The sequence below is a fragment of the Leclercia sp. LTM14 genome (assembly GCF_023736175.1).
Taxonomy (GTDB): Bacteria; Pseudomonadota; Gammaproteobacteria; order Enterobacterales; family Enterobacteriaceae; genus Enterobacter; species Enterobacter barmai.
In genome coordinates this window covers 57,672-109,409 of record NZ_JAIKTT010000015.1, presented here as the reverse complement: position 1 = coordinate 109,409, position 51,738 = coordinate 57,672, and the positions used below count along the sequence as shown (strand labels likewise).

The 51,738-nt window shown below is 56.8% G+C and carries 44 protein-coding genes, 3 pseudogenes and 1 riboswitch (1 of these 48 cut by a window edge); of the genes and pseudogenes, 23 read left to right on the top strand and 24 right to left on the bottom strand.

Annotation, left to right across the window (positions count from 1 at the left end; genetic code table 11):
* Positions 1–314: 314 nt before the first annotated feature.
* Together murI and btuB are read right to left on the bottom strand one after the other, a co-directional pair.
* Positions 315–1,166: a glutamate racemase gene (gene murI / locus K5I40_RS22490; protein WP_138370870.1), complete on the bottom strand. Its 852-nt coding sequence runs from the start codon at positions 1,164–1,166 to the stop codon at positions 315–317.
* Positions 1,111–2,946: a TonB-dependent vitamin B12 receptor BtuB gene (gene btuB / locus K5I40_RS22485; RefSeq protein WP_223075615.1), complete on the bottom strand. Its 1,836-nt coding sequence runs from the start codon at positions 2,944–2,946 to the stop codon at positions 1,111–1,113. Before btuB ends, murI begins: the two co-directional genes overlap by 56 nt.
* Before the next feature lie 65 nt (positions 2,947–3,011).
* Positions 3,012–3,187: riboswitch (cobalamin riboswitch) on the bottom strand.
* Between the two features lie 103 nt (positions 3,188–3,290).
* Here btuB and trmA point away from each other — a divergent pair.
* Positions 3,291–4,391, top strand: a complete 1,101-nt coding sequence (gene trmA, locus K5I40_RS22480; protein ID WP_138370872.1) for a tRNA (uridine(54)-C5)-methyltransferase TrmA — start codon at positions 3,291–3,293, stop codon at positions 4,389–4,391.
* Between the two features lie 57 nt (positions 4,392–4,448).
* Here trmA and K5I40_RS22475 read toward each other — a convergent pair whose 3' ends face one another.
* Together K5I40_RS22475 and fabR are read right to left on the bottom strand one after the other, a co-directional pair.
* Entirely contained in the window at positions 4,449–4,808 is a 360-nt protein-coding gene (locus K5I40_RS22475; RefSeq protein ID WP_032615232.1) for a YijD family membrane protein, read from the bottom strand.
* A gap of 10 nt (positions 4,809–4,818) precedes the next feature.
* Positions 4,819–5,457 (bottom strand): HTH-type transcriptional repressor FabR, encoded by a 639-nt coding sequence (gene fabR / locus K5I40_RS22470; RefSeq protein WP_032615233.1) that lies wholly within the window; start codon positions 5,455–5,457, stop codon positions 4,819–4,821.
* Between the two features lie 196 nt (positions 5,458–5,653).
* Here fabR and sthA point away from each other — a divergent pair, with 196 nt between their 5' ends.
* Positions 5,654–7,054, top strand: coding sequence for a Si-specific NAD(P)(+) transhydrogenase (gene sthA / locus K5I40_RS22465; RefSeq protein WP_138370873.1), 1,401 nt, complete (start codon positions 5,654–5,656; stop codon positions 7,052–7,054).
* Here the strand turns inward: sthA and oxyR are convergent.
* The 4 genes from oxyR to argC all read right to left on the bottom strand — a co-directional run bounded on the left by oxyR (position 7,037) and on the right by argC (position 11,513).
* Positions 7,037–7,954, bottom strand: a complete 918-nt coding sequence (oxyR, locus tag K5I40_RS22460; protein ID WP_138370874.1) for a DNA-binding transcriptional regulator OxyR — start codon at positions 7,952–7,954, stop codon at positions 7,037–7,039. The genes sthA and oxyR overlap by 18 nt on opposite strands.
* 323 nt (positions 7,955–8,277) lie before the next feature.
* The gene (argH, locus tag K5I40_RS22455; RefSeq protein WP_138370875.1) at positions 8,278–9,651 is read right to left on the bottom strand and encodes an argininosuccinate lyase; all 1,374 of its coding nucleotides are present in this window, start codon (positions 9,649–9,651) and stop codon (positions 8,278–8,280) included.
* 74 nt (positions 9,652–9,725) lie between these two features.
* Positions 9,726–10,502, bottom strand: coding sequence for an acetylglutamate kinase (gene argB, locus K5I40_RS22450; protein WP_138370876.1), 777 nt, complete (start codon positions 10,500–10,502; stop codon positions 9,726–9,728).
* 6 nt (positions 10,503–10,508) lie between these two features.
* Positions 10,509–11,513, bottom strand: a complete 1,005-nt coding sequence (gene argC / locus K5I40_RS22445; RefSeq protein ID WP_223075616.1) for an N-acetyl-gamma-glutamyl-phosphate reductase — start codon at positions 11,511–11,513, stop codon at positions 10,509–10,511.
* An 88-nt stretch (positions 11,514–11,601) separates the two neighbouring features.
* Between argC and argE the strand changes: the two genes are divergently transcribed.
* The 5 genes from argE to K5I40_RS22420 all read left to right on the top strand — a co-directional run bounded on the left by argE (position 11,602) and on the right by K5I40_RS22420 (position 18,422).
* Positions 11,602–12,753, top strand: coding sequence for an acetylornithine deacetylase (gene argE / locus K5I40_RS22440; protein ID WP_223075617.1), 1,152 nt, complete (start codon positions 11,602–11,604; stop codon positions 12,751–12,753).
* Between the two features lie 246 nt (positions 12,754–12,999).
* Positions 13,000–15,651, top strand: coding sequence for a phosphoenolpyruvate carboxylase (gene ppc / locus K5I40_RS22435; protein ID WP_138370879.1), 2,652 nt, complete (start codon positions 13,000–13,002; stop codon positions 15,649–15,651).
* A gap of 93 nt (positions 15,652–15,744) precedes the next feature.
* The gene (locus K5I40_RS22430) at positions 15,745–16,515 is read left to right on the top strand and encodes a helix-turn-helix domain-containing protein (RefSeq protein WP_139563828.1); all 771 of its coding nucleotides are present in this window, start codon (positions 15,745–15,747) and stop codon (positions 16,513–16,515) included.
* 128 nt (positions 16,516–16,643) lie between these two features.
* Positions 16,644–17,306 carry a fructose-6-phosphate aldolase gene (gene fsa, locus K5I40_RS22425; RefSeq protein WP_138370881.1) on the top strand — a complete coding sequence of 221 codons (663 nt, stop codon included), beginning with the start codon at positions 16,644–16,646 and terminating at the stop codon, positions 17,304–17,306.
* Positions 17,307–17,318: 12 nt separating this feature from the next.
* Complete coding sequence (locus K5I40_RS22420; protein ID WP_138370882.1) at positions 17,319–18,422, top strand: glycerol dehydrogenase; 1,104 nt, start codon at positions 17,319–17,321, stop codon at positions 18,420–18,422.
* 112 nt (positions 18,423–18,534) lie between these two features.
* Here the strand turns inward: K5I40_RS22420 and katG are convergent.
* The 4 genes and pseudogenes from katG to metB form a co-directional block, all read right to left on the bottom strand.
* Positions 18,535–20,705 (bottom strand): annotated as a pseudogene (katG, locus tag K5I40_RS22415) (catalase/peroxidase HPI).
* Positions 20,706–20,849: 144 nt separating this feature from the next.
* Positions 20,850–21,740: a methylenetetrahydrofolate reductase gene (metF, locus tag K5I40_RS22410; RefSeq protein ID WP_039032119.1), complete on the bottom strand. Its 891-nt coding sequence runs from the start codon at positions 21,738–21,740 to the stop codon at positions 20,850–20,852.
* A gap of 208 nt (positions 21,741–21,948) precedes the next feature.
* Complete coding sequence (locus K5I40_RS22405) at positions 21,949–24,381, bottom strand: bifunctional aspartate kinase/homoserine dehydrogenase II (RefSeq protein WP_039032120.1); 2,433 nt, start codon at positions 24,379–24,381, stop codon at positions 21,949–21,951.
* A gap of 2 nt (positions 24,382–24,383) precedes the next feature.
* Entirely contained in the window at positions 24,384–25,544 is a 1,161-nt protein-coding gene (gene metB / locus K5I40_RS22400; RefSeq protein WP_223075618.1) for a cystathionine gamma-synthase, read from the bottom strand.
* A 278-nt stretch (positions 25,545–25,822) separates the two neighbouring features.
* Between metB and metJ the strand changes: the two genes are divergently transcribed.
* Positions 25,823–26,140 carry a met regulon transcriptional regulator MetJ gene (gene metJ, locus K5I40_RS22395; RefSeq protein WP_007369220.1) on the top strand — a complete coding sequence of 106 codons (318 nt, stop codon included), beginning with the start codon at positions 25,823–25,825 and terminating at the stop codon, positions 26,138–26,140.
* 49 nt (positions 26,141–26,189) lie between these two features.
* On the opposite strand, the gene rpmE is transcribed toward metJ, so the two are convergent.
* A complete protein-coding gene (gene rpmE / locus K5I40_RS22390) occupies positions 26,190–26,405 on the bottom strand; it encodes a 50S ribosomal protein L31 (protein ID WP_039032122.1) in 216 nt (71 codons plus the stop codon).
* Between the two features lie 201 nt (positions 26,406–26,606).
* Between rpmE and priA the strand changes: the two genes are divergently transcribed.
* The 7 genes from priA to rraA all read left to right on the top strand — a co-directional run bounded on the left by priA (position 26,607) and on the right by rraA (position 34,571).
* Entirely contained in the window at positions 26,607–28,802 is a 2,196-nt protein-coding gene (priA, locus tag K5I40_RS22385) for a primosomal protein N' (RefSeq protein WP_039032123.1), read from the top strand.
* A gap of 134 nt (positions 28,803–28,936) precedes the next feature.
* Positions 28,937–29,962, top strand: a complete 1,026-nt coding sequence (gene cytR, locus K5I40_RS22380) for a DNA-binding transcriptional regulator CytR (RefSeq protein ID WP_039032124.1) — start codon at positions 28,937–28,939, stop codon at positions 29,960–29,962.
* 93 nt (positions 29,963–30,055) lie between these two features.
* Positions 30,056–31,039: a cell division protein FtsN gene (gene ftsN / locus K5I40_RS22375; RefSeq protein WP_223075619.1), complete on the top strand. Its 984-nt coding sequence runs from the start codon at positions 30,056–30,058 to the stop codon at positions 31,037–31,039.
* 93 nt (positions 31,040–31,132) lie between these two features.
* Positions 31,133–31,663 carry an ATP-dependent protease subunit HslV gene (gene hslV / locus K5I40_RS22370; protein WP_039032126.1) on the top strand — a complete coding sequence of 177 codons (531 nt, stop codon included), beginning with the start codon at positions 31,133–31,135 and terminating at the stop codon, positions 31,661–31,663.
* Positions 31,664–31,672: 9 nt separating this feature from the next.
* On the top strand, positions 31,673–33,004 hold the full coding sequence (hslU, locus tag K5I40_RS22365) for an HslU--HslV peptidase ATPase subunit (RefSeq protein ID WP_039032127.1): 1,332 nt from the start codon (positions 31,673–31,675) through the stop codon (positions 33,002–33,004).
* Between the two features lie 62 nt (positions 33,005–33,066).
* Positions 33,067–33,993, top strand: coding sequence for a 1,4-dihydroxy-2-naphthoate polyprenyltransferase (gene menA, locus K5I40_RS22360; RefSeq protein ID WP_138370887.1), 927 nt, complete (start codon positions 33,067–33,069; stop codon positions 33,991–33,993).
* A gap of 92 nt (positions 33,994–34,085) precedes the next feature.
* Positions 34,086–34,571, top strand: coding sequence for a ribonuclease E activity regulator RraA (rraA, locus tag K5I40_RS22355; RefSeq protein WP_039032129.1), 486 nt, complete (start codon positions 34,086–34,088; stop codon positions 34,569–34,571).
* 80 nt (positions 34,572–34,651) lie between these two features.
* Here the strand turns inward: rraA and zapB are convergent, their stop codons facing one another.
* Positions 34,652–34,891, bottom strand: a complete 240-nt coding sequence (gene zapB / locus K5I40_RS22350; RefSeq protein WP_039032130.1) for a septal ring assembly protein ZapB — start codon at positions 34,889–34,891, stop codon at positions 34,652–34,654.
* A gap of 401 nt (positions 34,892–35,292) precedes the next feature.
* Between zapB and K5I40_RS22345 the strand changes: the two genes are divergently transcribed.
* The 4 genes from K5I40_RS22345 to fpr all read left to right on the top strand — a co-directional run bounded on the left by K5I40_RS22345 (position 35,293) and on the right by fpr (position 39,692).
* Positions 35,293–36,138, top strand: a complete 846-nt coding sequence (locus tag K5I40_RS22345; protein WP_039032131.1) for an MIP/aquaporin family protein — start codon at positions 35,293–35,295, stop codon at positions 36,136–36,138.
* Positions 36,139–36,159: 21 nt separating this feature from the next.
* Complete coding sequence (gene glpK, locus K5I40_RS22340; protein ID WP_039032132.1) at positions 36,160–37,668, top strand: glycerol kinase GlpK; 1,509 nt, start codon at positions 36,160–36,162, stop codon at positions 37,666–37,668.
* 170 nt (positions 37,669–37,838) lie between these two features.
* The gene (gene glpX, locus K5I40_RS22335) at positions 37,839–38,849 is read left to right on the top strand and encodes a class II fructose-bisphosphatase (protein WP_138370888.1); all 1,011 of its coding nucleotides are present in this window, start codon (positions 37,839–37,841) and stop codon (positions 38,847–38,849) included.
* Between the two features lie 96 nt (positions 38,850–38,945).
* On the top strand, positions 38,946–39,692 hold the full coding sequence (gene fpr / locus K5I40_RS22330) for a ferredoxin--NADP(+) reductase (protein ID WP_223075620.1): 747 nt from the start codon (positions 38,946–38,948) through the stop codon (positions 39,690–39,692).
* Here fpr and K5I40_RS22325 read toward each other — a convergent pair whose 3' ends face one another.
* Positions 39,693–40,112, bottom strand: coding sequence for a DUF805 domain-containing protein (locus K5I40_RS22325; RefSeq protein WP_138370890.1), 420 nt, complete (start codon positions 40,110–40,112; stop codon positions 39,693–39,695). It abuts the gene before it with no gap.
* Positions 40,113–40,225: 113 nt separating this feature from the next.
* On the opposite strand from K5I40_RS22325, the gene K5I40_RS22320 reads away from it, so the two are divergent.
* Together K5I40_RS22320 and tpiA are read left to right on the top strand one after the other, a co-directional pair.
* Positions 40,226–40,822 carry a DUF1454 family protein gene (locus K5I40_RS22320; protein WP_223075621.1) on the top strand — a complete coding sequence of 199 codons (597 nt, stop codon included), beginning with the start codon at positions 40,226–40,228 and terminating at the stop codon, positions 40,820–40,822.
* A 110-nt stretch (positions 40,823–40,932) separates the two neighbouring features.
* Positions 40,933–41,700 carry a triose-phosphate isomerase gene (gene tpiA / locus K5I40_RS22315; protein ID WP_223075622.1) on the top strand — a complete coding sequence of 256 codons (768 nt, stop codon included), beginning with the start codon at positions 40,933–40,935 and terminating at the stop codon, positions 41,698–41,700.
* A gap of 81 nt (positions 41,701–41,781) precedes the next feature.
* On the opposite strand, the gene K5I40_RS22310 is transcribed toward tpiA, so the two are convergent.
* The 6 genes and pseudogenes from K5I40_RS22310 to cpxP form a co-directional block, all read right to left on the bottom strand.
* Positions 41,782–43,086 carry an SLC13 family permease gene (locus tag K5I40_RS22310; RefSeq protein ID WP_223075623.1) on the bottom strand — a complete coding sequence of 435 codons (1,305 nt, stop codon included), beginning with the start codon at positions 43,084–43,086 and terminating at the stop codon, positions 41,782–41,784.
* A 73-nt stretch (positions 43,087–43,159) separates the two neighbouring features.
* Entirely contained in the window at positions 43,160–43,903 is a 744-nt protein-coding gene (locus K5I40_RS22305) for a CDP-diacylglycerol diphosphatase (protein ID WP_223075624.1), read from the bottom strand.
* A gap of 111 nt (positions 43,904–44,014) precedes the next feature.
* Complete coding sequence (locus tag K5I40_RS22300) at positions 44,015–45,004, bottom strand: sulfate ABC transporter substrate-binding protein (protein ID WP_039032140.1); 990 nt, start codon at positions 45,002–45,004, stop codon at positions 44,015–44,017.
* A 214-nt stretch (positions 45,005–45,218) separates the two neighbouring features.
* Positions 45,219–46,181, bottom strand: a complete 963-nt coding sequence (gene pfkA, locus K5I40_RS22295; RefSeq protein WP_039032141.1) for a 6-phosphofructokinase — start codon at positions 46,179–46,181, stop codon at positions 45,219–45,221.
* A 174-nt stretch (positions 46,182–46,355) separates the two neighbouring features.
* Positions 46,356–47,260 (bottom strand): annotated as a pseudogene (gene fieF, locus K5I40_RS22290) (CDF family cation-efflux transporter FieF).
* A gap of 153 nt (positions 47,261–47,413) precedes the next feature.
* The gene (cpxP, locus tag K5I40_RS22285) at positions 47,414–47,914 is read right to left on the bottom strand and encodes a cell-envelope stress modulator CpxP (RefSeq protein ID WP_223075625.1); all 501 of its coding nucleotides are present in this window, start codon (positions 47,912–47,914) and stop codon (positions 47,414–47,416) included.
* 150 nt (positions 47,915–48,064) lie between these two features.
* Here cpxP and cpxR point away from each other — a divergent pair, with 150 nt between their 5' ends.
* Positions 48,065–48,763 (top strand): envelope stress response regulator transcription factor CpxR, encoded by a 699-nt coding sequence (gene cpxR, locus K5I40_RS22280; protein ID WP_039032144.1) that lies wholly within the window; start codon positions 48,065–48,067, stop codon positions 48,761–48,763.
* Positions 48,760–50,132, top strand: a pseudogene (gene cpxA / locus K5I40_RS22275) (envelope stress sensor histidine kinase CpxA). The gene cpxR and the pseudogene cpxA overlap by 4 nt, the downstream one beginning before the upstream one ends.
* 25 nt (positions 50,133–50,157) lie before the next feature.
* On the opposite strand, the gene yiiM reads toward cpxA, so the two are convergent.
* The 3 genes from yiiM to rhaR all read right to left on the bottom strand — a co-directional run.
* Positions 50,158–50,841 carry a 6-hydroxyaminopurine reductase gene (yiiM, locus tag K5I40_RS22270; protein ID WP_223075626.1) on the bottom strand — a complete coding sequence of 228 codons (684 nt, stop codon included), beginning with the start codon at positions 50,839–50,841 and terminating at the stop codon, positions 50,158–50,160.
* 76 nt (positions 50,842–50,917) lie between these two features.
* Positions 50,918–51,538, bottom strand: coding sequence for a superoxide dismutase [Mn] (gene sodA, locus K5I40_RS22265; RefSeq protein ID WP_139563838.1), 621 nt, complete (start codon positions 51,536–51,538; stop codon positions 50,918–50,920).
* Between the two features lie 185 nt (positions 51,539–51,723).
* Positions 51,724–51,738: the 3' portion of an HTH-type transcriptional activator RhaR gene (gene rhaR, locus K5I40_RS22260; protein WP_139563839.1), read on the bottom strand. 834 nt of this gene lie beyond the right edge of the window; 15 of the gene's 849 nt are visible here — the last part of the coding sequence; the start codon falls outside the window, past its right edge — the gene reads right to left on this strand; it ends in the stop codon at positions 51,724–51,726.

The window sequence follows — 51,738 nt, the reverse complement described above, 5'->3', positions numbered from 1 at the left end:
TTTTTCGTCTTGCGACGTTAAGAATCCATGTCACTTTGAGTGCCCACACAGATTGTCTGATAAATTGTTAAAGAGCAGTGCAACGCGGCTTTCGCTCACCGTTGCGAGGTCCCGTATATTACGTTTTCCTCATTCAGAGTCAAGCGATTATTTTCACTTTTCTCTGCCAGCGTTCATCGCTGAACCCCGCTGACCCGGCGGCTTGCGTGCCGTTGTTCCGTGTCAGTGGAGGCGCATTATAGGGAGTTCTCGGACGGTGACAAGCGCTAAATTAAAAAAAACTTTCAACCGTCTGTTTTTTGCTCAAAACCGTGCTATAGCGCTAGTTTTTCGAGCGTTTCGAAGCCATAACGATGCAAAACGGGTAAAAGTTGCTCAGTTACCGGGGTCAATGCCATGCAATAAGCGATATTCGCGTCGGTGGATTTCGCATCTGGCGCTTCATGTTCAAGCAGCCATGCCGTGCGACGGGCAATTGCCGCTCCCGAATCCACCAACCGGGTACCTTCCGGAAGTACGGCAAGCAGCTCTTCCTGTAATAGCGGGAAATGCGTGCAGCCCAGCACCACCGTATCTGGCGGCTCCGCCATCCGCAGCCATGGACGCAGAATACGGCGCAGCTCTTCCAGCGATACCGCCTGGCCGTGCAGTTTAGCTTCGGCCATCTCAACCAGCTCAGCAGAACCTAACATCGCAATCTGGCATTCATTGGCAAAGCGCTCGATCAGCTCACGGGTATAAGGACGTTTAACCGTCCCGCGCGTCGCCAGCAGTCCCACCACGCCATTCGCCGTCAGGCGCGCGGCAGGTTTAATCGCCGGAACGACGCCGACAACCGGGAACGGGAATTTTTCACGCAGTGCCGGAAGGGAGACTGTACTGGCGGTATTGCAGGCAATCACTGCCAGTGCGAGAGGATACTGCTGTTGTACGGCGGTAACGATCTCGACGACGCGCTCGACAATAAACGCTTCGCTCTTTTCCCCATACGGGAAAGCCACGTTATCGAACGCATAGATATAATGAAGATCCGGCAGAAGTTGCCGAATCTCATCATAGACTGAAAGCCCACCGACACCGGAGTCAAACACCAGTACGGTGGGACGTGGGTCAGAAGGTGTAGCTGCCAGACAAGGTGTATTCCCGTCCTGCAGTTTCGTAGCCATAAACTGTCTCGTAGTCTTTATCGAACAGGTTGGCTATTTTACCACGAACTGTAAGGTGAGAGGTGACAGGATATGAAACGGCGAGATCCCACAGGCTTACGCCGCCCATCTTCACTCTGCGAGAGTTGTCATAATCATAGTCGTAGCGCTCACCCATATATTGATAAGTCACATCCCAGCCCAGATCGTAGATCTGGCCAGTAAGATCGTATTTCACCTGCTGCTTCGCACGGCGATAAAGCTGCTGGTCGGTTTCATCATCACGCGGATCAACGTATTGCAGCGTCAGACGATGCACTACAGGTCCGGTCGTGAAATCGCCCGTCCACTCCAGCCCTTTAATGGTGGCAGATTTGACGTTGAAGTATGCGTTATTGTTGTAATCGATCAGGTTATCAATTTCGTAGCGATACGCTGACAGGCGCCAGTCGAGAGGACCCGTCTCACCTTCCAGACCCGCTTCCCACTGTTTCGACTCTTCCGGTTTCAGGTTCGGGTTAGAGGCGATACCAAAACGTTCAGCACCAAATTGCTGCCCCAGGGAAGGAGCCAGGAAACCTGTTCCGTAAGAGAGGGTGACTTTATAGTCTTGCACAAATTCCCAGCCGGCTGCCGTTTGCCAGGTTCCATGCCAGCCAAACTGTTCGTCATGATCTTCCCGACCAGAAGCCTCAAGCGTTACGCTTTCAATCTGCTGCTGACCGGTAAGATACAGGCCGGTGTTGTCTCGCTTATAGTCATCTGTACTGGTTGTGCCCAGAGAGCTTAACTTCTCTTGTTTCCAGTCAACTCCGCCACTGACCGAGCCATGCCCAACGATTACGTTGTTCCCCCACTGGATATAACGCTGTTCCATGTCATCCAGAGAGTGGCCTGGCGCGTAGCGACCGGTCTCACTGCTGTAGTTATAATCTTTTATCCGCTGATAGTTAGCGACCAGCTGAGAAGAATAGATCCCGGAGTGGAAGCGCATCGCAGTATCCCAGGACTGGGTATAGTTCTGATGTTCATCGCCGCCGCCAGGATATCCCCAGTTACCCTGGTCATAATCCGCATTGCTGGCATAACCGTAGCCGCGGAAATAGCCGTCAACGTTTTCGTTGAACTTGTGCTCAACACCGCCCCAGAACAGTTTATTACGGTAGCCATCGCGATCGCTGTCGCCGCTATAAGATGAATTTGGCTGAACGTTAAAGCCTTTCGTTGTCTGGTAAGCACCTGCAGCAGTAATGACAGTGTCGTCAAAGCGCTGACGGTATGTCCCGTCATATTGCTGATAGCCTTTAGAGCCAACACCAGCATTAATCTGTGAGCGCTCTTCGCCCGTCATAGTAATGATATTAACGACGCCGCCAATGGCACCTGAGCCATAAACTGCAGAGCGCGGCCCACGGATATACTCAATTCGCTGGACCAGTGATACCGGGATCTGGTCGATATCAGAGCTATTAGAGATGCCCGGGCGCGCAACGGGGATCCCATCGACTAATACCAGAACATGTTTTGCCTCAGTACCGCGAACGAAAAGCGAAGAGCTTTGGCCCATTCCCCCGTTTTGTGCGATATCCACACCCGGCAGACGGCGCATAACATCCAACACCGTTTTTGATTGCCAGCGATCGATATCCTCACGGGTAACAATATCGGTAGGTGCCAGAACGGTATTTACTGGCTGTTGAAAACGGTTTGCCGTCACCACCAACGAGTCTGCGCTATCCTGCGCCCAGCCCGAAAATGCCGTGACGGAAAGCGCCGTCAACAGCGATACTTTTTTTATCATTGTAAAAGCATCCACAATATAAGAAGGATGCCGCAGGCCCCACCCATAGCACGCGATGATGAAACCAAATGCGACGTGATCCCGGCAGGTCTTCGGGCTAGGTGGCGTTAACTGGATGACGACTTCCCATTTTCACAGTGTCGATTAACTCATCCCGCCAGTCTTTACCGCTGCGCGTCAGCTCCAGATTTGCACTGGATTCCCTTTTCACTCATAAGAGACCGGAAACATAATGCTACATTTAGACACGTATAGATGTCCAGACTGCTGTTAACCATTAGGGCTGGACATCCCCTGTACAATCCCTACAATCCCCGCGTAATTCATCTTCAACAGGAAGCATCATGACTCCAGAACACCTCCCGACAGAACAGTACGACGCGCAACTGGCAGAGAAAGTCGTCCGCCTGCAAAGTATGATGACGCCTTTTGCTGCGCCTGCGCCTGAGGTGTTCCGCTCCCCGGTCAGCCATTACCGTATGCGTGCCGAATTCCGTATCTGGCATGACGGCGATGACCTGTACCACATCATTTTCGATCAGCAGACCAAAAGCCGTATCCGCGTGGACAGCTTCCCGGCGGCCAGCGAGCTGATTAACCAGCTGATGACCCTGATGATGGACGGCGTGCGCAATAATCCTGTTCTGCGCCATAAGCTGTTTCAGATTGACTACCTGAGTACCCAAAGCAATCAGGCTATCGTCTCGCTGCTGTACCATAAAGCACTGAATGATGAGTGGCGCCAGGCGGCAGAAGCCCTGCGCGATGCGCTGCGCGCGCAGAACATTAATGTGCATCTGATTGGCCGCGCGACAAAAACCAAAATTGCCCTGGATCAGGATTACATCGATGAACGCCTGCCGGTGGCCGGAAAAGAGATGATTTATCGCCAGGTTGAGAACAGCTTTACGCAGCCGAATGCCGCCATGAACGTGCAGATGCTGGAGTGGGCGCTGAAGGCCACCGAAGGTTCCACTGGCGATCTGCTGGAACTGTACTGCGGTAACGGCAACTTCTCCCTGGCGCTGGCGCGTAACTTCGAACGCGTGCTGGCTACCGAAATTGCCAAGCCGTCGGTCGCCGCCGCGCAATACAACATTGCGGCAAACCACATTGATAATGTGCAGATTATTCGTATGTCGGCGGAAGAGTTTACTCAGGCGATGAACGGCGTGCGGGACTTTAACCGTCTGCAGGGGATCGATCTGAAGAGCTATCAGTGTGAAACGATTTTCGTCGATCCGCCGCGCAGCGGGCTGGACAGCGAAACCGAGAAGATGGTGCAGGCGTACCCGCGTATTCTTTATATCTCCTGTAACCCGGAAACCTTATGCAAGAACCTGGAAACATTAAGCCAGACGCACAAGGTTGAACGTCTGGCATTGTTCGATCAGTTCCCGTATACGCACCATATGGAGTGCGGGGTGTTACTGACGGCGCGGTAACCCGTTATTGCCGGGTGGCGCTGCGCTTACCCGGCCTACAACTACAAAACAGAACCGTTATTCTGGCAGCTGCTGCTTACGGTTACGCATTTTAAAGCCAATCCAGAACACCAGCGCCACCGACAGTACAGCCGGCAGGAAGTTAGAGCCAATGTCCGGGTACTCTGCGCGCACTACGGTGCTGTACAGCAGGACGCCCAGAACAAAGAACGCTGCCGACAGCGCCGGTAAGCCTACCGGCATGGTGCGATTCTGATAACGCTGATGCAGACAGTAGACCGTCAGCACCAGAGAGATCATCGGGAAAACCGAGAACGGTACAATGGAGCTAAAAATCGCTGCGAACGTACCGTTAATGGATAAGCCAGCGATCAATGCCAGCAACAATGTTCCTTTATCCTGTCCTGTCTGTTTCATTACTCACCTTTCACTCATCGGATTGATGCGCCAGTTTTTCTTGTTCACGGCGATACCAGTAATAAGCCCCTTTAGAGATCATCCGCAGTTGCAATACCAGTCGCTCTTCGAGTTGCTTGCGTTGTTCAACGCTCACATCCAGTGCTTCGGCGCCCGCACTGAAGACTATTGTGACCATCGCCTCGGCCTGCGCCTCAGTGAAGGCGCGCGGCATATGGTTTTCGAGTTCAAGATAGTCGGCAAGTTCCGCAATAAAATGCTGAATCTCGCGGGCCACAGCCGCACGGAATGCTGCCGAGGTGCCAGAGCGTTCCCGTAACAATAAACGAAACGCGTTGGGATTATTGCCGATAAACTCCATAAAAGTGGAAACGGAGGTGCGGATCACGCTGCCCCCTTTGGCGATACGCTGACGCGCCTGGCGCATCAGCTGGCGCAGCATCAGCCCGCTCTCATCCACCATGGTCAGACCCAGTTCATCTACGTCACGGAAATGACGATAGAAAGAGGTAGGCGCAATCCCTGCTTCGCGTGCGACCTCGCGCAGGCTCAGACTGGCAAAACTCCGCTCAGCACTCAGTTGACTGAATGCGGCTTCCACCAGCGAACGCCGGGTTTTCTCTTTTTGTTGTGCTCTTACGCCCATCACGATAGTTGAATCCTTCCAAAGGCCCGCTGGCACTATACCAGAGAATAAAATTAATCGGTTTACCTGGCTTACAGAATGAAGGTTTCCATGTGGTTTGTGCTCCACCACGCGAAAAGAGCACAACGATAATTGGGTTATCCCGCCAATGATGTTACTATTCTGTTGCTTTTATGTATAAGAACAGGTAAGCCTTACCATGTCACATTCCTACGATTACGACGCAATAGTTATAGGTTCCGGCCCCGGCGGCGAAGGCGCTGCTATGGGACTGGTTAAACAGGGAGCCAGAGTAGCGGTTATTGAGCGCTACCATAACGTTGGCGGCGGCTGTACCCACTGGGGCACCATCCCTTCCAAAGCCCTCCGCCACGCCGTCAGCCGCATTATTGAATTCAACCAGAACCCTCTCTACAGCGATCACTCCCGTCTCCTCCGCTCTTCTTTTGCCGATATTCTCAATCACGCGGATAACGTGATTAACCAGCAGACGCGGATGCGCCAGGGTTTTTATGAACGTAACCACTGCGAAATTCTGCAGGGCAGCGCGCATTTTGTGGATGAGCATACGCTGGCGCTGGAGTGCCATGACGGTTCTGTTGAGACGATCACCGCAGAGAAATTTGTTATCGCCTGTGGCTCACGCCCGTATCGTCCGGCCGATGTCGATTTCTCACACCCGCGCGTCTACGACAGCGACTCCATTCTGAGCCTGCATCATGAGCCGCGCCACGTGCTGATCTACGGTGCCGGGGTGATCGGCTGCGAATATGCCTCTATCTTCCGCGGCATGAACGTGAAGGTCGACCTGATTAACACCCGCGACCGTCTGCTGGCCTTCCTCGATCAGGAGATGTCCGACTCGCTTTCGTATCATTTCTGGAACAGCGGCGTGGTGATTCGCCACAACGAAGAGTACGAGAAGATCGAACCCTGCGATGATGGCGTGATCATGCACCTGAAATCCGGTAAAAAGCTGAAAGCAGACTGCCTGCTGTACGCTAACGGCCGTACGGGTAACACCGATTCGCTGGCGCTGGAGAACATCGGTCTCACCACCGACAGCCGCGGGCAAATCAAGGTTAACAGCATGTACCAGACCGCTCTGCCGCATATTTATGCCGTAGGCGATGTGATTGGCTATCCAAGCCTGGCGTCAGCGGCTTACGACCAGGGACGCATTGCGGCTCAGGCGCTGGTGAAAGGTGAAGCGACGGCGCATCTGATCGAAGATATTCCGACCGGCATTTATACCATTCCGGAAATCAGCTCTGTCGGGAAAACCGAGCAGCAGCTGACGGCCATGAAGGTGCCTTACGAGGTGGGTCGCGCCCAGTTTAAACATCTGGCGCGGGCGCAAATCGTGGGGATGAGCGTGGGTACGCTGAAGATTTTGTTCCATCGCGAGACGAAAGAGATCCTCGGCATTCACTGCTTCGGTGAGCGTGCGGCGGAAATCATTCATATCGGCCAGGCGATCATGGAGCAAAAAGGTGGTGGTAACACCATCGAATACTTTGTTAATACCACCTTTAACTACCCGACCATGGCAGAAGCTTATCGGGTAGCGGCGCTGAACGGCTTAAACCGCCTGTTTTAATTTACCGTCGAAATGGCCATCCATTGCACCACGGATGGCCTCTGCCAGCTGCTCATAGCGGCTGCGCAGCGGTGAACCCGGGCGATAAACCAGGCCAATGGTACGGCGCGGCTCCGGCTTGATGCAGGGCAGATAGACCACCCCATCACGCTTACGCTCGCGCGGCACGGCCAGCGCAGGCAGCAGCGTAATGCCGCTTCCCGCCGCCACCATGTTACGCAGCGTTTCCAGGCTGGTTGCGCGGAAGTGGGTATCTTCATCAGCACCCGCTTCAAAGCAGAAGCCCATCGCCTGATCGCGCAGACAGTGACCATCTTCCAGCATCAGCAGCTTTTCGCCGGCCAGATCGGCCATCGGGACGCGATCGCGGCTCGCCCACGGATGATCTTCATAGATCGCCAGCATCATCGGCTCATCAAACAGCGGCACTTCGATAAAGGCTTCGCTCTCTTTAACCAGCGCCAGAATGGCACAGTCGAGCTTGCCGCTATCAAGCTGCGCCAGCAGCTGATGGGTTTGCGCTTCATGCAGGTACATTTCGAGTTTCGGGAAGGTCTGATGCAGCATCGGAATGATGTGCGGCAGCAGGTACGGGCCAACGGTTGGGATCAGGCCAATATGCAGCGGGCCGGACATGGTCTCCCCCTGCTGGCTTGCCATTTCCTTGAGCACTTTGACCTCGCGCAACACGGTGCGCGCCTGATCCACCAGCAGGAGGCCTGCCTGGGTGAACAGCACTTTACGACTGGTGCGCTCCAGCAGCATTACGCCAAGCTCGTCTTCCAGCTTACGGATCTGACCGCTAAGCGTAGGCTGACTGACGTGGCAGGAATCTGCCGCGCGGCGGAAATGGCGATGTTCGGCTAACGCCACCAGGTATTCAAGATCACGAATATTCATTATTCATCCTCCGTCGCCACGATAGTTCATGGCGATAGATAGCATAGCAACGAACGATTATCCCTATCAAGCGTTCTGTTGAATAATGCATCACAGAGACGAGGCGGCACCGATTACCCTTGAAGTCCTGTCCCGTCTCACGAGTTTCTCTCAAAACTCGAACAACTAAAGCCAACGTGAACTTTTGCGGACCCCGTGGTCCGCATTTTTTTTGCGTAAAAAGCCAGCGCATGGCTGGCCTTTTCCCCGGCGGCGCTACGCTTGCCAGGGCTACTCATTTTGTAGGTCGGGTAAGGCAAAGCCGCCACCCGACATATCACGGATCACACCAACCGGTTTTTCGCATCCGCGATGGCCTGCGCCACCTGCTTCGGCGACACGCCGCCTTTTGCGGCACGCTTGTCCAGGCACGACTGCAGCGCCAGGATCGGATAGACATCATCGCCAATCACGCTGCTGAATTTCTGCAGATCGGAAAGCGGCAGGTCTTCCAGCGCTTTGCCCTGACGAATGGCTTCCACTACCGCTTCCCCCACAATGTGGTGCGCTTCACGGAAAGGCACGCCTTTCGACACGAGGTAATCCGCCAGCTCGGTGGAGTTAGCATAGCCCTGCTGAGCCGCTTCCTGACAGCGCGGACGTTTCACCTGGATGCCGTCCAGCACCAGGGTCGCCATATGCAGGCAGTCCAGCCAGGTGTCGAGCGCGTCGAACAGGCCCTCTTTGTCTTCCTGCATATCTTTGTTATACGCCAGCGGCAGCCCTTTCAGGGTCATCATCATACCGGTCAGCGCGCCCTGCACACGGCCACACTTGCCGCGGATCAGCTCCAGCGCATCCGGGTTTTTCTTCTGCGGCATCAGGGAAGAGCCGGAGGTTACGCGATCCGACAGTTCAACAAACCCGGCTTCACCAGAGTTGAAGAAGATCAGGTCTTCGGCGAAGCGCGACAGGTGCACCATACCAATAGAGGCATTAGAAAGCAGTTCCAGCACGTGGTCGCGATCGGAGACGCTGTCCAGGCTGTTGCGGGTGGCAGAGGCGAAGCCCAGCCAGCCCGCCAGCTGTTCGCGGTCGATTTCATAGGCAGTACCGGCCAGCGCGCCGCTGCCCAGCGGGCTCACGTCCAGACGCTTTAGGGTATCCTGCAGACGGCTTTCATCACGCGCCAGCATCTCAACATAGGCCAGCGACCAGTGGGCAAAGGTGACAGGCTGCGCACGCTGCAGGTGGGTATAACCCGGCATCACCGCATCCTGGTTGTTCTGCGCGGTTTCCACCAGCGCGCTCTGCAGCTGACGGTTAGCCGCCAGCAGTTCCACCACGGTATCTTTGCACCACAGCTTCAGATCGGTCGCCACCTGGTCGTTACGGCTCCGGCCGGTATGCAGCTTTTTACCCAGCTGGCCGACTTTGTCGATGAGCTTCCCTTCCACCCAGCTGTGAATATCTTCGGCGTCGCTTTCGAGGATTTGCTGCGGGTTAAGACGCACCTCTTCCAGCAGATTATTCAGCGCCTCTTCCAGCTGCAGCTGTTCGTCTGCGGTCAGCACGCCAACGGTGACCAGCGCTTTGGACCAGGCCACAGAGCCGACGATATCCTGTTCGGCCAGGCGGTAGTCGAAGCGCAAAGAGTCGTTGAACTGTTTGAACCGTTGATCCGCTGCCTGTGTAAAACGCCCACCCCAAAGTGCCATAACATGCTTCCTTTATTCGTTAGTTCCGCCGGGTGGCGCTACGCTTACCCGGCCTACGGTCATTCAATAAAATCTTAAGCCAGAATACGCGTGCCGATCGGCGTGCCGTTAAACAGTGCCGGTAACTGCTCCGCATGACGCCAGGAGGCGATATCCACCGGGCGACCCAGCGTGCGCGCAGCGTCCAGCGCCGCGTTCACTTTCACGATCATGCCGTCGGTAATAATGCCCTGGTCGATCAGCTGCTCGGCTTTCGCCGCGGTCATCTCCGCGATGCGCTGGCCTTTGCCGTCCAGAATTCCGCTCACGTCAGAGAGCAGGATCAGGTCTGCGCCCAGCGTCGCCGCCAGCGCGGTTGCCGCCTGGTCAGCGTTGACGTTCATCAGCTGGCCTTCTTCGGTCACGCCGATAGAGCTCACCACCGGCAGGAAACCGCCTTCCAGCAGCGTATTAATCAGTTTTGGCGAACCCGGCTGCGCCAGCCCAACGTGGCCAAGCTCTTCGTCGAGCTGGGTCACTTTAACGCTGTCGCCATCGCCCAGGTAGAGGCCCACGGATGCGATGTGGTGTTTCTTCGCCCATGACAGCAGGGTTTTGTTAGCCGTACCTGCCAGCGCACCGGTAATGATGTCAATCTGATCGGCAGGCGTCACACGCAGACCGTTCTTCTTTTTCACCGGCAGGTTCAGGCCTTTCATTAACTCATCCACCACACAGCCGCCGCCGTGAACGATCACCAGCGGACGTTGATGTGATTCGCGATAGTTGACCAGCGCGGTAAACAGACGCTCCAGCGCCTCTTCGCTGTCCAGCAGTACACCACCAAGCTTGATAATTAATGGGTTCATCATCACACCTTAAATAAGAGACTGCGTTTCAGCATAGCCAAAACGAATATTTGCGCACTGCATTGCCTGGGCGGCTGCGCCTTTGAGTAAGTTATCTTCTGCGGCCACCACAATGAGATGCTCGCCCTGTACAGCAAAGCCGATATCGCAGAACGGCAGGCCAACCACGTTTTTCAGCGCCGGCACGCCTTTGTCATACAGACGCACCAGCGGTTTATCCGCGTACGCCTCAGTAAAGACCGCATTCACCTGGTCTTTGGTCACGCCTGGCTTCAGGCGGCAGGTGATGGTTTCGAGGATCCCACGCGGGAAACTGCCCAGATGCGGGGTGAAAATAACGTCCGCGCCCAGATGAGTGGTGATTTCAGGGTGATGGCGGTGGTTAAACACGCCATAGGGCTGCAGGCTCACTTCGCAGAAGCTGTTGGAGATAGCCGCCTTGCGCCCTGCTCCGCTCACGCCGCTGGTGGCGTTGATCACCGGCCACTGGTTCAGATCCAGCAGCCCCGCGTCGATCAGGGGTTTCAGGGAGAGCTGCGCTGCCGTAGGGTAGCAACCCGGTACGGCGATCAGGTTCGCCTCTTTCAGCGCATCTGCGCTCCACTCCGCCAGACCATACACCGCCTTTTCAAGCAGATCCGGGTGCTGGTGGGTGAAACCGTAGCATTTTTCATAGAACGCGGCGTCGTTCACACGGAACGCACCGGAGAGATCGAATACCACGCAACCGGCCGCCAGGAACTGCGGGGCCAGATCGTGACTGACTTCGTGAGCGGTGGCTAAAAACACCACGTCCACGCCGTCGGTAAACTCGCTGATATCCGACATCGGCTGCAATGGCAGATCGACAACCCCTTTAAGTTGCGGATGTAAATCGGAAATTAACTTTCCTGCATCATTGCTTTGCGCTGAGACAGTCAAAGCGGTTATGGTCATATGAGGATGGCGATTCACGTAGCTTACAAGCTCTGCGCCCGCATAACCGCTAGCGCCTACAATCAGCGTATTCAACATCGGGTTCCTTTATGCTCAACGTTAATGTATTTTTATTCACATTTATTGCATGAATATTGATACTATCACGACCTAAGGTGTGTCAACAATGAAAATGAATTTACCGCCATTTATCGAGATCTACCGCGCCCTGATTGCCACGCCGTCCATCAGCGCAACGGAAGAAGCGCTGGATCAGAGTAATGAGACTTTAATCAATCTGCTGGCGGGGTGGTTCAGCGATCTCGGCTTTAAGGTGGAGGTTCAGCCGGTACCGGGAACCCGTAATAAATTTAACCTGCTCGCCAGTAACGGCCAGGGCGCCGGCGGTCTGCTGCTGGCGGGACACACCGACACCGTTCCGTTTGATGACGGGCGCTGGACGCGCGATCCCTTCACCCTGACCGAGCATGACAACAAGCTCTACGGGCTGGGCACCGCCGACATGAAAGGCTTCTTCGCCTTTATCCTCGACGCGCTGCGTGACGTTGACGTCACCACACTGAAAAAGCCGCTCTATATTCTGGCTACCGCCGACGAAGAGACCAGCATGGCGGGCGCGCGATACTTCTCGGAAAACACGGCGATTCGCCCGGATTGCGCGATTATCGGCGAGCCAACGTCCCTGCAACCGATCCGTGCCCACAAAGGCCATATCTCTACGGCGGTGCGCGTGCTGGGCCAGTCCGGCCACTCCAGCGATCCGGCGCGCGGCGTCAACGCCATTGAACTGATGCACGACGCCATCGGCCGCATCATGACCCTGCGTGACGATTTGAAAGAGCGCTATCACTACGACGCCTTCACCGTGCCGTATCCCACGCTGAACCTCGGCAGCCTGCACGGCGGCGATGCGTCTAACCGTATCTGCGCCTGCTGTGAACTGCATATGGATATCCGTCCGCTGCCGGGCATGACTCTGAGCGATCTGAATGGCTTACTGACCGAAGCGCTGGCACCGGTGAGTGAACGCTGGCCGGGCCGTCTGACGGTGTCCGACCTGCATCCGCCGATCCCGGGTTATGAGTGCCCGCCGGACCACCAGCTGGTGGAAGTGGTGGAGAAACTGCTCGGCGAGAAAACCGACGTGGTGAACTACTGCACCGAAGCGCCGTTTATTCAGACCCTGTGCCCGACCCTGGTGCTCGGCCCGGGCTCCATTAACCAGGCCCATCAGCCGGATGAGTATCTGGAAACGCGCTTTATCAAGCCCACCCGCGAACTGATTACCCAGGTTGTGCATCACTTCTGCTGGCATTAATCACGCCTCCCCTCTCTTCGGAGAGGGGAAAATCCCGCGATCTTCGTCACATTCTCATAAGCATCTCTTATCTGACGCAAAGCGAATTAAATTTCGTAAATTGCCCGCATTTATTCGTTTGCTGAACCGTTTTCGCAGCAATTGACGACGGGGGTTTTACGTGGCTTTATAAAGGGAGATGACAAAATAATGTCCGTTAGATGTCTGGCAGGGCATAAACAAAAATGATGGGGTGACTGGGTTTTTATGAACGAACAATATTCCGCGTTGCGTAGTAATGTCAGTATGCTCGGCAAAGTGCTTGGAGATACCATCAAAGACGCGTTGGGGGAAAACATCCTCGATCGCGTTGAAACTATCCGCAAGCTGTCCAAATCTTCCCGTGCAGGTAACGAAGCCAATCGTCAGGAGCTGCTCACCACCCTGCAGAACCTCTCCAATGACGAACTGCTGCCTGTTGCCCGTGCCTTCAGCCAGTTTCTGAATCTGGCGAACACCGCCGAGCAGTACCACAGCATTTCGCCGAACGGCGAAGCGGCAAGCAACCCGGAAGTGATTGCCCGTACGCTCAGAAAGCTCAAGGACCAACCCGATCTCAACGAAGCCACCATTAAAAAGGCCGTCGAGTCCCTGTCGCTGGAGCTGGTGCTCACCGCCCACCCGACCGAGATCACCCGTCGTACCCTGATCCACAAAATGGTGGAAGTGAACAACTGCCTGAAGCAGCTGGATAACAAAGAGATCGTTGACTACGAACGTAACCAGCTGATGCGCCGCCTGCGCCAGCTGATTGCCCAGTCCTGGCATACCGATGAAATTCGTAAGCACCGCCCAAGCCCGGTAGATGAAGCCAAGTGGGGCTTTGCGGTGGTGGAAAACAGCCTGTGGGAAGGGGTGCCAAACTACCTGCGCGAGCTGAATGAACAGCTGGAAGAGAACCTCGGCTATCGCCTGCCGGTGGATTTTGTCCCGGTCCGCTTCACCTCCTGGATGGGCGGCGACCGCGACGGCAACCCGAACGTCACTGCCGACATCACCCGCCACGTGCTGCTGCTGAGCCGCTGGAAAGCGACCGATCTGTTCCTGAAAGATATTCAGGTGCTGATCTCTGAGCTGTCGATGGTTGAAGCCACCCCGGAACTGCGCGAGCTGGCCGGTGAAGAGGGTGCGAGCGAGCCTTACCGCTATCTGATGAAAAAGCTGCGCGGCCAGCTGCTGGCAACGCAGGCCTGGCTGGAAGCGCGTCTGAAAGGCCAGCGCCTGCCGAAGCCGGAAGGACTGCTGAGCCAGAACGAGCAGCTCTGGGATCCGCTGTACGCCTGTTATAAATCTCTGCAGGCGTGCGGCATGGGCATCATCGCCAACGGCGAACTGCTCGACACCCTGCGTCGCGTGAAGTGTTTTGGCGTGCCACTGGTGCGTATCGACGTACGTCAGGAAAGCACCCGTCATACCGAAGCGCTGGGCGAGCTGACCCGCTACCTTGGCATCGGCGACTACGAAAGCTGGTCAGAAGCCGACAAACAGGCCTTCCTGATCCGCGAGCTGAACTCCAAACGTCCTCTGCTGCCACGCAACTGGGAGCCGAGCAACGACACCCGCGAAGTGCTCAACACCTGCAAAGCGATCGTTGATGCGCCGAAAGGATCGGTGGCCGCCTATGTGATCTCCATGGCGAAGACCCCGTCCGACGTGCTGGGCGTTCATCTGCTGCTGAAAGAAGCCGGCATCGACTATGCCCTGCCGGTGGCACCGCTGTTCGAAACCCTTGATGACCTGAACAACGCCAATGACGTGATGACCCAGCTGCTGAACATCGACTGGTATCGCGGCTTTATTCAGGGCAAACAGATGGTGATGATTGGCTATTCCGACTCCGCAAAAGATGCGGGCGTAATGGCTGCCTCCTGGGCGCAGTATCAGGCGCAGGACTCCCTGATCAAAACCTGCGAGAAAGCGGGCATTGAGCTGACTCTGTTCCACGGTCGCGGCGGCTCTATCGGTCGTGGCGGTGCGCCAGCGCATGCGGCGCTGCTTTCACAGCCACCGGGCAGCCTGAAAGGCGGTCTGCGCGTGACCGAACAGGGCGAGATGATCCGCTTCAAGTACGGCCTGCCGGAAGTGACCATCAGCAGCCTGTCGCTGTACACCAGCGCCATTCTGGAAGCCAACCTGCTGCCACCGCCGGAGCCGAAAGAGGCCTGGTGCCATATCATGGACGAGCTGTCAGATATCTCCTGCGATCTGTACCGCGGCTACGTGCGTGAAAACAAAGACTTCGTGCCTTACTTCCGCTCGGCCACACCTGAGCAGGAGCTGGGTAAACTGCCGCTCGGTTCCCGTCCGGCCAAGCGTCGTCCGACCGGTGGCGTTGAGTCCCTGCGTGCCATCCCGTGGATCTTCGCGTGGACGCAAAACCGCCTGATGCTCCCGGCCTGGCTGGGTGCCGGCGCCGCCCTGCAGAAAGTGGTGGATGACGGTAAGCAGAGCGAACTGGAAACCATGTGCCGCGACTGGCCGTTCTTCTCCACCCGTCTGGGCATGCTGGAGATGGTCTTCTCCAAAGTCGACCTGTGGCTGGCGGAGTACTACGATCAGCGTCTGGTGAAACCGGAGCTGTGGAAGCTGGGTACCGAACTGCGTGAACTGCTGGAAGGCGACATCAAAGTGGTGCTGGCTATCGCCAACGATTCCCATCTGATGGCCGACCTGCCGTGGATTGCAGAGTCTATCCAGCTGCGTAACATCTACACCGATCCGCTGAACGTTCTGCAGGCCGAACTGCTGTACCGTTCGCGTAAAGCAGAAGAAGAGGGTCAGGAGCCGGATCCACGTGTGGAACAAGCGCTGATGGTGACCATCGCGGGCGTTGCGGCGGGGATGCGTAACACCGGTTAATGTTTTATGCCCGGCGGCGCTGCGCTTGCAAGGGCCTACGATAAGTAGGCCAGGTAAGCGTTAGCGCCACCCGGCTATTCTGGTACTCCCACCATGCCCCACGATATCACCTCAATCCTGACCGATCTGATCAACGGCACGTCGCCCCTGCATCAGGTGCGATTTGCATCTCCGGTCGACCCGATCCCCAACGCTTCTCCTCGTCTTACGATTGTTCTTGAAGGCGGAACCCATGACGCGGTGTTCTCTTCCGTCGGGTTTATTGCTGACCTTCAGCCCGCCACCCTGCTCAGCATCATTTTCGGGAAGCAGCAACTGACGCTTCAGCTCCAGCGCGACACCACCGTGTTGCTTCAGCAGCAGGTCGCCAGACGCGGGCCAAGAATCGGTGCCTTTTTGCTGCAAACCCTCGCTGAATTGCAAATGCAGCCGGACGAGCAGGCCACGGCGAGACTGGTGGTCTTAAGTCTGCTCAGCCACTGCCGCGATCTGCTGGGCAGCGACATTCACACCGCCTCCCGCAGTCGGGCACTTTTTGAAGCTATTCGCAGCCATATCGAAGAACATCATGCCGCACCGCTTACCCGTGAGTCGGTGGCGCAGGCGTTTTACATTTCACCCAACTACCTTTCTCACCTTTTTCAAAAGACCGGCAGCGTGGGGTTCAATGAATACCTGACCAGAACCCGTCTCGAGCATGCCCGACAGCTTCTCAAAGGCTATGACCTGAAAATTAAGGACATTGCCGCACACTGCGGCTTTACCGACAGCAACTACTTTTGCCGCCTGTTTCGCAGGCACACCGAGCGCTCACCTTCGGAATATCGCCGCCAGTATCACAGCCAGCTTACCGCCAAAAACTAGCATTGTGATCGTCCTCTCACTTCGCTAAGGACCTTACATTTGTCCAGTATTTGGCAAATTTGACCTCTGGCTCACCCCGTCAGGCCCGCCGTATCCTTAATTCATATCCGCTGACTTAAGGAAAAATAATGGAATTGTATCTCGATACCGCCAACGTGGCGGACGTTGAACGCCTCGCCCGCATCTTCCCCATTGCGGGTATCACCACTAATCCGAGCATTATTGCCGCCAGCGGTGAACCGCTCTGGGATGTCCTGCCGCGCCTGCAGAAAGCCATCGGCCCCCAGGGGACCCTGTTCGCCCAGACCATGAGCCGCAGCGCCGAAGGGATGGTTGCCGAAGCCAGACGCCTGCGTGATGCGATCCCCGACATCGTGGTCAAAATCCCGGTAACCGCAGAAGGGCTTGTCGCCATCAAAGCGCTTAAAAAAGAGGGCATTACCACGCTCGGCACCGCAGTGTACAGCGCATCTCAGGGTCTGCTGGCGGCGCTGGCCGGGGCGAAGTACATCGCGCCGTACGTTAATCGCGTGGATGCTCAGGGCGGAGACGGGATCCGCACGGTGCAGGAGCTGCAAACCCTGCTGGAACTGCATGCGCCAGACAGCATGGTGCTGGCTGCCAGCTTCAAAACGCCGCGTCAGGCGCTGGACTGCCTGCTTGCTGGCTGTGAGGCGATCACCCTGCCCACTGATGTCGCGCAACAAATGCTCAATACGCCAGCGGTAGAGTCAGCCATAGACAAGTTTGAGCAGGACTGGAAAAACACGTTTGGTAGCCTCAACCTGTAAAGGAGACATATGATGGATCGTATTATTCAATCGCCCGGCAAATACATTCAGGGTGCAGACGTGCTCTCACGCCTCGGTGATTACCTGAAACCGCTGGCCGCGCGCTGGCTGGTAGTGGGCGATAAATTTGTACTGGGCTTTGCCGAAGAGACGCTGCGCCAGAGCTTTAAACAGGCGGAACTGTACGTAGAAATCGCGCCCTTTGGCGGCGAATGTTCGCAGAACGAGATTGACCGGCTGCGTCAGCTGGCGAAGAGCGCCGACTGCCAGGCGATCCTCGGCATCGGCGGCGGTAAAACGCTGGATACCGCTAAAGCGCTGGCGCATTTTATGGACGTTCCTGTCGCTATCGCCCCGACTATCGCCTCCACCGATGCGCCCTGCAGCGCGCTCTCCGTCATCTACACCGACAGCGGGGAATTCGATCGCTACCTGATGCTGCCCCACAACCCGAACATCGTGATTGTGGATACCAAAGTGGTGGCCGGTGCCCCTGCGCGCCTGCTGGCTGCCGGTATTGGCGACGCGCTGGCGACCTGGTTTGAAGCCCGGGCCTGCTCGCGCAGCGGTGCGACTACCATGGCGGGCGGCAAATGCACACAGGCAGCCCTGGCGCTGGCCGAGCTGTGCTACAACACCCTGATTGAAGAGGGTGAGAAAGCGATGCTGGCCGCGGAGCAGCATGTGGTGACCCCTGCCCTTGAGCGGGTGATTGAAGCGAATACCTATCTGAGCGGCGTCGGCTTTGAGAGTGGTGGGCTGGCGGCGGCGCACGCCATTCACAACGGGCTGACCGCCATCCCGGATGCCCATCATTACTATCACGGCGAGAAAGTGGCGTTCGGCACCCTGACCCAACTGGTACTGGAGAATGCCCCGGTTGAAGAGATAGAAACCGTCGCGGCGCTCTGCCACAGCGTGGGGTTACCCATCACCCTGGCACAGCTGGATATCACCACCGATATCCCGGCCAAAATGCGCCTGGTGGCGACGGCATCCTGCGCGAAAGATGAAACCATCCATAACATGCCGGGCGGCACCACGCCGGATCAGGTATATGCGGCACTGCTGGTTGCCGACCAGTACGGTCAGCGATTTATGCAGGAGTGGGAGTAGCGGCTGTTGCCCGGCGGCGCTGCGCTTGCACGGGCCTACGGGTTTTGTAGGCCGGGTAAGGCGTAGCCGCCACCCGGCAAAAAAAATCCCCGCCGAAGCGGGGATTTTCCTTTTACAGCAGATCAAACCGGTCGAGATTCATCACTTTCACCCATGCCGCGACAAAGTCGTTCACGAACTTCTCGTGAGCATCGCTGCTGGCGTAAACCTCTGCCAGGGCACGCAGTACGGAGTTAGAACCAAATACCAGGTCGGCACGGCTTGCCTGATATTTCACTTCTCCACTCACGCGGTCGCGGCCTTCAAACAGCTCGCTGGATTCATCAGTAGCTTTCCACTGCGTGCCCATATCCAGCAGATTGACGAAGAAGTCAGTGCTGAGGACGCCCACGCGATCGGTAAAGACGCCGCTCTTACCGCCGTCAAAGTTAGCGCCCAGCACACGCAGCCCGCCCAGCAGCACCGTCATCTCTGGCGCGGTCAGGGTCAGCTGCTGCGCTTTATCAATCAGCAGCGATTCGGTAGTCGACACGTCGATGGCCGCACGGTAGTTACGGAAGCCATCGGCAACCGGCTGCAGCAGCGAGAACATGCCGATATCGGTCTGATCCTGACGTGCATCTACGCGGCCTGGCGTAAAGGGAACGGTGATGTTGAAGCCCGCCGCTTTCGCCGCCTGCTCGACGCCCACCACACCGGCCAGCACGATGATGTCCGCCAGCGACGCTTTATGCGCAGATTTATAGATGCCTTCCAGCACCGGCAGAACGCGTGCCGCTACGGCGTTAACATCCCAGCTGCGCTGCGGCGCCAGTGCCAGACGTGCGCCGTTGGCACCGCCACGCTTATCGCCACCGCGGAAGGTGGAGGCCGACGCCCATGCTACGGACACCAGTTCACTCACCGACAGTCCGGAAGCCGCAATATCTTCTTTCAGGCTCTGGATATCGTCAGCGGACGGGTGGAAGAATGGCTGCGGCAGCGGATCCTGCCAAATCAGCTCTTCTTTCGGTACTTCCGGTCCGATATAACGGGAAATCGGCCCCATATCACGATGGGTCAGTTTGAACCACGCCCGGGCGAAGGCTTCGTTAAATGCCTGCGGATCGTTCAGGAAGCGGCGTGAGATCTTGTCGAACTCAGGATCGAAGCGCAGCGTCAGGTCGGTAACCAGCATGGTCGGCTTACGTTTTTTCGACGGGTCGAACGGATCGGGCATGATTTCCGGCGCGTTCACCGCTTCAAACTGAATCGCCCCGGCCGGCTGCGGGTTTGCACCCAGTCGTATTTATAGAGGTTCTCGAAGAAGTAGTTGCTCCACTGGGTCGGCGTCTGCGACCAGATCACCTCCAGGCCGGAGGTAATCGCATCCGCCCCGATACCGGTACCGTGGGTGCTGGTCCAGCCCAGGCCCTGCGCCTCAAGCGGACCGCCTTCCGGATCGACACCCACATGGCTGGCTTCCCCTGCCCCGTGAGTTTTACCCAGGGTATGACCACCGGCGATCAGCGCGACGGTCTCTTCATCGTTCATCCCCATATTGCCGAAGGTGGCGCGAATAGCCGCCGCCGCCGACAGCGGTTCGCCGCTGGCGTTTGGCCCTTCCGGGTTCACGTAAATCAGCCCCATTTCGGTAGCTGACAGCGGATTCTTCGCCAGCGCTTCCGGGTCACGATGGGTTAACCAGGCTTTTTCATCCCCCCAGTTAACGTCCAGATCCGGTTCCCACACGTCTTCACGCCCGGCACCAAAGCCAAAGGTTCTGAAGCCGGAGTTTTCCAGCGCTACGTTGCCCGCGAGAATAAACAGGTCAGCCCAGGAAATTTTCTGGCCATATTTTTGTTTGATCGGCCACAGCAGACGACGCGCCTTATCGAGGCTGACGTTATCCGGCCAGGAGTTGAGCGGAGAGAAACGCTGCTGACCACGGCCCGCGCCGCCGCGTCCGTCGACTGAACGATAGGTGCCCGCACCGTGCCACGCCATACGAATGAACAGACCGGCATAGCTCCCCCAGTCCGCAGGCCACCATGGCTGTGAATCGGTCAGCAGGGCTTTAAGATCGCCCTTCAGCGCGGAATAATCGAGTTTGCTGAACTCTTTGCGGTAATTGAAATCTTTGCCCAGGGGGTTAGAACGTTCGGAATGCTGATTGAGAAGGTCGATACGAAGTTGTTTAGGCCACCAGTCCCGGCTGTTGGTGCCAGCACCCGCACTCTTGTCATAACTGCCCTGGTGGAATGGGCATTTACCTGAATTCTGATTCTCGTCGGACTTACTCATCGCTCTGCTCCCTCTATGATTTTACCGTTAGGATATACACCACCGGGAGCAAGAGATAATTGAAACCATCCACAGATTTGATAGTTATTTCCGTCGAAATCGGACGAAAACAAAAAATCCCTCATATTTATGAGGGATTTGCTTTTACAGGCCCGGGCGAACCCCCAAAGTGTGGCAGATCGCGTAGCTCATTTCGGCGCGGTTGAGGGTATAGAAATGGAAATCTTTTACCCCTTCGCGGCTGAGAATTTTCACCATGTCCATAGCGATATTCGCGCCCACCAGCTTGCGGGTTTCAGCGTCATCGTCCAGACCTTCATACATTTTTGCCATCCACAGCGGGATACGCACGTTGGTCATGTCGGCAAATTTCTTCGCCTGTTTGAAGTTAGAGACCGGCAGGATCCCCGGGATAATCTCCACGTCGATACCGGCTGAAACACAGCGGTCACGGAAGCGCAGATAGCTTTCCACATCAAAGAAGAACTGGGTGATGGCGCGGTTCGCACCGGCATCGACTTTACGTTTCAGATTGAGCAGATCCGCCTGGGCGCTTTTCGCCTCCGGGTGAACTTCCGGGTAGGCCGCGACGGAGATATCGAAGTCACCAACCTCTTTCAACAGGGCAACCAGATCGGTGGCGTACATCTCCGGCTTGCCGCTGCCTGGCGGCAGGTCGCCGCGCAGGGCCACGATATGACGAATACCGTTGTTCCAGTAATCCTGGGCGATGGCGCGCAGCTCGTCACGGGTGGCGTCAATACAGGTCAGATGCGGGGCAGCTTCCAGACCGGTACGGTCCTTAATCCCCTTGATGATGCTGTGCGTGCGGTCGCGCTCGCCGGAGTTGGCGCCGTAAGTTACGGAGACAAATTTTGGCTTCAGGCTGCTCAGGCGATCGATAGAGGCCCACAGGGTCTGCTCCATTTCACTGGTGCGCGGCGGGAAAAATTCAAAAGAGACGTTAATCTGGCCGTTTACTTCAGCCAGGCTCTGATTCAGGGCTTCCCGCTGGTTGGCGTGAAAAAAGCTCATACCTTACCTCATCAATCGCGTGTCGTTGTTTATTGTGTTCGAACTTCTATACGTTTAGACGTCCAGATGTAAAAATGACGGAAAAGCGGACTGGCGTCAACTGAAAATATCATCAATAACGGTGAGGAATGCTCAGGGAAAGTGAAAAACGTTCAGGATGGGGTAACTATTCCCTCTCCCCTTAGGGGAGAGGGGGAAAACACAAAGATTACAGCAGCTGCGCCAGACGGTTGATATCTGACTGGATTGCCCCAGCGGTCACGTCGCGGCCCGCACCCGGACCACGGATAACCAGCGGGTTATCGCGATACCAGCGGCTTTCGATGGCAAAGACGTTATCGCACGGCAGCAGCGCCGCCAGCGGATGTTCAGGACGTACGGCCTCAACCCCAACGCGCGCTTTGCCGTTGGCATCGAAACGCGCCACGTAGCGCAGCACCAGGCCCATTTCGCGCGCCGCTTCCAGACGCTGTAGCATCTGCTCGTTCAGCGCATCGCCGTTCTCGAAGAAGTGATCGACAGATCCCTCTTCGCAGCCCGCTGGCACCAGCGACTCCACACGTACCTGATTCGGCTCGATGTCGTAGCCCGCCTCACGCGCCACAATCACCAGCTTACGCATCACGTCTTTCCCGGAGAGGTCAACGCGTGGGTCCGGCTCGGTCAGCCCCTGCTGCCACGCCTGATCCACCAGGTCGGTGAACGGCACGGTGCCATCAAACTGCAGGAACAGCCAGGAGAGAGTGCCGGAGAAAATACCGCTGATCGCCAGAATGCTGTCGCCGCTTTCGATCAGGTCGCGCACGGTGTGGTTAACCGGCAGACCCGCGCCGACGGTGGCATTGTACAGCCAGTGACGGCCCGTTTTTTCAAACGCGTCATGAATCTGACGGTAGTTGCGGGTATTGCTTGCACCCGCCAGTTTGTTGGCGCTGATGACGTGGAAACCGTGGCTGGCAAAATCAAGATACTGATCGGCCAGCTGCTCGCTGGCGGTCACATCCAGCACCACCAGGTCGTCATATGGATGGGCACGCATCCACAGGAACAGCGACTCTTCATCCTGCTCAATGGCTTCGTCGTTGAAGAAGGCCAGCGCACGGCTGGCGTCCAGCCCTTCATAGCTGAGCAGGCTGCGGCGGCTGTCCACTACCCCCGCCAGCACAAATTCAAAGCCGGTACGCGCGGAAAGCGTGGTCTGTTCGCGGGCAAACAGCTCCAGCCAGCGGGAACCGATATTGCCTTTCCCGAACAGCATCAGGCCGATACGTTTTTCGGCGCGGAACAGCGACTGGTGCAGCCCCTGGATCAGGCTCTCCGTTGGCCCGGTACGCATCACCGCCACCAGGCTGATGCCCTCTTCCGACTGCCAGGTAAATTCAACCGGCTGGCCTTTCAGCTGCTGCCAGAAACGGTGGCAGTGCAGCGGGTTACGGGTGACGCCCGCGCCGACCATGGCGATCAGCGCCAGCCCCTGACGCAGACGAAGCTCGCCCGGCAGGCCCGCTTCATCGAGAATTTTCAGCGCGCTGTCGGCCACTTCTGCGGTGTAGCAGAACTGCAGCAGGTGGCGGTCAGTATGCACACCCACGGCCAGCGGACGCACCTGAGCACGCTTGAGGATCAGATCAATCTCTTTATGCGCCTGTTTGAAATCCTGCCCGGCCGGAACGAGGAACTCGATCAGGCAGATATCGTCATGGCTGGTAACGATACGCGCCCCCGTGCCGGAGGCCAGCACGCGCTCAATGCGGGTTGACCCCTGATCCGGCGTATAGCTACAGCGCAGCTGCAGGTCGATATCGCTGCCGGAGACCGGCTGTAGGGTACGGGCGTGAAGAACCGGGGCCGCGAGGCGCGCCAGTTCGCTGGCTTCGTCGAGACGCAGCAGCGGCAGCAGGCACGCATCTTTCACCTTACGCGGGTCGGCACTGTAGACGCCGGCCACGTCGCTCCAGATGGTGACGCGAGAGACGCCCGCCAGGGCACCGATCTGCGTCGCAGAGTAGTCGGAGCCGTTACGTCCCAGCAGCACGGTTTCACCCGCGTTGCTGCGGCTGATAAAGCCGGTCACGACAATACGTTTATTCGGATGCTGCACCAGCAGTTGCTGAAGCAGCGGATAGGAGAGGCCTTCATCCACCTGCGGCTGAGCGCCACGTTCGGCGCGCAGGAAATCACGCGCGTCCAGCCATGCGGCCTCCAGCCCCTGCTGTTGCAGGACGGCCGCCATCAGACGGGCAGACCACACTTCGCCGTGGCCCACCACTTCTGCGTAGACGGCATCGGTCACGCCGCTGTCGAGTAACGCGGCCAGCCGCTCCAGATCCTGGATAAAGTTGCTAATCAGGCCATCGGCTACGTCAGCAGGTAATAAACCGGCGATCAGTTCACTCTGATAACGGCGTAACGCTTGTTGAACCTGATGCGCAGAGAGACGATCGGTCTGGCTTAACTTCAGCCAGCTAATCAACTGGTTGGTGGTGCTGCCCGCCGCGGAGACAACCATCATGTCCCCCGGCATCGAATACTCTGCCATGATCCCCGCGACCCGCAGGTAACATTTCACATCAGCAAGACTACTACCACCAAACTTGTGCAGCTGACGACCCTTCGCCCCTGCCTGCGCTATCACACTCATGATTACCCCTTGGCTGCGACCTGGAAGCCATTTTCCAGATCGGCAATTAAATCTTCACAATCTTCAATACCGGTTGAGATACGCAACAGCGTCTCAGAGATCCCGGCGGCGGCACGCGCTTCTGGCGCCATGCCTGCGTGCGTCATGGTGGCGGCGTGGGAGATCAAGCTTTCAACCCCACCTAAAGATTCCGCCAGCGTAAACAGTGACAACCCGCTCAGGAAGCGACGCAGCGTCTGCTCATCGCCATCCAGTTCAAAGCTTAACATCGCGCCAAAACCCTTTTGCTGACGCGCCGCAATCTCGTGCCCCTGATTCTCCGGCAGCGACGGGTGATAAAGCTTTTTCACCAGCGGCTGGGTTTTCAGGAAATCGACAATCGCCTGGGCATTACGCTGCGCCACGTCCATACGCGGCGACAGGGTGCGCAGACCACGCAGCAGCAGATAGCTGTCGAACGCGCTGCCGGTGACGCCGATGTTATTCGCCCACCATGCCAGTTCGGTGACAACCTCCGGATCTTTTGCAATCACCACCCCGGCAACCACATCCGAGTGGCCGTTCAGATATTTGGTGCATGAATGCAATACCAGATCTGCTCCCAGTGCCAGCGGGTTCTGTAGCGCCGGACTGAGGAACGTATTATCCACTACACTTATCGCTCCCGCATCCCTCGAAAGCTGACAAATTTTTGCGATGTCCACAACGCGCAGCAGCGGGTTGCTTGGACTTTCGATTAATACCAGCTTCGGTTTTTCTGCCAGCGCCTGTTTCAGCGCCTGCTCATCACCCTGATCGACAAACAGCACGCGATAGCAACCGCGCTTCGCCAGGCTGTCGAACAGACGGTAGCTGCCGCCATAACAGTCGTGCGGGGCCACCAGCAGATCGCCAGGTTTCAGGAACACGGTGGTCACCAGATGAATCGCCGACATGCCGGTGTTGGTCATCACCGCGCCTGCGCCACCTTCCAGTTCCGCCAGCGCACGCTGGGTGACATCACGCGTAGGGTTGCCACGGCGCGAGTAGTCATGGGCGCGTGGTTCATTAAATCCGGTGAAGTTATAGGTACTGGAGAGATGAATCGGCGGGACAACGCAGCCGTACTGTTCGTCGTCATTCAATCCGCTACGCACTGCGATGGTGGCCTGTTTACGCGTCATGGTGAAGGCTTCCTGGCTTAATGGATGAAAAGTCAGGCACCAGAGTAAACATTGATTATATGGACGTCAATACATCTGGACATCTAAACTTCTTTGCGTATAGATTGAGCAATGCGCAAATAGCCGTTAAAATTATATGCTTTAGCGCATACCGCAGAGGCAATATCCGTGTCACGACGGCGTCTCTACGGTAAACTACGCGAGATTATGGCGCGAAACCCTGCGAACCGCTGCGGTGTCGGCCTCATATTAATGACAGAGAGGATTAAAGGTATCTCATGGCTGAATGGAGCGGCGAATATATCAGCCCATACGCTGAGCACGGTAAGAAGAGTGAACAAGTAAAAAAAATTACGGTTTCCATTCCTCTGAAGGTGTTAAAAATCCTCACCGATGAGCGCACGCGTCGTCAGGTGAATAACCTGCGTCACGCTACCAACAGCGAGCTGCTGTGCGAAGCGTTCCTGCACGCGTTTACCGGCCAGCCTTTGCCGAACGATGAAGACCTGCGCAAAGAGCGTAGCGATGAAATTCCGGAAGAGGCGAAGGTGATCATGCGTGAACTGGGTATCGACCCGGATACGTGGGAATACTGATTTGCAGATACAAAAAAAGCGCCTTGCGGCGCTTTTTTCGGGATGCATCTTACTTAGAAGAGCCCGGGATGCTGAAACGCTTGTTGAAGCGGTCAACACGGCCACCGGTTGCAACATCACGCTGCTTACCAGTGTAGAACGGGTGGCACTGGCCGCACACGTCCAGGTTCAGATCGTGACCCACGGTGGAGCGGATCTGGATAGAGTTACCGCAAGAGCAGTTTGCAGTAATCATTTCGTATTTAGGATGGATATCTTTTTTCATGGGAGAACCTCAGTTAAGGCCGCGTCGCTCTTCCAGCCCTAACGCCAGACACCACGCGATGTTGAATGTAAGTTCTTTGATGCAAAGTGCACCAAAGGCGGCGAATCATACAGAATTTAACCAGGGTATGCAAACTGATCCGCACGCCGCCTTTCACTAATGTGTATACTAACGCGCCACTTTTCAAGTCAGGAAGATTCGATGCCCGTTGCTCACGTTGCCCTGCCCGTTCCGCTTCCCCGCACCTTCGACTACCTGCTGCCGGACGGCATGCAGGCCGTAGCGGGCTGTCGCGTGACGGTGCCGTTTGGCAAACAGCAGCGGGTGGGCGTTGTGGTTTCCGTCAGCCAGCAAAGCGAACTGCCTCTCAGTGACCTGAAGAGCGTGGTTGAGGTGCTGGACAGCGAACCGGTCTATTCCTCCAGCGTCTGGCGACTGCTGCTGTGGGCCGCCGACTATTATCATCATCCCATTGGCGACGTGTTGTTTCACGCCCTGCCCATTCTGTTACGTCAGGGCAAAAGCGCCAGCCACGCGCCGATGTGGTACTGGTTTGCCACCGAGCAGGGCCAGGCGGTGGACATTAACAGCCTGAAACGCTCCCCGAAACAGCAGCAGGCGCTGGCGGCGTTACGCCAGGGCCGGATCTGGCGGCACCAGGTTGAGAGCCTCGATTTTAACGACGCGGCGCTGCAGAGCTTGCGCAAAAAAGGGCTGAGCGAGCTGGCCTGCGAAGCGCCGGCGCTTATCGACTGGCGCGAAGGTTTTAGCGTGGCGGGCGACCGTCTGCGCCTGAATACCGAACAGGCAACCGCCGTTGGCGCGATCCACAGCGCCTCCGATCGCTTCTCGGCCTGGCTGCTGGCGGGCGTCACCGGTTCCGGTAAGACCGAAGTCTATCTGAGCGTGCTGGAAAATGTGCTGGCTCAGGGCAAACAGGCGCTGGTGATGGTGCCGGAAATCGGCCTGACGCCGCAGACCATCGCCCGTTTTCGCGAGCGGTTTAACGCCCCGGTCGAGGTGCTGCACTCCGGCTTAAACGACAGCGAGCGCCTCAGCGCCTGGCTGAAAGCCAAAAATGGCGAAGCGGCGATTGTGATTGGCACCCGCTCATCCCTGTTCACGCCGTTTAAAAATCTCGGCGTCATCGTTATCGACGAAGAGCACGACAGCTCTTATAAACAGCAGGAAGGCTGGCGCTATCACGCCCGCGACCTGGCGGTGTATCGCGCCCACAGCGAGCAGATCCCGATTATTCTTGGCTCGGCGACCCCTGCGCTGGAGACGCTGCATAATGTGCGCCAGCGAAAATATCATCTATTACGCCTGACGCGACGGGCAGGTAATGCCCGGCCAGCCATGCAGCACGTGCTGGATCTGAAAGGTCAGCAGGTGCAGGCGGGATTAGCCCCGGCGTTAATTACCCGCATGCGCCAGCATCTGCAGGCCAACAACCAGGTGATCCTGTTTCTCAACCGTCGCGGCTTTGCCCCGGCGCTGCTGTGTCACGACTGCGGCTGGATAGCCGAGTGCCCGCGCTGCGATCACTACTACACTCTGCATCAGGCGCAGCACCATTTGCGCTGTCACCACTGCGACAGCCAGCGTCCGGTGCCGCGCCAGTGCCCTTCCTGCGGCTCCACCCATATGGTGCCGGTCGGGCTGGGCACAGAGCAGCTGGAGCAGGCGCTGACCCCCTTCTTCCCCGGCGTGGCCATCTCGCGAATCGACCGCGATACCACCAGCCGCAAAGGGGCGCTTGAGCAGCAGCTGGCGGAGGTGCATCGCGGCGGGGCGCGCATCCTGATTGGTACCCAGATGCTGGCGAAAGGGCACCACTTCCCGGACGTCACCCTGGTGGCACTGCTGGACGTTGACGGCGCGCTGTTCTCGGCGGATTTCCGTTCTGCAGAGCGCTTTGCCCAGCTCTATACCCAGGTGGCGGGCCGTGCCGGGCGCGCCGGTAAACAGGGCGAAGTGGTGCTGCAGACCCACCATCCCGAGCATCCGCTGCTGCAAACCCTGCTGCATAAAGGCTACGACGCCTTTGCCGAGCAGGCCCTGGCGGAGCGTCAGACCCTGCAACTCCCGCCGTGGACCAGCCATGTGATTATCCGCGCCGAGGATCACAACAACCAGCAGGCGCCGCTGTTCCTCCAGCAGCTGCGCAATCTGCTGCAGGCCAGCCCGCTGGTGGATAATCAGCTGTGGATTTTAGGTCCGGTTCCGGCATTAGCGCCCAAACGCGGCGGACGCTATCGTTGGCAAATTCTGCTGCAACACCCTTCGCGGGTGCGTCTGCAACATATCGTCAGCGGAACACTGGCATTAATAAATACCCTGCCGGAAGCACGTAAGGTGAAGTGGGTGCTGGACGTCGATCCCATTGAAAGCTAAAAAATGGTGGGAGGCGGATCGAAAAATTCAACATGACTCACACTTTTTATGAAAATTCTGTAACCGCTTCCATTCGCAATCTGATAAAACTGATTCAGTCAGAAGAGCGGTGATACGCCTGCGAGGAGAAGAGGTTGAAGTCCAGGAAAGAGGTTGCCTCGGCGACCATGAAAGATGTTGCCCTGAAAGCAAAAGTCTCAACGGCAACGGTATCCCGAGCCTTAATGAATCCCGACAAAGTCTCGCAAAGCACGCGTAATCGCGTTGAGCAGGCTGCGCTGGAGGTGGGTTATCTGCCCCAGGCCATGGGCCGAAACGTCAAACGAAACGAATCCCGCACCATTCTGGTCATCGTGCCCGACATCTGCGATCCCTTTTTCAGCGAAATCATCCGCGGCATCGAAGTGACCGCCGCCGCCCAGGGCTACCTGGTGCTGATTGGCGACTGTGCGCACCAGAACCAGCAGGAAAAGACCTTCATCGACCTGATTATCACCAAGCAGATCGACGGCATGCTGCTGCTCGGTTCCCGTCTGCCTTTTGATGCCAGCATTGAAGAGCAGCGCAATCTACCGCCAATGGTGATGGCCAACGAGTTCGCTCCTGAACTGGAGCTACCGACCGTCCATATCGATAACCTCACCGCCGCATTCAATGCCGTGAATTATCTGCAGGAGCTCGGTCATAAACGCATCGGCTGTATCGCCGGACCGGAAGAGATGCCGCTGTGCCACTATCGCCTGCAGGGTTATGTTCAGGCGCTGCGCCGCACCGGGGCGACGGTGGATCCGCACTATATCGCTCGCGGTGACTTCACCTATGCCGCAGGCGGCCTGGCGCTGGAAAAACTGCTGTCGCTGCCGCAACCGCCTACCGCGGTGTTCTGCCATAGCGACGTAATGGCGCTGGGCGCACTCTCTTACGCCAAACGGCGCGGCCTGAATGTGCCGAAAGACCTGTCGATTATTGGCTTCGATAACATTTCTCTGTCTGAATTTTGCGATCCGCCGCTCTCGACGGTGGCGCAACCCCGCTATGATATTGGCCGGGAAGCGATGCTGTTGCTGCTGGATCAGCTGAACGGACAAACGGTCAGCAGCGGCTCCCGTTTACTGGACTGTGAATTAATTGTTCGGGGTTCAACCCAGGCACTGACTTAAAGTAAACGCCTTTCAGACGTCCTCATCTGGTCAAAGGCCCGTCGCTTAAGTAACATGACGGGCTGACAAACGAAAAAATACAGCGAAACGATAGTGGCACAACGAGATTATGTACGTCGCGGCCAGCCGGCACCTTCGCGACGCAAAAAGAGTAGCTCACGGAAACCGCAACGCAGCCTGCCTACGGTCTCGCCTGCCATGGTCGCGATTGCGGCGGCGGTACTGGTGGCATTCATCGGCGGCCTCTGGTTCATTACGCACCATAAAAAAGAAGAAGCAGAAGCGCTGCAGGGCAACAAAGTTGTCGGCAACGGCTTGCCTCCGAAACCGGAAGAGCGCTGGCGCTATATTAAAGAGCTTGAAAGCCGCCAGCCGGGCGTGCGTGCACCAACCGAGCCTTCTGCCGGTGGCGAAGTGGTGGACCCGACCCAGTTAACCAATGAACAGCGCCAGTTGCTGGCCCAGATGCAGGCCGATATGCGCCAGCAGCCTACCCAGCTCAACGAAGTGCCGTGGAACGAGCAAACGCCGGCACAGCGCCAGCAAACGCTGCAGCGTCAGCGCCAGGCGCAGCAACAGGTTCAGCAACAACAGCAGTGGGCGCAGACCCAGACGGTACAGCAGCCGAAAGCGCAGCCGCGGGCAACGGAACAGCCATACCAGCAGCCACGTACCGCGCAGACGCAACCGGCGCAACAGCCGAAGACGCAGCCTGCGAAGCAAAATAGCAACGCGCAGCCGTATCAGGATCTGCTGCAAACGCCTGCGCATACCACCGCCCAGCAGCCGAAGGCCGCGCCGGTCACTAAAGAGACCGAAGCACCGAAGCAGACGGCAGAGAAGAAAGACGAACGTCGCTGGATGGTACAGTGCGGTTCATTTAAAGGCGCGGAGCAGGCGGAAACCGTGCGTGCCCAGCTGGCCTTTGAGGGCTTTGACTCACGCATCACCACCAATAACGGCTGGAATCGCGTGGTGATCGGCCCGGTAAAAGGCAAAGAAAATGCCGATGGCACCATCTCTCGTCTGAAGATGGCAGGTCACGCAAACTGCATTCGACTCGCTTCCGGGGGTTGAAACCCCCAAAATCCCCCCCCATCTATCATTCTATTCAGCCCTGAGCACTGGCTCGGGGCCTCTATTCCGAATTTGTAACCAGGGGGTCTGCTCGTGACAACAATAGTAAGTGTACGCCGTAACGGCCAGGTGGTGATTGCCGGTGATGGCCAGGCCACGCTGGGTAATACCGTCATGAAAGGCAACGTGAAAAAAGTGCGTCGTCTGTATAACGACAAAGTGATCGCCGGTTTTGCGGGCGGTACCGCTGACGCCTTCACGCTGTTTGAGCTGTTTGAACGTAAACTGGAAATGCATCAGGGCCATCTGGTGAAAGCCGCCGTTGAGCTGGCGAAAGACTGGCGTACCGACCGTATGCTGCGCAAGCTGGAAGCGCTGCTGGCGGTTGCCGATGAAAATGCCTCGCTGATCATCACCGGTAACGGTGACGTGGTACAGCCAGAAAATGACCTGATTGCTATCGGTTCCGGTGGCCCGTACGCCCAGGCCGCCGCCCGTGCGCTGTTGGAAAACTCCGACCTGAGCGCGCGCGATATCGCTGTGAAGGCGTTGGATATTGCAGGTGATATCTGCATCTATACCAACCACTTCCACACCATCGAAGAATTGCCGTCTAAGGCGTAAGGATTTCTCATGTCTGAAATGACCCCACGCGAAATTGTCAGCGAACTGAACAAACACATTATCGGCCAGGATAACGCCAAGCGTTCTGTGGCGATTGCCCTGCGTAACCGCTGGCGTCGTATGCAGCTGGACGAAGTGCTGCGCCATGAAGTGACGCCAAAAAACATTCTGATGATCGGCCCGACCGGTGTCGGTAAAACCGAGATCGCCCGTCGTCTGGCGAAACTGGCCAACGCGCCGTTCATCAAAGTCGAAGCGACTAAGTTCACCGAAGTGGGCTATGTCGGGAAAGAAGTGGACTCTATCATCCGCGATCTGACCGATTCCGCGATCAAAATGGTTCGCGTCCAGTCCATCGAGAAAAACCGCTATCGTGCCGAAGAGATGGCGGAAGAGCGCGTCCTGGATGTGCTGATCCCACCGGCGAAAAACAACTGGGGCCAGGCAGAGCAGCCTGCCGAGCCGTCTGCTGCGCGCCAGGCGTTCCGCAAAAAACTGCGTGAAGGCCAGCTGGATGACAAAGAGATTGAGATCGATCTCGCCGCTGCGCCAATGGGCGTAGAAATTATGTCTCCGCCAGGCATGGAAGAGATGACCAGCCAGCTACAGTCCATGTTCCAGAACCTGGGCGGGCAGAAGCAGAAGCCGCGTAAGCTGAAAATCAAAGACGCGATGAAGCTGCTGATTGAAGAAGAAGCGGCGAAGCTGGTGAACCCGGAAGAGCTGAAGCAGGACGCTATCGACGCGGTTGAGCAGCACGGCATCGTGTTTATCGATGAGATCGATAAAATCTGTAAGCGCGGCGAATCCTCCGGCCCGGACGTTTCCCGTGAAGGCGTACAGCGCGACCTGCTGCCGCTGGTTGAAGGCTGCACCGTCTCCACCAAGCACGGCATGGTGAAAACCGACCACATTCTGTTTATCGCTTCTGGCGCGTTCCAGGTGGCCAAGCCGTCTGACCTGATCCCGGAACTGCAGGGCCGTCTGCCGATCCGCGTTGAGCTCCAGGCGCTGACCACTGAAGATTTCGAGCGCATCCTGACCGAGCCGAACGCCTCCATCACCGTGCAGTACAAAGCGCTGATGGCGACCGAAGGCGTGAACATCGAGTTCACCGAAGACGGTATCAAGCGTATCGCACAGGCCGCATGGCAGGTTAACGAAACCACCGAGAACATCGGTGCGCGTCGTCTGCATACCGTGCTGGAACGCCTGATGGAAGACATCTCTTATGATGCCAGCGACCTTAACGGTGAGAGCATTACCATTGATGCCGACTATGTGAGTAAGCACCTTGATGCTTTAGTAGCAGATGAAGATCTGAGCCGTTTTATCCTATAATCGCGGTCATTGCATATTCATCACTGATGATGGGGCTGAAAAGCCCCATTTTTATTGGCTAAATAACTATGACTGAAATCAGCCGTACACGTGCCTGGCTGGAAAGCCTGCGTCCTAAAACTCTTCCTCTCGCTTTCGCCGCCATTATTGTCGGCACCGCCCTCGCGTGGTGGCAGGGACATTTTGACCCGCTGGTGGCCTCACTGGCGCTGGTAACCGCCGGTCTGCTGCAAATCCTCTCTAACCTTGCCAACGATTATGGCGATGCCGTTAAGGGCAGCGATAAGCCTGACCGTATCGGGCCCCTGCGCGGGATGCAGAAGGGGGTGATCACCCAGGAGCAGATGAAACGGGCGCTGATTATCACCGTCGCGCTGATCTGTCTTTCCGGGATTGCGCTGGTGCTGGTGGCCTGTAAAACGCCGGCGGATGCGGTTGGCTTCCTGGTGCTCGGCCTGCTGGCCATCGTCGCGGCGATCACCTATACCGTCGGCACCCGCCCTTACGGATACATTGGTCTGGGTGATATTTCCGTACTGGTGTTCTTCGGCTGGCTGAGCGTGATGGGCAGCTGGTATCTGCAGGCGCACACGCTGATCCCTGCCCTGTTCCTGCCGGCCACCGCCTGCGGCCTGCTGGCGACGGCGGTACTCAATATCAATAACCTGCGCGATATCGACAGCGATCGGCAGAACGGTAAAAACACCCTGGCGGTCCGTTTAGGGCCGGTGAACGCGCGCCGCTACCATGCCTGCCTGCTGATGGGTGCACTGTTTTGTCTGGCGCTGTTTAATCTGCTGTCGCTGCACAGTCTGTGGGGCTGGCTGTTCATCCTTGCCGCGCCGCTGCTGTTCAAACAGGCACGTTACGTGATGCGCGAGCAGAGCGCCTCGGCCATGCCGCCAATGCTGGAACGCACGGTAAAAGGGGCGTTACTGACTAACCTGTTGTTCGTGATAGGGATTGTTCTCAGCCAGACGCTAAATTAGCTGACAAATATCAATTAACAATTGATGATTTTGCAAACAATGCATTTCGCGCGATATACTGAAATCACTTGCAGCAACAGAGCGTTAAACCTATGAAATACGATACCTCCGAGCTTTGTGACATCTACCAGGAAGATGTTAACGTCGTAGAACCGCTGTTCTCCAACTTTGGTGGACGGTCGTCATTTGGCGGACAAATCATCACGGTTAAATGTTTTGAGGATAACGGGTTGCTGTACGATCTGCTCGAACAGAACGGCCGTGGTCGCATTCTGCTGATCGACGGCGGTGGCTCCGTGCGTCGCGCGTTAATTGATGCCGAACTGGCCCGTCTTGCCATGCAAAACGAATGGGAAGGCATTGTGGTCTATGGCGCGGTGCGTCAGGTGGACGACCTCGAAGAGCTCGATCTGGGCATTCAGGCGATTGCTGCCATTCCGGTGGGTGCCGCAGGGGAAGGCATTGGCGAAAGCGACGTGCGCGTTAATTTCGGCGGTGTGACGTTCTTCTCCGGCGACCATCTCTATGCCGATAATACCGGCATTATCCTCTCTGAAGATCCGCTGGATATCGAGTAATAAAAAAGCCGGGTGGCGGCTTCGCCTTACCCGGCCTGCTCATTCTCTCTCACGCCGTTAAGCGTAAAAGATAACGGGAATCAGACTTCTTCCATACGTCCCAGCAGGGCATGCAGACGATCCTGCCAGCCGTTCTGCTGTTCGCGCAGGTGGTGGTTTTCACGCTCCAGCTCTTCGCGACCGTGCTGAGCAGTCTGAATTTCCTGCGACAGCGCGTTGTTTTTTTCTTTCAGCTCTTCGATTTCCATCTGCAGCAGGGTGATGGTATCAATCGCCTGCTGTACTTTGGATTCCAGTTTCTCAAACACTTCTAACGACATAATCCTACCTCTCCTGAATTTGCAAGGCGACGCTTGACGTAAACGCGCACAACACCTGGTGTCGATTGTATGGAGCCCCGCCCTCCCTGTCCAGCGGCAGACCGCGCAGATTGCGGTTTGCAACACTTTTCAGCCTCCTCCTGGTGCGTTCGCACCATATACCCCTAAATTGTTAACACTTTAGTTAACGGGATGCTTCAACCCGCATTCGCTCATTAACGCTCGCACACACTTTATGGCGCGTTATCGCTCATTTTGTTGACGCGGCACACACATTTTAAGTTCGATATTTCTCGTTTTTGCTCGTTAACGATAAATTAACACTATGTCTACAGGACATCGTGGCGGTTTCGACAATCGCCGCGCCAACAATAACCATTAATTCTTTTCAGGATCCGATTATGAGTGAAACATCAACCTTAAAAGGCCAGTGCATCGCAGAGTTCCTGGGTACTGGGTTGTTGATTTTCTTTGGCGTAGGATGTGTGGCTGCACTGAAAGTGGCGGGCGCAAGTTTCGGGCAGTGGGAAATCAGCATCATCTGGGGTCTGGGCGTGGCGATGGCCATCTACCTGACGGCGGGTGTTTCTGGTGCGCATCTCAACCCTGCGGTCACCATCGCGCTGTGGCTGTTTGCCTGCTTCGACAAACGCAAGGTGATCCCCTTCATTGTTGCGCAGTTTGCCGGTGCCTTTTGTGCAGCGGCGTTAGTTTACGGGCTCTATTACAATCTGTTTATCGACTTTGAACAGACGCACCAGATGGTGCGCGGCAGTACCGAAAGCCTTGAGCTGGCGGGTATCTTCTCCACCTATCCGAATCCGCACATAAACTTTGTGCAGGCCTTCGCGGTGGAAATGGTGATTACCGCGATCCTGATGGGCGTCATTATGGCCCTGGGGGATGACGGCAACGGCATTCCACGCGGGCCGCTGGCACCGCTGCTGATTGGCCTGCTGATTGCGGTAATCGGTGCATCAATGGGACCGCTGACGGGCTTTGCCATGAACCCGGCGCGCGACCTGGGACCCAAGACGTTTGCCTTCTTCGCGGGCTGGGGCGACGTTGCCTTCACCGGCGGTAAAGATATTCCTTATTTCCTGGTGCCGCTGTTCGGCCCCATTGTAGGTGCTGCGCTGGGTGCCTTCGGCTATCGTAAACTGATTGGCCGCCACCTGCCGTGTGACACCTGTGTCGCCGAGGAGAAGGACACCTCCTCCGCCACACAACAAAACGCTTCGCTGTAATCTGACTACGGGACCACAACTATGACCGACAAAAAATATATCGTTGCGCTCGACCAGGGCACGACCAGCTCCCGCGCTGTCGTTATGGATCATGACGCGAACATCGTCAGCGTGTCACAGCGCGAATTCGAGCAAATTTATCCGAAGCCAGGCTGGGTCGAGCACGATCCAATGGAAATCTGGGCGTCGCAAAGCTCAACGCTGGTTGAAGTGCTGGCGAAAGCCGATATCAGTTCCGACGAGATCGCAGCTATCGGTATCACCAACCAGCGTGAAACGGCCATCGTCTGGGAGCGCGAAACCGGTAAGCCGATTTACAACGCTATCGTCTGGCAGTGCCGCCGCACCGCGGATATCTGCGAGAAGCTCAAGCGCGACGGTATGGAAGAGTACGTGCGTAGCGCCACCGGCCTGGTGGTGGACCCGTACTTCTCCGGCACCAAGGTGAAATGGATCCTCGACCACGTTGAAGGCTCCCGCGAGCGGGCAAAACGCGGCGAACTGCTGTTCGGCACCGTGGATACCTGGCTTATCTGGAAGATGACCCAGGGCCGCGTCCACGTGACCGACTACACCAACGCCTCGCGTACCATGCTGTTCAACATCAACACCCTGGAATGGGATGACAAGATGCTGGAGGCGCTGGACATTCCGCGCGCCATGCTGCCGCAGGTGCGTAAATCCTCGGAAATCTACGGCCAGACCAATATCGGCGGTAAGGGCGGCACGCGTATTCCTATCGCCGGGATCGCCGGTGACCAGCAGGCGGCGCTGTTTGGCCAGCTGTGCGTGAAGGAAGGGATGGCGAAAAACACCTACGGCACCGGCTGCTTCATGCTGATGAATACCGGCGAGAAGGCGGTGAAATCGGAGCATGGCCTGCTGACCACCATCGCCTGCGGCCCGCGCGGGGAAGTAAACTACGCCCTGGAAGGCGCGGTGTTTATGGCGGGAGCTTCCATCCAGTGGCTGCGCGACGAGATGAAGCTGATCAGCGACGCCTTTGACTCAGAGTATTTCGCCACCAAGGTGAAAGATACCAACGGCGTGTACGTGGTGCCAGCCTTTACCGGGCTGGGTGCGCCGTACTGGGATCCCTATGCGCGCGGGGCGATTTTCGGCCTGACGCGTGGGGTGAACTCCAACCACATCATTCGCGCCACGCTGGAGTCGATTGCCTATCAGACCCGCGACGTGCTGGAAGCGATGCAGGCCGACTCCGGCATTCGCCTGCACGCCCTGCGTGTGGACGGCGGCGCGGTTGCCAACAACTTCCTGATGCAGTTCCAGTCCGACATTCTGGGTACCCGCGTGGAGCGCCCGGAAGTGCGTGAAGTGACGGCGCTGGGTGCGGCTTATCTTGCCGGTCTGGCGGTGGGCTTCTGGCAGAATCTGGACGAACTGCAGGAAAAAGCGGTCATTGAACGCGAATTCCGCCCGGGCATCGAAACCACCGAGCGCAACTACCGCTACAGCGGCTGGAAGAAAGCGGTGAAACGCGCCCTGGCGTGGGAAGAGCACGACGAGTAAGACAAGCCTTACCCCTTACCCCTCACCCTAACCCTCTCCCCAAAGGGGAGAGGGAACTTGAACACCCTCGCCCCTTTGGGGAGAGGGCCGGGGTGAGGGGGACCCAGCCCGCACCCCACCCCACTCTGTGATAAACTTCGTGCAATTCCTTTTGATTGCACGAGTATCTGATGAAACGTGAACTTGCTATCGAGTTTTCCCGCGTAACCGAAGCTGCCGCCCTGGCAGGCTATAAGTGGCTTGGCCGTGGCGACAAAAATACCGCTGACGGCGCAGCCGTCCACGCCATGCGCATCATGCTTAACCAGGTCAACATCGACGGCACCATCGTGATTGGCGAAGGTGAAATCGACGAAGCGCCAATGCTCTATATCGGCGAGAAAGTCGGGACCGGCAAAGGCGATGCGGTGGATATCGCCGTGGATCCGATTGAAGGCACCCGCATGACCGCCATGGGCCAGGCTAATGCGCTGGCAGTGCTGGCCGTGGGCGATAAAGGCACCTTCCTCAACGCGCCGGATATGTATATGGAAAAGCTGATTGTCGGCCCTGGCGCAAAAGGGGTTATCGACCTCAATCTGCCGCTGGCGGATAACCTGCGTAACATCGCCGCCGCGCTCAATAAACCGCTGAGCGAACTGACGGTCACTATCCTGGCTAAACCGCGCCACGATGGGGTGATTGCCCAGATGCAGCAGCTCGGCGTGCGCGTCTTCGCCATCCCCGACGGCGACGTGGCGGCCTCCATCCTCACCTGCATGCCAGACAGCGAAGTCGACGTGCTGTACGGCATCGGCGGCGCACCGGAAGGGGTGGTTTCTGCCGCAGTGATCCGCGCCCTCGACGGGGATATGCACGGGCGTCTGCTGGCGCGCCATGACGTGAAAGGGGACAGCGAAGAGAACCGCCGTATCGGCGAGCAGGAGCTGGCCCGCTGCGCGGCAATGGGGATTGCAGCCAACACCGTGCTGCGTCTGGACGATATGGCCCGCAACGATAACGTCATCTTCTCCGCCACCGGGATCACCAAAGGCGATCTGCTGGACGGCATCAGCCGCAAAGGCAACATGGCCACCACCGAAACGCTGCTGATCCGGGGTAAATCACGCACCATTCGCCGCATCCAGTCGATTCACTATCTGGACCGCAAAGATCCCGACGTGCAGACCCACATTCTGTAAAACCGTTTGATCAATTGAGCTTTCCGGCCCGCCCGGGCTGGAAATCTCCCCTCCAGGAAAGGAAGATAGATCCCGACATAAGCACAGGAGAACATCATGGCAGACTGGGTAACAGGCAAAGTTAAAAAGGTAGAGTTCTGGACCGATGCGCTATTTAGTCTCACCGTTCACGCGCCCATCCACCCCTTCACGGCGGGGCAGTTTGCCAAGCTGGGGCTGGAGATCGACGGCGAACGCGTGCAGCGCGCCTACTCCTATGTCAACGCGCCGGATAACCCGGATCTCGAGTTCTATCTTGTCACCGTCCCCGACGGCAAACTCAGCCCGCGCCTGGCGGCACTAAAACCCGACGATGAGATCCAGATTGTCAGCGAAGCCGCTGGCTTCTTCGTGCTGGATGAAGTACCCGACTGCGAAACGCTGTGGATGCTGGCGACCGGTACCGCCATCGGCCCTTACCTGTCGATCCTGCAGTACGGGCAAGACCTCGACCGCTTCAACAATATCGTGCTGGTGCATGCCGCGCGCTATGCCGCAGACCTGAGCTACCTGCCGCTGATGCAGGAGCTGCAGAAGCGCTATGAAGGAAAAGTGAAAATCCAGACGGTAGTGAGCCGCGAAACCGTCGCGGGATCACTCAACGGGCGCGTTCCTGCCCTGATTGAAAATGGCGAACTGGAAGCCGCCGTAGGTCTGAAAATGGATGCAGCCACCAGCCATGTGATGCTGTGCGGTAACCCGCAGATGGTGCGCGACACCCAGCAGCTGCTGAAAGAGACCCGGCAGATGACCAAACATTTACGCCGTCGGCCGGGCCATATGACCGCAGAGCACTACTGGTAATCAGCGGTACTTCACGTCGATCGTATCTTTACCGTATTTATTCTCGCCCTGGGTGCCAACGAACGCGCCCAGGTCGACAATCATCATCACAAAAATAACGGTGGGGATCAGCCTGCCAACCACCCACGGCAGCATGGAAGGGAGCATCGACCAGTTGCCAGCCAGCAGCATCCACGCCAGCACCACCAGCAGCGCCCACAGCCCTGAACGTCCACGATCGTGCAGACGTTTCACTAACACCGCTGCGGTCGGCCACAGCAGCGACACCAGCGCGAAGGCCGCCGTCTGGGTGCTCAGCCACGCGTTATTGGCAAAAATAAACAGAGCCAGCATGGCGACAATCCATACACCAATCCAGATCCAGAAATCACGGCGTCCAATACGCCCTTTGAATGCAAACAACCACTGCTGTATGGTCATGTCAGGTTCCTTAAAATCATTGCGGAGCGTAGTTTACCCTGGAGTCGCATCCTTTTGACAAGCCAGCCGGATCCCGTTTTAATCGTGGGCAGTAACATTCAGAGACTTTATTGATGAAGATGTGGCGTCACCTTATTTGGCTGGGTTTAACACTGTTAAGTGCGAGCTTTTCTCTGCGTGCTGCCGAGACCTCCGCACCGGCTACCGCACCCTACGTGATGCCGGGCGCGCCGACGTTCGATCAGTCCATTAGCCTGTTCCGTGAAACCTTTAATCAGGATAATCCAACCCTGCCGCTGAGTGAGTTTCGCTCCATCGACGGCGCCCGCGATACCCCGAACCTGACCCGGGCTGCCAGCAAAATTAATGAGAATCTGTACGCCTCCACAGCGCTGGAGCGTGGAACCCTCAAAATTAAGAGTATGCAGATCACCTGGCTGCCGATTCAGGGGCCGGAACAGAAAGCCGCCAAAGCGAAAGCGCTGGAGTATATGAGCGCAATTTTGCGGGCGTTTACTCCGGCGCTGACCAAATCCCAGAGCCAGCAAAAACTGCAAAAGCTGCTTACCGCCGGTAAAAACAAACGCTACTACGCCGAAACGGAAGGCGCGGTTCGCTATGTGGTGGCAGATAACGGCGAAAAGGGGCTGACCTTCGCTGTTGAACCGATTAAGCTGGCGTTATCTGAGACTCTTGGCGGCTCGAATTAATGACAAAAAGCAAAGCCTTTCGAGGGAAAATCTCTATACTGATTCACAGACCATGCTGCCCAATCGGGTGGCCATATTCCTTAATTCGCTCTTGAGCGTGGAGAATTGAAATGCGACATCCTTTAGTGATGGGTAACTGGAAACTGAACGGCAGCCGCCACATGGTAAACGAACTGGTAGCTAACCTGCGTAAAGAGCTGGCTGGCGTGACTGGCTGTGCTGTTGCTATCGCTCCGCCGGACATGTACCTGGATATGGCTAAGAAAGCGGCTGACGGCAGCCACATCGTTCTGGGTGCTCAGAACGTTGACGTTAACCTGTCTGGCGCGTTCACCGGTGAAACCTCCGCTGAAATGCTGAAAGATATCGGCGCGAAATACATCATCATCGGCCACTCTGAGCGTCGCACCTATCACAAAGAGTCCGACGAGTTCATCGCTAAGAAATTCGCGGTGCTGAAAGAGCAGGGTCTGATCCCGGTTCTGTGCATCGGTGAAACCGAAGCAGAAAACGAAGCGGGCAAAACTGAAGAAGTGTGCGCACGTCAGATCGACGCAGTGCTGACCACTCAGGGCGCGGCAGCGTTTGAAGGCGCGGTCATCGCTTACGAGCCAGTATGGGCGATCGGTACCGGCAAATCTGCAACCCCAGCACAGGCTCAGGCCGTTCACAAATTCATCCGTGACCACATTGCGAAAGCCGACGCGAAAGTTGCTGAGCAAGTGATCATCCAGTACGGCGGTTCCGTAAACGCAGCAAACGCCGCTGAGCTGTTCACCCAGCCGGACATCGACGGCGCGCTGGTTGGCGGCGCATCCCTGAAAGCAGACGCTTTCGCGGTGATCGTTAAAGCAGCAGAAGCCGCTAAACAGGCGTAATTGCCTTTGTGGCGGGTGGCGCTTCGCTAATCCGCCCTACGGTTCTGTAGGCCCGGTAAGCGCCAGCGCCACCGGGCTTTTTTACAGCCGTCCCAACATGCTAAACCACAGATAATCCAGCGGCAGCAGCACCAGATACGTTGCCACCGCCAGCGCCAGACAGAGCAGCATCCCCGCCCGCGCAGGCACCCTTCCCAGCCCCATCGCCACCACAATCGGCGACGCCTGATACGGCAGCAGCGGCGTGGAATACCCCAGCACCTGAATCATGATCACCGATAATAACGGAAAGCCGGTGGCATCCGAGAAGCTTTGCGCCAGCGTGGTGTACAGGGCCGGCACGCCGTTGGCAGTCATGATGAAGTTCAGCGCGGTGGTGATGCCGGTCAGCGCGAGGAAACTGGTGAACGGCGCGTCGGCATCCAGCGGCATCACCCGCATCAACGCCTCACCCACGGCATTGCCAATCCCGGTTTGCGTCACGGTGATCGCCAGCCCCAGAATGCCCGCCACGTAGATACAGGTGCGCATATTCACCCCGGCCGAGAACTCCTCCCCGGTAATAAAACCCACGCGCGGCAGCATCACCACAACCGACGCCGCAAGCCCCGTCCACGCCGGGCCAATGCCGTGCCAGCTTTCGGTCACCCACATCACCAGCACCACCGCCAGCAGCCAGGCGAGGCGTTTTTCGTCGCGGCCCATGGGCTCCGACGGAGTCAGATCCTGCGCCGGTTTGGGCGCACCAGGAAACAGCCAGCAAATCAGGCCGATCAGAATCAGGCCCTTGAGAATGCCCAGCACCGGGGTATGCAGCAGCAGGTACGGAACATAGTTGAGATGGATCCCGTACGAGCCCTCCGCCGCCCCGCTCATCACCAGATTGGGCACGTTGGCAGGCAGGATAGTGGCCGACAGCTGGAAGGTGCCAAACCCCACCGCCAGCGCCAGGCCGAACCATGCCCGGGAGCCGTCGACAATGCCCGCCCGCTTCGCCATCGCCGCCACAATGGGCATCAGCAGCGCAATACGCCCCATGTTGGAAGGCATAACAAACGCCAGCGCATAGGTGAGCAGCACCACGCTTGCCACCATCAGCGGCCAGAAGTCGGTCAGCCTGGAGGATAATGCCCGCGCCGCCCTGTCCGCCAGCCCGGTTTTGCGGATCGCCACGCCCAGCACAAACCCGCTGAATACCAGCCAGAACGCCGACGATGCAAAACCGCCAAAGATCACCTCTGGCGGCGCAATTCTGGCGATCATCGCCGCGGTAAAAAACAGCAGCGCGGTGATAAATTCCGGCAGCAGCGAGGTGGCCCAGAGCACAATAGTGACGCCGACGATCAGCGAGGGCAGAAACAGCGGATGAGTTAACCAGAGCGACATACCTGTCTCCTGTAGAATTTTTCAGCAAGTCTACGGCGACAGGCAGGGCGAGTAAACGCTATTTATGGTGGGGTCAATTCAGGATATCGCATTGATGATCCTGCAATTCCTCAGCAGATGCGCGGTTAAGCGTCAGCAGATTTCGCTCGGTTGCCAGCAGCACAAACGACCCGTCGGACTGCTGCGCCATCGCCAGCGCAAAACGCCCCATATGGTCGCGCGCTTCCGGCAGCTCTTCTGCCAGCATCATAAACGGACTGCGCTTCACCAGCTCAGCCTCCGTTACCCGACGCGCCAGATACTCATGCCCTTCCAGCCCGCCGGGGAACGGCAGCCACTGGGTGCTGATTTGGCCCTGATTCGCATTGAGCTTCTCGCGCACGTCCGGGCGCAGGCAGGAGATGTGGATATGAAAATGGTTTTGCGTGCGACCGGTCGGGGAGTTAATGGTCAGCGAAACCGCGCTGTCAGGCACGCTGCTCCCCTGCTTCATGCTCATAAAGTTGCGCGACTGCCACGCCAGCCAGAAGAAATTCGGCGTATGGGCCTCGATCAGAAGCGGGCTTTCGGTACCGTTGATGCGGTACGTTGGCATCAGCAGATACTGCAGCGGCCCGTTGCGGTCTTTAAACACCACATATCCCGCATCCGTCTTAACCTGCGCGCAGGGTGCCGGGTTACGGTTTTGCATCTGATTGGGCACACACTGGTCAAGAACGATATGCCGTAGCGCATTTGGGTTACCCGTTTTCATCCACAGCCAGCCGCCCGCAGCGAGTACGATGATAACCAGCACCAGCACGATTATTTTTTTCACAGCGCGTTACCTGTATCCATCTGAAGTGAAAGAGTAACGCATAAAGATGACCAAATAAAAAACCCGGCGGATTTCTCGCACCGGGTCACCGTGTCGTTCTTTAAGAGACAATTAACGCTGGTTGATCTGATCGAAGGTGCCGCCATTCGAGAAGTGATCTTTCTGCGCTTTCGTCCAGCCGCCGAAGACCTGATCGATAGTGAACAGCTTCAGTTTCGGGAACGCGTTCTCATATTTCTTCGCCACCGCCTCATCACGAGGACGGTAGAAGTTCTTCGCGGCGATCTCCTGGCCTTCCGGGGTGTAAAGGTACTTCAGGTAGGCTTCCGCCACGGCCTGGGTGCCTTTCTTGTCCACCACTTTGTCGACAACGGAGACGGTTGGCTCAGCCAGAATGGATTCGCTTGGGGTAACGATTTCAAACTTGTCTTTGCCCAGCTCGTTGGTTGCCAGCAGCGCTTCGTTTTCCCACGCAATCAGCACATCGCCGATGCCGCGTTCAACAAAGGTATTGGTCGCGCCGCGCGCACCGGAATCAAGCACTTCGACGTTCTTAAACAGCGCTTTTACGAACTCCTGAGCCTTAGCCTGATCGCCATTGTTCTGGTGCAGGGCGTAACCCCATGCCGCCAGATAGTTCCAGCGTGCGCCGCCAGAGCTTTTTGGGTTCGGGGTGATGACCGACACGCCCGGCTTAACCAGATCGTTCCAGTCATGGATCTGTTTCGGGTTGCCTTTGCGCACCAGGAACACGATGGTGGAGGTATAAGGTGCAGAGTTGTCCGGCAGGCGTTTGATCCAGTTTTTATCGATACGGCCGCGTTCTGCAATGGCATCCACGTCATACGCCAGCGCCAGGGTCACGACGTCGGCTTCGATACCGTTAATCACCGAGGTCGCCTGCTTGCCGGAGCCGCCGTGAGACTGGCGGATCACGACGTTATCGCCGGTTTCCTGTTTCCAGTGTGCGGCAAACGCTTTGTTGTACTGATCGTACAGCTCACGTGTCGGATCGTAAGAAACGTTCAGTAACTGGATATCCTTTGCCAGAACGCTGGTCGATGCCAGCAATAAAGTTAACCCCACGCCCCATTTGTTCATCGTCCAACTCTCTTAATGTTGTGTTTGATGAATGCAGCGTGCCAGAAAGCGAACCAATGATTAAAGAATAAAAAAAGATTGGCTATAACTTGCGGGAATAAAAAGCGGTATTGTGCACAGAAAAAAGCCCGGTGGCGCACAGCGATCCGGGCCTACGAACCCTGCTTTTGTAGGCCGGGTAAGGCGCAGCCGCCACCCGGCAACAAACAGCTGATTAGTACAGCTTTTTCGCGCAGTCCAGCCAGTCACCTTTGAACGGACGCTTCATGTTTTCGATAGCGTCGATGATGTCATGGTGAACCAGTTTTTCGTTCTGAATACCGACGCAACGACCGCCGAAGCCCTGCTGCAGCAGCTCAATCGCGTAGGCACCCATACGGGAAGCCAGGATACGGTCGTAAGGACCCGGTGAGCCGCCGCGCTGGATGTGGCCGAGAACGGTAGCGCGGGTTTCGCGTTTGGTTTCGGTTTCGATGTACTTCGCCAGCTCGTCCACGTCGCAGATGTGCTCGGTGATGGCAACGATAGCGTGTTTCTTACCTTTGGCGATACCGGCTTTGATTTCTGCCACCAGGTCTTCACGGCTGAATTCCACTTCCGGAACCACCACGAACTCACAGCCGCCAGCAATCGCTGCCGCCAGGGTCAGGTCGCCACAGTAGCGGCCCATTACTTCAACGATTGAGATACGCTGGTGAGAAGAAGAGGTGTCGCGCAGACGGTCAATCGCTTCAACAACGGTACCCAGCGCAGTGAAGTAACCGATGGTGTAGTCGGTACCTTTAATGTCGTTGTCGATGGTGCCTGGCAGACCGATGCACGGGAAGCCCATTTCAGTCAGGCGTTTTGCACCCATGTAGGAGCCGTCGCCGCCGATAACAACCAGCGCGTCCAGGCCACGTTTTTTCATGTTCTCGATAGCCACTTCACGGATGCGCTCGTCGCGGAATTCCGGGAAGCGTGCGGAGCCCAGGAAGGTGCCGCCACGGTTAATCATGTCGGAAACACTGTAGCGGTCGAGCTGCACCATACGATCTTCATACAGGCCCAGATAACCGTCATAGATACCAAAAACTTCCAGACCTTCCGTCAACGCAGCACGAACCACGCCACGAATTGCTGCGTTCATGCCGGGCGCATCACCGCCGCTTGTCAACACACCGATTTTCTTAATCATGACTACCTCTGAACTTAGGAATGCAAAAATGAAATCTGTTGCCGGAAGACGTCTATCGACCAACGAATACTGCAAATAGTATATCAACCACTTCCAGCTGAATTGATTCAGGTCAGACCAAATGGCGGTTATTTTTCCACAAAATGCTGCCCTGGTTCACTTTTTTACAACGAATTACGAAAGCTCAAAATGTCCATTGCCTGGCTTAGGTACGACTGAGCAGGGATCCTGGTGAATAATGACGTCTGACCCCGGGAAACGCTGCAAAATCGCCTGCTCAACCTGCTCAGCCACCAGATGTGCCTGAACGAGCGGCAGGTTATCTTCCATTTCTAAATGAATCTGAATAAAGCGGGTCGGCCCTGACTGCCGCGTGCGAAGATCGTGAGCGCCACTGACGCCTGGCCAGGAGGTCACAATTTCAAAGATTTCATGCCGTTCTGCGTCTGGCAGTGCGCGATCGAGCAGCGATTGCACCGCATCGTACCCCATACGTAACGCACTGTATAAAATATAGAATCCAATCCCTAACGCAAACAGCGCATCGGCCCGGTGCCAGCCATACCAGGCCAGACCGAGCGCAATAAGAATCGCGCCGTTCATCATAACATCAGACTGATAATGAAGCATATCCGCCCGTACCGCCTGACTTTGGGTTTTGCGTACCACCCAGCGCTGAACGTTACCAGAACTAATGTGCTTATAAGTGCAATTATTGTCACCACTACGCCAACGCCGGGATCTTTCATTGGCGACGGGGTATACAGGTGCTGAATACCGGTCAAAAAGAGAAACAGCGCCGAACCGGAGATAAACATACTTTGCGCCAGCGCCGCCAGCGACTCCGCTTTGCCATGGCCAAAGGTATGCTCTTCATCTGCCGGCTGCAGAGAGTAGCGCACCACCCAGAGGTTAGTGACCGAGGCGGCAATATCCACCAGGGAGTCGACCAGCGCCGCCAGAATACTGACCGAACCGGTATACCACCACGCGAAGATTTTAATCACTAACAGGCACGACGCCATGATCGTCGCGGCGATTGCGGCCCGGCTGACCAGCCGTCCATAGGATTGATTCATAAACACTCCTGTCATGCTATGCCGCTAGTATAACGGATGCAGGGGAGTCAATAAGATGAATAAAGGGTTAACGCATTTTAATGATGGGCAAAAAAAACCCCCTCATCATGAGGGGGAAGACAGGGATGGTGTCTATGGCAAGGAAAACAGGGTCTACTGGTTACTACGGGTATTGCTACTAAAAAGCGTCGATTCGGCGTTCTTCTGCATCCGTGCAACCTCGCGCAACTGATCCATACGTTGCTGGTGTTTCTGGTTCAAAACCGCTTGCTGCTCTGGCGTTAACAGGTGAAACATCTGGTTGCGGACCCGGGCCATCTCGACCTGGCGGGCAACCTGTTCCTGCGCCATCTTATCTGCCTGAGCGCGTACAGCGTTTTCGTCAAAATTTTCTGCGGTGACAAGGCGATGCATTGTCTCCATTTCGCTAACATTAACAGGGGGCTGTTCATGCCGGGCCCGCTGCATCAGATCTCGCATCTGTTGACGCTGATGTTCGGTTAAACTTATGCCGTCAAACATATGGCCCTGGCCGCTTTGCTGCGCAATACCCTCTGCTGAGGAACGGTTATCGCCGGTGATAGCTCCAGCAGCCTGGCTAAATGCACTAAACGCCAGCGTTGAGGCCATGACGGCAGCGGTAACTATGCGCATCACTTACTCCCAAAATCTTTCGTGTCGCGATTCAACGAGAGACAGTCTACGATTCAGGCTGCAAACATGCGTCAGGGGGTGTAAAACAACGTAAAGTCATGGATTAGAGAGCCTTGATGACGTAATTTCTGCCTCGGAGGTATTTAAACAATGAATAAAATCCTGTTAGTTGATGATGACCGAGAGCTGACATCCCTTTTAAAGGAGTTGCTCGACATGGAAGGCTTTGACGTGTCGGTTGCCCATGATGGGGAACAGGCGCTGAGTCTACTCGACGATAGCATCGACTTGCTTTTGCTCGACGTCATGATGCCGAAGAAAAACGGTATCGACACCCTTAAAGAGCTGCGCCAGACACACCAGACACCTGTCATTATGCTGACCGCACGCGGCAGCGAACTTGACCGCGTACTCGGCCTTGAGCTGGGCGCGGATGACTATCTGCCTAAACCTTTTAACGACCGCGAACTGGTTGCCCGTATACGTGCGATCCTGCGTCGTTCCCACTGGAGCGAGCAGCAGCAGAACACCGACAACGGCTCACCAACGCTCGAAGTGGACTCCCTGAGCCTGAACCCAGGCCGCCAGGAAGCCAGCTTTGACGGCCAGGCGCTGGAGCTGACAGGCACCGAATTCACCCTGCTCTACCTGCTGGCACAGCATCTCGGCCAGGTGGTATCGCGTGAACATCTGAGCCAGGAAGTGCTGGGTAAACGCCTGACGCCTTTCGACCGCGCCATTGATATGCACATTTCCAACCTGCGCCGTAAATTGCCGGAACGCAAAGACGGTCACCCGTGGTTTAAAACCCTGCGTGGACGCGGTTATCTGATGGTTTCCGCTTCATGATAGGCAGCTTAACCGCCCGCATCTTCGCCATTTTCTGGCTGACGCTGGCACTGGTTTTAATGCTGGTTTTGATGTTGCCAAAACTCGACTCACGCCAGATGACGGAGCTCCTCGACAGCGAGCAACGTCAGGGTGTGATGATCGAGCAACACGTAGAAGCAGAGCTGGCCATCGATCCGCCCAACGATTTGATGTGGTGGCGCAGGCTATTTCGCGCGATTGAAAATGGGCGCCTCCCGGGCAGCGCCTGCTGCTGGTCACCAGCGAAGGCCGTGTGATTGGTGCGGACCGCAATGAAATGCAGATCATCCGTAACTTCATTGGCCAGGCCGATAATGCCGATCATCCGCAGAAGAAGAAATACGGTCGTGTGGAGATGGTGGGGCCGTTCTCCGTCAATGACGGGGAGGATAATTACCAGCTCTACCTGATTCGCCCGGCGAGCAGTTCCCAGTCCGACTTTATCAACCTGCTGTTCGACCGCCCGCTGTTGCTGCTGATTGTCACCATGCTGGTGAGTTCACCGCTGTTGTTATGGCTCGCCTGGAGTCTGGCGAAGCCGGCTCGCAAACTGAAAAACGCTGCGGATGAAGTGGCGCAGGGCAACCTGCGACAGCATCCTGAGCTGGAAGCCGGGCCGCAGGAGTTCCTGGCGGCGGGTGCCAGCTTTAATCAGATGGTAACGGCGCTGGAGCGGATGATGACCACCCAGCAGCGCCTGCTCTCGGATATCTCCCACGAACTGCGCACTCCGTTAACGCGCCTGCAGCTGGGTACTGCCCTGCTGCGTCGTCGCAGCGGTGAGAGCAAGGAGCTGGAGCGTATCGAAACGGAGGCGCACCGTCTGGACAGCATGATCAACGACCTGCTGGTGATGTCACGCAATCAGCAAAAAAACGCCCTGGTCAGCGAAACGGTGAAAGCCAACCACCTGTGGCATGAGGTGCTGGATAACGCGGCATTCGAAGCGGAGCAGATGGGGAAATCCTTCACCGTCAACTTCCCGCCGGGCCCGTGGCCGCTGTACGGTAACCCCAACACGCTGGAAAGCGCGCTGGAGAATATCGTCCGTAACGCCCTGCGCTATTCGCATACCAAAATCGAGGTGGCGTTCTCGGTGGATAAAGACGGCATCACCATTAACGTGGATGACGATGGTCCTGGCGTCAGCCCGGAAGATCGTGAGCAGATTTTCCGTCCGTTCTACCGTACCGACGAAGCCCGCGACCGTGAATCTGGCGGCACCGGGCTGGGTCTGGCGATTGTCGAGACCGCCATGCAGCAGCATCGCGGCTGGGTCAAAGCGGACGACAGCCCGCTCGGTGGGCTGCGGTTAACCCTCTGGCTGCCGCTCTACAAACGTTCGTAACTGTTGTGCCGGGTAGCGGCTTCGCTTACCCGGCCTGGTTTCCCCACAATCTCCGGGAATTGTCTTCAATCTTGTTGCTAAGACGCCGCTTCTGCATGGTTCGCGTCCAGCTGGTCGACAGGCCCGCCGCAGACAGCAGGCGCTGATACTGTTCGTCGTCAAAGGGCATATGCCAGGCGATGGCGCAGGCGTCATGCACCGAAACGTCGCTCAGGCGGGAGACGAGCGTCAGCGGCGCATCCGCCGATACCTGCCCTGCCAGCACCACGCGATAGAGCCAGCCGGTTTTCGCCGCGTTCTGCATTTGCGTGGCCATGTCGTTAATGCCGAAATGGAAGTTGAGCTTGAAGCAAGGGGAACGCGGCTGGGTCACCTGGATCAGGGCCTCGCCCCAGCGAAAGATATCGCCGATAAAGACGTTCTTCTCCGTCAGCCCCTCGGTTGACAGGTTTTCGCCAAACGCCGGAGCGACGAACAGATCGGCCTGAGCGGGATATTCGCTCGCCCAGTGCTGATAATGCTCGCGCGGATAGTGACACAGCGCGCGCTCTGGCCCGCCGTGGATTTTCTTTTCCGCCTGCTCATCGCCCGCCAGACCCAGCTCGGTTAACGTCAGTTCGCCATCAACCTGCAGTTTGGCAATCGCGCTCGGGCGGCTACCCTCGTAGTCCCTTATTTTTCCGGTGAATACATTAACGGGATAGTCCATCGCGGCTCCTTGTGCAGATTGTGGGTATAAAAAAAGCGAGTCATCAGACTCGCTTCTCACAGAAGGCTTTGCAACCTTATTTTTTAGCAGCGAAACGTGCCGCAGCTTCGTCCCAGTTTACAACGTCCCAGAAGGCTTTGATGTAGTCCGGGCGACGGTTCTGGAATTTCAGGTAGTAAGCATGTTCCCACACGTCCAGGCCCAGGATTGGGAAGCCGGATGCGCCAGAGATCGCTTCACCCATCAGCGGGGAGTCCTGGTTAGCAGTAGAAACGACCGCCAGCTTGTCGCCTTTCAGAACCAGCCACGCCCAGCCAGAGCCGAAACGGGTAGCAGCCGCTTTTTCGAACTCAGCTTTGAAGTTCTCAACGGAGCCGAAGTCGCGCTCGATAGCGGATTTCAGGTCGCCCTGCAGGGTAGTGCCGGTTTTCAGGCCTTTCCAGAAGAAGCTGTGGTTAGCGTGGCCGCCCGCGTTGTTACGCAGTACGGTTTTCTTGTCAGCTGGCAGTTGATCCAGTTTGGTGATCAGCTCTTCAGCGGACAGGTTGGCGAATTCTGGCAGGCTTTCCAGCGCCGCGTTGGCGTTGTTAACGTAAGTCTGGTGGTGTTTGGTGTGATGGATCTCCATCGTCTGCTTGTCGAAATGCGGCTCAAGGGCGTCGTAAGCGTACGGCAGGGATGGCAGGGTATAGCTCATAATCATCTCCATTATTGTCGGGCGGCAAACGTGTTAATGCCGCGTAAGCAGTTGGTTCATTATAGTTAATTAAATGATATTGAAAATGTTTATCAATGCCGTAGTTTTAATAAGGTTATAACTTTTCGTTATGTCACTGATCTGGCGGGGCGTGTGGAGAACTCAGGGGGTTGGTGAATATTCTATTACGCTGCGTTATG

Coding starts and splice junctions, on each gene's coding strand:
- murI (WP_138370870.1), bottom strand. CDS start 1,166: ATGGCTACGAAACTGCAGGACGGGAATACACCTTGTCTGGCAGCTACA.
- btuB (WP_223075615.1), bottom strand. CDS start 2,946: ATGATAAAAAAAGTATCGCTGTTGACGGCGCTTTCCGTCACGGCATTT.
- trmA (WP_138370872.1), top strand. CDS start 3,291: ATGACTCCAGAACACCTCCCGACAGAACAGTACGACGCGCAACTGGCA.
- K5I40_RS22475 (WP_032615232.1), bottom strand. CDS start 4,808: ATGAAACAGACAGGACAGGATAAAGGAACATTGTTGCTGGCATTGATC.
- sthA (WP_138370873.1), top strand. CDS start 5,654: ATGTCACATTCCTACGATTACGACGCAATAGTTATAGGTTCCGGCCCC.
- oxyR (WP_138370874.1), bottom strand. CDS start 7,954: ATGAATATTCGTGATCTTGAATACCTGGTGGCGTTAGCCGAACATCGC.
- argH (WP_138370875.1), bottom strand. CDS start 9,651: ATGGCACTTTGGGGTGGGCGTTTTACACAGGCAGCGGATCAACGGTTC.
- argB (WP_138370876.1), bottom strand. CDS start 10,502: ATGATGAACCCATTAATTATCAAGCTTGGTGGTGTACTGCTGGACAGC.
- argC (WP_223075616.1), bottom strand. CDS start 11,513: ATGTTGAATACGCTGATTGTAGGCGCTAGCGGTTATGCGGGCGCAGAG.
- argE (WP_223075617.1), top strand. CDS start 11,602: ATGAAAATGAATTTACCGCCATTTATCGAGATCTACCGCGCCCTGATT.
- ppc (WP_138370879.1), top strand. CDS start 13,000: ATGAACGAACAATATTCCGCGTTGCGTAGTAATGTCAGTATGCTCGGC.
- K5I40_RS22430 (WP_139563828.1), top strand. CDS start 15,745: ATGCCCCACGATATCACCTCAATCCTGACCGATCTGATCAACGGCACG.
- fsa (WP_138370881.1), top strand. CDS start 16,644: ATGGAATTGTATCTCGATACCGCCAACGTGGCGGACGTTGAACGCCTC.
- K5I40_RS22420 (WP_138370882.1), top strand. CDS start 17,319: ATGGATCGTATTATTCAATCGCCCGGCAAATACATTCAGGGTGCAGAC.
- metF (WP_039032119.1), bottom strand. CDS start 21,740: ATGAGCTTTTTTCACGCCAACCAGCGGGAAGCCCTGAATCAGAGCCTG.
- K5I40_RS22405 (WP_039032120.1), bottom strand. CDS start 24,381: ATGAGTGTGATAGCGCAGGCAGGGGCGAAGGGTCGTCAGCTGCACAAG.
- metB (WP_223075618.1), bottom strand. CDS start 25,544: ATGACGCGTAAACAGGCCACCATCGCAGTGCGTAGCGGATTGAATGAC.
- metJ (WP_007369220.1), top strand. CDS start 25,823: ATGGCTGAATGGAGCGGCGAATATATCAGCCCATACGCTGAGCACGGT.
- rpmE (WP_039032122.1), bottom strand. CDS start 26,405: ATGAAAAAAGATATCCATCCTAAATACGAAATGATTACTGCAAACTGC.
- priA (WP_039032123.1), top strand. CDS start 26,607: ATGCCCGTTGCTCACGTTGCCCTGCCCGTTCCGCTTCCCCGCACCTTC.
- hslU (WP_039032127.1), top strand. CDS start 31,673: ATGTCTGAAATGACCCCACGCGAAATTGTCAGCGAACTGAACAAACAC.
- rraA (WP_039032129.1), top strand. CDS start 34,086: ATGAAATACGATACCTCCGAGCTTTGTGACATCTACCAGGAAGATGTT.
- zapB (WP_039032130.1), bottom strand. CDS start 34,891: ATGTCGTTAGAAGTGTTTGAGAAACTGGAATCCAAAGTACAGCAGGCG.
- K5I40_RS22345 (WP_039032131.1), top strand. CDS start 35,293: ATGAGTGAAACATCAACCTTAAAAGGCCAGTGCATCGCAGAGTTCCTG.
- glpK (WP_039032132.1), top strand. CDS start 36,160: ATGACCGACAAAAAATATATCGTTGCGCTCGACCAGGGCACGACCAGC.
- glpX (WP_138370888.1), top strand. CDS start 37,839: ATGAAACGTGAACTTGCTATCGAGTTTTCCCGCGTAACCGAAGCTGCC.
- fpr (WP_223075620.1), top strand. CDS start 38,946: ATGGCAGACTGGGTAACAGGCAAAGTTAAAAAGGTAGAGTTCTGGACC.
- K5I40_RS22325 (WP_138370890.1), bottom strand. CDS start 40,112: ATGACCATACAGCAGTGGTTGTTTGCATTCAAAGGGCGTATTGGACGC.
- K5I40_RS22320 (WP_223075621.1), top strand. CDS start 40,226: ATGAAGATGTGGCGTCACCTTATTTGGCTGGGTTTAACACTGTTAAGT.
- tpiA (WP_223075622.1), top strand. CDS start 40,933: ATGCGACATCCTTTAGTGATGGGTAACTGGAAACTGAACGGCAGCCGC.
- K5I40_RS22310 (WP_223075623.1), bottom strand. CDS start 43,086: ATGTCGCTCTGGTTAACTCATCCGCTGTTTCTGCCCTCGCTGATCGTC.
- K5I40_RS22300 (WP_039032140.1), bottom strand. CDS start 45,004: ATGAACAAATGGGGCGTGGGGTTAACTTTATTGCTGGCATCGACCAGC.
- pfkA (WP_039032141.1), bottom strand. CDS start 46,181: ATGATTAAGAAAATCGGTGTGTTGACAAGCGGCGGTGATGCGCCCGGC.
- cpxP (WP_223075625.1), bottom strand. CDS start 47,914: ATGCGCATAGTTACCGCTGCCGTCATGGCCTCAACGCTGGCGTTTAGT.
- cpxR (WP_039032144.1), top strand. CDS start 48,065: ATGAATAAAATCCTGTTAGTTGATGATGACCGAGAGCTGACATCCCTT.
- yiiM (WP_223075626.1), bottom strand. CDS start 50,841: ATGGACTATCCCGTTAATGTATTCACCGGAAAAATAAGGGACTACGAG.
- sodA (WP_139563838.1), bottom strand. CDS start 51,538: ATGAGCTATACCCTGCCATCCCTGCCGTACGCTTACGACGCCCTTGAG.